The 57,671-nt window shown below is 66.0% G+C and carries 40 protein-coding genes (1 of these 40 running past the window's edge); 18 read left to right on the top strand and 22 right to left on the bottom strand.

Going from position 1 to position 57,671, the window contains the following annotated elements:
* On the bottom strand, positions 1–350 hold the 5' end (the start) of the coding sequence (locus FRC98_RS17625; RefSeq protein WP_146982747.1) for an MJ1255/VC2487 family glycosyltransferase. Its footprint begins 766 nt before the window's first position; 350 of the gene's 1,116 nt are visible here — the first part of the coding sequence; it begins with the start codon at positions 348–350; its stop codon lies beyond the left edge, outside the window.
* Between the two features lie 396 nt (positions 351–746).
* Between FRC98_RS17625 and FRC98_RS17620 the strand changes: the two genes are divergently transcribed.
* The 10 genes from FRC98_RS17620 (at position 747) to FRC98_RS17575 (ending at position 12,854) form a co-directional block, all read left to right on the top strand.
* On the top strand, positions 747–1,517 hold the full coding sequence (locus FRC98_RS17620) for a Stp1/IreP family PP2C-type Ser/Thr phosphatase (RefSeq protein WP_146982809.1): 771 nt from the start codon (positions 747–749) through the stop codon (positions 1,515–1,517).
* Between the two features lie 26 nt (positions 1,518–1,543).
* Positions 1,544–2,455, top strand: a complete 912-nt coding sequence (rapZ, locus tag FRC98_RS17615; protein WP_146982746.1) for an RNase adapter RapZ — start codon at positions 1,544–1,546, stop codon at positions 2,453–2,455.
* A gap of 112 nt (positions 2,456–2,567) precedes the next feature.
* Positions 2,568–4,016 (top strand): multiheme c-type cytochrome, encoded by a 1,449-nt coding sequence (locus tag FRC98_RS17610; protein WP_146982745.1) that lies wholly within the window; start codon positions 2,568–2,570, stop codon positions 4,014–4,016.
* A gap of 66 nt (positions 4,017–4,082) precedes the next feature.
* Positions 4,083–5,117, top strand: coding sequence for a nitrogen regulation protein NR(II) (locus tag FRC98_RS17605; protein WP_146982744.1), 1,035 nt, complete (start codon positions 4,083–4,085; stop codon positions 5,115–5,117).
* Positions 5,118–5,750: 633 nt separating this feature from the next.
* Positions 5,751–6,929, top strand: coding sequence for a class I SAM-dependent rRNA methyltransferase (locus FRC98_RS17600; RefSeq protein ID WP_146982743.1), 1,179 nt, complete (start codon positions 5,751–5,753; stop codon positions 6,927–6,929).
* Between the two features lie 165 nt (positions 6,930–7,094).
* A complete protein-coding gene (locus tag FRC98_RS17595) occupies positions 7,095–7,778 on the top strand; it encodes a hypothetical protein (RefSeq protein WP_146982742.1) in 684 nt (227 codons plus the stop codon).
* Positions 7,775–9,451, top strand: coding sequence for an FAD-binding oxidoreductase (locus FRC98_RS17590; RefSeq protein ID WP_146982741.1), 1,677 nt, complete (start codon positions 7,775–7,777; stop codon positions 9,449–9,451). The genes FRC98_RS17595 and FRC98_RS17590 overlap by 4 nt, the downstream gene beginning before the upstream one ends.
* A complete protein-coding gene (locus FRC98_RS17585) occupies positions 9,448–10,551 on the top strand; it encodes an FAD-binding oxidoreductase (protein ID WP_230467739.1) in 1,104 nt (367 codons plus the stop codon). The genes FRC98_RS17590 and FRC98_RS17585 overlap by 4 nt, the downstream gene beginning before the upstream one ends.
* Positions 10,551–11,768, top strand: coding sequence for a heterodisulfide reductase-related iron-sulfur binding cluster (locus FRC98_RS17580; protein WP_146982739.1), 1,218 nt, complete (start codon positions 10,551–10,553; stop codon positions 11,766–11,768). The genes FRC98_RS17585 and FRC98_RS17580 overlap by 1 nt, the downstream gene beginning before the upstream one ends.
* 75 nt (positions 11,769–11,843) lie before the next feature.
* The gene (locus FRC98_RS17575; RefSeq protein ID WP_230467738.1) at positions 11,844–12,854 is read left to right on the top strand and encodes a diacylglycerol/lipid kinase family protein; all 1,011 of its coding nucleotides are present in this window, start codon (positions 11,844–11,846) and stop codon (positions 12,852–12,854) included.
* A gap of 15 nt (positions 12,855–12,869) precedes the next feature.
* On the opposite strand, the gene FRC98_RS17570 is transcribed toward FRC98_RS17575, so the two are convergent.
* Positions 12,870–15,128 (bottom strand): heavy metal translocating P-type ATPase, encoded by a 2,259-nt coding sequence (locus tag FRC98_RS17570; protein ID WP_146982737.1) that lies wholly within the window; start codon positions 15,126–15,128, stop codon positions 12,870–12,872.
* Positions 15,129–15,691: 563 nt separating this feature from the next.
* Between FRC98_RS17570 and FRC98_RS17565 the strand changes: the two genes are divergently transcribed.
* Positions 15,692–16,564: a M50 family metallopeptidase gene (locus FRC98_RS17565; protein ID WP_230467737.1), complete on the top strand. Its 873-nt coding sequence runs from the start codon at positions 15,692–15,694 to the stop codon at positions 16,562–16,564.
* A gap of 31 nt (positions 16,565–16,595) precedes the next feature.
* Positions 16,596–17,009 carry a J domain-containing protein gene (locus FRC98_RS17560; protein ID WP_146982735.1) on the top strand — a complete coding sequence of 138 codons (414 nt, stop codon included), beginning with the start codon at positions 16,596–16,598 and terminating at the stop codon, positions 17,007–17,009.
* Between the two features lie 8 nt (positions 17,010–17,017).
* Here FRC98_RS17560 and FRC98_RS17555 read toward each other — a convergent pair whose 3' ends face one another.
* The 8 genes from FRC98_RS17555 to FRC98_RS17520 all read right to left on the bottom strand — a co-directional run bounded on the left by FRC98_RS17555 (position 17,018) and on the right by FRC98_RS17520 (position 25,971).
* Complete coding sequence (locus FRC98_RS17555; protein WP_146982734.1) at positions 17,018–17,416, bottom strand: PilZ domain-containing protein; 399 nt, start codon at positions 17,414–17,416, stop codon at positions 17,018–17,020.
* Between the two features lie 81 nt (positions 17,417–17,497).
* Positions 17,498–19,246 carry a carcinine hydrolase/isopenicillin-N N-acyltransferase family protein gene (locus tag FRC98_RS17550; RefSeq protein WP_230467736.1) on the bottom strand — a complete coding sequence of 583 codons (1,749 nt, stop codon included), beginning with the start codon at positions 19,244–19,246 and terminating at the stop codon, positions 17,498–17,500.
* A gap of 20 nt (positions 19,247–19,266) precedes the next feature.
* Positions 19,267–20,196: a CDP-alcohol phosphatidyltransferase family protein gene (locus FRC98_RS17545; RefSeq protein WP_146982732.1), complete on the bottom strand. Its 930-nt coding sequence runs from the start codon at positions 20,194–20,196 to the stop codon at positions 19,267–19,269.
* Positions 20,193–20,960 carry a phosphocholine cytidylyltransferase family protein gene (locus FRC98_RS17540; RefSeq protein WP_146982731.1) on the bottom strand — a complete coding sequence of 256 codons (768 nt, stop codon included), beginning with the start codon at positions 20,958–20,960 and terminating at the stop codon, positions 20,193–20,195. Before FRC98_RS17540 ends, FRC98_RS17545 begins: the two co-directional genes overlap by 4 nt.
* 530 nt (positions 20,961–21,490) lie before the next feature.
* A complete protein-coding gene (aceA, locus tag FRC98_RS17535) occupies positions 21,491–22,774 on the bottom strand; it encodes an isocitrate lyase (protein WP_146982730.1) in 1,284 nt (427 codons plus the stop codon).
* A gap of 140 nt (positions 22,775–22,914) precedes the next feature.
* Positions 22,915–24,537 (bottom strand): malate synthase A, encoded by a 1,623-nt coding sequence (gene aceB / locus FRC98_RS17530; RefSeq protein WP_146982729.1) that lies wholly within the window; start codon positions 24,535–24,537, stop codon positions 22,915–22,917.
* Positions 24,538–24,721: 184 nt separating this feature from the next.
* Positions 24,722–25,312, bottom strand: a complete 591-nt coding sequence (gene mobA, locus FRC98_RS17525) for a molybdenum cofactor guanylyltransferase (protein WP_230467735.1) — start codon at positions 25,310–25,312, stop codon at positions 24,722–24,724.
* Positions 25,309–25,971: an START domain-containing protein gene (locus FRC98_RS17520; protein ID WP_146982727.1), complete on the bottom strand. Its 663-nt coding sequence runs from the start codon at positions 25,969–25,971 to the stop codon at positions 25,309–25,311. The genes mobA and FRC98_RS17520 overlap by 4 nt, the downstream gene beginning before the upstream one ends.
* Before the next feature lie 467 nt (positions 25,972–26,438).
* Here FRC98_RS17520 and FRC98_RS17515 point away from each other — a divergent pair, with 467 nt between their 5' ends.
* Complete coding sequence (locus FRC98_RS17515; protein WP_146982726.1) at positions 26,439–29,924, top strand: S41 family peptidase; 3,486 nt, start codon at positions 26,439–26,441, stop codon at positions 29,922–29,924.
* 48 nt (positions 29,925–29,972) lie between these two features.
* Here FRC98_RS17515 and FRC98_RS17510 read toward each other — a convergent pair whose 3' ends face one another.
* Genes FRC98_RS17510 through FRC98_RS17500 form a run of 3 tightly spaced genes read right to left on the bottom strand, consistent with a single transcriptional unit; the run spans position 29,973 to position 32,607 of the window.
* Positions 29,973–31,049, bottom strand: coding sequence for a hypothetical protein (locus FRC98_RS17510; RefSeq protein ID WP_146982725.1), 1,077 nt, complete (start codon positions 31,047–31,049; stop codon positions 29,973–29,975).
* Positions 31,046–31,924: a c-type cytochrome gene (locus FRC98_RS17505; protein ID WP_146982724.1), complete on the bottom strand. Its 879-nt coding sequence runs from the start codon at positions 31,922–31,924 to the stop codon at positions 31,046–31,048. Before FRC98_RS17505 ends, FRC98_RS17510 begins: the two co-directional genes overlap by 4 nt.
* Complete coding sequence (locus tag FRC98_RS17500) at positions 31,924–32,607, bottom strand: hypothetical protein (protein ID WP_146982723.1); 684 nt, start codon at positions 32,605–32,607, stop codon at positions 31,924–31,926. Before FRC98_RS17500 ends, FRC98_RS17505 begins: the two co-directional genes overlap by 1 nt.
* A gap of 286 nt (positions 32,608–32,893) precedes the next feature.
* Here FRC98_RS17500 and FRC98_RS17495 point away from each other — a divergent pair, with 286 nt between their 5' ends.
* Entirely contained in the window at positions 32,894–34,993 is a 2,100-nt protein-coding gene (locus tag FRC98_RS17495) for a hypothetical protein (RefSeq protein ID WP_146982722.1), read from the top strand.
* Between the two features lie 20 nt (positions 34,994–35,013).
* Here FRC98_RS17495 and recD2 read toward each other — a convergent pair whose 3' ends face one another.
* Positions 35,014–37,197, bottom strand: coding sequence for an SF1B family DNA helicase RecD2 (gene recD2, locus FRC98_RS17490; protein ID WP_230467734.1), 2,184 nt, complete (start codon positions 37,195–37,197; stop codon positions 35,014–35,016).
* Between the two features lie 214 nt (positions 37,198–37,411).
* Between recD2 and FRC98_RS17485 the strand changes: the two genes are divergently transcribed.
* The gene (locus tag FRC98_RS17485; RefSeq protein ID WP_146982721.1) at positions 37,412–37,837 is read left to right on the top strand and encodes an NUDIX hydrolase; all 426 of its coding nucleotides are present in this window, start codon (positions 37,412–37,414) and stop codon (positions 37,835–37,837) included.
* 89 nt (positions 37,838–37,926) lie between these two features.
* On the opposite strand, the gene FRC98_RS17480 is transcribed toward FRC98_RS17485, so the two are convergent.
* The 5 genes from FRC98_RS17480 to FRC98_RS17460 all read right to left on the bottom strand — a co-directional run bounded on the left by FRC98_RS17480 (position 37,927) and on the right by FRC98_RS17460 (position 44,653).
* On the bottom strand, positions 37,927–39,051 hold the full coding sequence (locus tag FRC98_RS17480) for a DUF2914 domain-containing protein (RefSeq protein WP_146982720.1): 1,125 nt from the start codon (positions 39,049–39,051) through the stop codon (positions 37,927–37,929).
* A 51-nt stretch (positions 39,052–39,102) separates the two neighbouring features.
* On the bottom strand, positions 39,103–39,360 hold the full coding sequence (locus FRC98_RS17475) for a hypothetical protein (protein WP_146982719.1): 258 nt from the start codon (positions 39,358–39,360) through the stop codon (positions 39,103–39,105).
* Positions 39,361–39,387: 27 nt separating this feature from the next.
* Entirely contained in the window at positions 39,388–41,259 is a 1,872-nt protein-coding gene (gene pepF / locus FRC98_RS17470) for an oligoendopeptidase F (protein ID WP_146982718.1), read from the bottom strand.
* 72 nt (positions 41,260–41,331) lie between these two features.
* Complete coding sequence (locus FRC98_RS17465) at positions 41,332–44,322, bottom strand: hypothetical protein (protein WP_146982717.1); 2,991 nt, start codon at positions 44,320–44,322, stop codon at positions 41,332–41,334.
* A gap of 70 nt (positions 44,323–44,392) precedes the next feature.
* Entirely contained in the window at positions 44,393–44,653 is a 261-nt protein-coding gene (locus FRC98_RS17460; RefSeq protein WP_146982716.1) for a hypothetical protein, read from the bottom strand.
* Between the two features lie 131 nt (positions 44,654–44,784).
* Here FRC98_RS17460 and FRC98_RS17455 point away from each other — a divergent pair, with 131 nt between their 5' ends.
* On the top strand, positions 44,785–46,689 hold the full coding sequence (locus FRC98_RS17455) for an ATP-binding protein (RefSeq protein WP_146982715.1): 1,905 nt from the start codon (positions 44,785–44,787) through the stop codon (positions 46,687–46,689).
* 271 nt (positions 46,690–46,960) lie between these two features.
* On the opposite strand, the gene dusB is transcribed toward FRC98_RS17455, so the two are convergent.
* Entirely contained in the window at positions 46,961–48,070 is a 1,110-nt protein-coding gene (dusB, locus tag FRC98_RS17450) for a tRNA dihydrouridine synthase DusB (RefSeq protein WP_146982714.1), read from the bottom strand.
* A gap of 76 nt (positions 48,071–48,146) precedes the next feature.
* Positions 48,147–49,343 (bottom strand): helix-turn-helix domain-containing protein, encoded by a 1,197-nt coding sequence (locus tag FRC98_RS17445; protein ID WP_146982713.1) that lies wholly within the window; start codon positions 49,341–49,343, stop codon positions 48,147–48,149.
* Between the two features lie 236 nt (positions 49,344–49,579).
* Between FRC98_RS17445 and FRC98_RS17440 the strand changes: the two genes are divergently transcribed.
* The gene (locus tag FRC98_RS17440) at positions 49,580–54,814 is read left to right on the top strand and encodes a hypothetical protein (protein ID WP_146982712.1); all 5,235 of its coding nucleotides are present in this window, start codon (positions 49,580–49,582) and stop codon (positions 54,812–54,814) included.
* Between the two features lie 656 nt (positions 54,815–55,470).
* Here the strand turns inward: FRC98_RS17440 and FRC98_RS17435 are convergent.
* Positions 55,471–56,205 (bottom strand): hypothetical protein, encoded by a 735-nt coding sequence (locus FRC98_RS17435; protein WP_146982711.1) that lies wholly within the window; start codon positions 56,203–56,205, stop codon positions 55,471–55,473.
* 774 nt (positions 56,206–56,979) lie between these two features.
* Between FRC98_RS17435 and FRC98_RS17430 the strand changes: the two genes are divergently transcribed.
* Positions 56,980–57,471 (top strand): nucleoside deaminase, encoded by a 492-nt coding sequence (locus tag FRC98_RS17430; protein WP_146982710.1) that lies wholly within the window; start codon positions 56,980–56,982, stop codon positions 57,469–57,471.
* The last annotated feature ends 200 nt before the right edge of the window (positions 57,472–57,671 follow it).

The raw sequence follows: 57,671 nt of genomic DNA, 5'->3' as shown, positions 1-57,671 counted from the left end.
TGAACTTTGGCAAAGAGCCAGCTCCAGCTCTCGAAGTCGCTGATCACAAGATCCGGCTCAAACTTTGCGGCCATCTCGAAGTAGCGGCGCACGTTGGACGGCCAGCCCTCCATCGCCCCGCGCAGGTTATCAACGGCGGTAGCCAGCCGGCGCACCTCGTTATTCTCCATGGCCATGGTCAGCCCCCAGATCTGGTCGACCTCGGGCACGCGCGCTTTGAGATAATCGTGGGCGCGCCCGGAGGCGACGACCTGCACCTGGTGGCCCTGCTCCAGAAGCCAGGCCAACACCACGCCGCTGCGCATCGCGTGACCCATGCCCTCGCCGACCACGCCATAAAGAATCTTCATACCAACTCCCGGGGTTCGCTGAGCTTCGGACTGCAGCTCGTTGTACCGCTCTCGTAGCGCGCGCTTCAAGCGCATCGGGGCCCGCCGCGGTGACACTTTGGAAACGCCTCGCCAGCCCGCAGCGCCAACCCGCATCTTCCTTGCCCGATGGCCCCCCTCCAAGTATTGTAACGCCGATCCATGATGATGCGGCGGCGGCCGGTGGCGCACCTTTGGACCACCTCGCCGGCGAAAAAATGCCGGCTTTGAACACGCCCTGGTGTCGCCCATCGTCAACCGCTCCAGCCGGGAGCGAAACCTGCCAGAAGACGACTTGAATCACTGCGCCACGCGCCGTGCCCTGAGCCAGGCCACACCCACCGCGCGCTGCCGTCAAACGGGGTCAAGACCGTGCCGATCAAACTGCGATACGCTGGAAACACCCACGTCGGGATGAAGCGGGGCCATAACGAAGACAACCTTCGTCTTGTGCCTGAGGAGAACCTCTACATCGTCGCCGACGGCATGGGAGGGCACGCCAGTGGCGAGGTCGCCTCACAGCTGGCCGTCGACACCATCGCCGAGTTCTTCCAGGAGACCAGCAAAGATGAAGATCTGACCTGGCCCTATAAGATGGAGAAGGGGCGTACCTACGAGGAAAACCGCCTGGGCGCCAGCATCAAACTGGCCAACCTGCGTATCTTCGAGACGGCCAAAAACGACCCGAGCAAGCACCACGGCATGGGCACCACCGTCGTCGCGCTGTGCATCTGCGGGGAGACCATCTACGTGGGTCACGTCGGCGACAGCCGCGTCTACCGGCTGCGCGGCGAGGAGCTGCATCAGGTCACCGAAGACCATTCGCTGCTCAATGACTACATCAAGATGAAAGATCTCACCGAAGAAGAGATCGAGAACTTCCCGCATAAAAACGTCATCGTGCGTGCGCTGGGCATGAAGGAGACCGTCCAGGTCGATGTCTGCCACGAGGAGCCTCAGCACAAGGATCTCTACCTGCTGTGCAGTGACGGCCTCAACGGCATGATCAACGACAAGACCATCCGTCAGATCATGGTGGATAACCGCGACAACCTGGAGGTCTGCATCGATAAGCTCATCGAGGCGGCCAACAACAACGGCGGTACCGACAACACCACGTGTGTGATGGTCGAAGTTCTCAAAGAATAACCTTCTACATCGCAAAGGTTTGGGTCATGTCCGAGGAGCTCGACGAACGCAGTGAACCGGGCGCCGGAGCGCCGCGCGTGGTGATCGTGACCGGGCTAAGCGGCTCGGGCAAATCCACCGCGATCCGCGCCCTCGAAGACCTGGGGTACTTCTGCATTGATAACCTGCCGGTGCCGCTCTTGCCCAAGGTGCTGGAGCTCGCGCAGAGCGGGCCTTCGCGCCAGGAGTGGCGCCGGCTGGCCTTTGTGGTCGACACCCGCGACCACGTGCACCTCGATCAGGCCAACGCCACGCTCAACCAGCTTCGCGACGAGGGGATCGACGTGCAGGTGGTCTTTCTGGAGGCCACCGACGATGTGCTCGTGCGCCGCTTCAGCGAGACTCGCCGCCGCCATCCTGTGAGTGAGGCGCGTAACGTGCCCGAGGGCATTCGGCTGGAGCGGGAGTCTCTCGACGATATCCGCGCCCGCGCCGATGTGGTCGTCGATACCTCCACGCACACCGTGCACACGCTCAAGGCCCTGATTCAGGAGCGCTTCAGCGATGATGCCCCCCCGCCCTTCTCGATCTCGGTGCTGAGCTTCGGCTTCAAGTACGGGCTGCCCATTGAGTGCGATCTGGTCTTCGATCTGCGCTTTCTGCCCAACCCGTATTTTGTCGAAGAGCTGCGCCCCAAAACCGGGCTTGATGCCGATGTGCAGCAGTATGTGCTGGGGTTGAGCGAGGCGGTGACCTTCCTGGGGCTCTTTCAGCAGATGGCCGAGTTCACGCTGCCTCTCTACGAGCGCGAGGGTAAGAGCTACCTGACCATCGGCATCGGATGCACCGGCGGGCAGCACCGCTCGGTGGCGATCGCCGAGACGATCACGCAGCGGCTCGCCAACCGGGGCTGGAATGTTTCGACCCGCCACCGCGATCTAGAGCGTAAGTCGCGTTAAGCAACCCATCGTTTCTGCTGCACCGCTTATGCCCCACCCTTCCTATGCCCCACCCTTCCAACGCTCATCTCCACGAGCGTCTCTTAGTTAAAGTTGCCGCACTGAGCCGCTGATGTCTGCACGTCGACCGGGCGCAAAGCCCCTTTTGATCGCGCTGGCCGTGATCGTCTTCGGGGTGATCGCCGCGCTCAACATCGAGCCTGTGCCCGCCCCCGGCGCTCCGGCTGTCGCCCCCGACAGGCTTGAAAACCTCTCGCCAGCAGAGGCCCTGGCCGCCGCCGAGGCTTTCTACGAGAGCCGCCCCCTCTACGAGCGCCCCCACCCCTACACCCCCGTGCCCGAGGGGCTCCCCGATCTGCGCGCCGAGACCTGCGGGGCCTGCCACGCCGAGATCTATGCCGAGTGGCAGCTCTCCACCCACCGCCGCGCCTGGCTCGACGACGCCCAGTTCATGGAGGAGCTCGCAAAATCCCGCGGCGACCACAACGAGCCCGGCGCCGAGCGCCACGACGTGAGCTGGATGTGCGTCAACTGCCACACCCCGCTGGTCAACCAGCTCGAAAAGCTGGTGGTGGGGCTGGAAGACGGCGACATCGCCAAACCGATCTACGTCGATAACCCCGTCTTTGACGCCGAATTGCAGCTCGACGCCATCACCTGCGCCACCTGCCATGTGCAGGATGGCGTGGTGCTCGGCCCCCGCGGCGACTCCGAGGCCGCGCCCCACCCTGTGGCCAGAGGCGATCACCTGCTCGACGAGGAAAACTGCGTGCGCTGCCACCAGGCCGAGGCGCTCTTCCCCGAGCAAAACTTAGGCTGTTTTTTCACCACCGGCGCCGAGTGGTCCGAGAGCGAGTTCGCCGAGCAGCAGCAACACTGCCAGGACTGCCACATGCCCCAGACCGAGCGAAAGATCGCCGGGAACTACGATGTGCCCGTGCGTAAGACCCGCCACCACTGGTTTGGCGGCTCGCTCATCCCCAAAAAGCCCGAATATGAGGCGGAGATCGCGCCGTTGCGCGAGATCTTCGGCTCCGGCGCCTCGATTTACCTGGAAGGCCCCGCCGACGACTGCGCCGGCGACGGCTGCGCCGACGCCCGGGTGGTGGTGCTCAACGATAAGGCCGGCCACCGTTTTCCCACCGGCGATCCGGAGCGCCACGTCGACGTGAGCGCCCGCGTCATCACCCCCGATGGCCGGGAGCTTGCCCGCGAAGCGCTGCGCATCGGCGCCATCTTTGAGTGGTGGCCCGAGATCAAGCTCAAGAGCGACAACCGCATCTTGCCTGGCGAGTCGCTTGAGCTGGGGCTGAGTTGGGAGGACGAAGCGCCTGCTGGCGAGGGGCCGGTGATCGTGGAGATCGAGGCCGTCAAACAGCGCATGTACGAGGAGGCCTTCGACTTCCACGAGCTCGAGGGGCGCTACGTGCGCGGGCGCCACTTCCACCGCTCCCGCTGGGAGGTGGCTGAAAACGGGCAGGTGCGCCTGCTCTCCATCGAAGACGACTTCGGCGCTCGCCAGACGCTGGAGCCTCAAGACGCGTCGACCGCCCCAGAATAAGTGCTTAGCTTTAGAGGGATTGTGCCGATCGCCACGCCGTGCGGCCCCTGACCTCCGAGGCTCTCCATGCGCCATGCTCCCGCTGTCGCCCTGCCCCGCTCCGCGGAGGCCTTCTCCGCCTTTTTTCTGGGCGCGCCCTGGCCGATGCATCTCGTCGACGCTCAAGGCTCCCCCGGGGTCTGCAACCCGGCGCTGGTCGACCTGCTGGGCCTCTCGAACCCCAGCCCCCCGCACGCCGAGCTCCTCACCCCGGAGGGCGCTCGCCAGCTCGCCAGGGCCAGCCGCCGCCTGGCAAAGGGGGGCTGCGACTTTGTCGATCGCGCCCTGACTTACCTGCACGCCTCCGGCACTCCGATGCGCGCCGCCCGGCTGCGCCTGATCCCCCTGGAGCGTGACGACGAGGGGGAGCCGGGCTACCTGGCCATGCTCAACGAGCTTGTGCCGCCCCAGCCTTTCAGCCGCGCCGAGCTGCAGAGCCGCATGGCCCAGGCCATCGCCCACGACTTCAACAACGTGTTTACGGTGGCGGCGAGTTATGTGGATCTGGTGCGTCACCAGGTCGAGGATGATGCGCACGGCCAGCAGCTCGAACGCGCGCTTAAGGCCTGTCGCCGCGGCATCGCCCTGGTCGACGCGCTGCAGCTGCTGACCTCCCTCGACGGGCTGCCCCCCACCGAGACCGACCTCAACGAGCTGCTGGAGCGCCAGCAGCGCGTCTTGAGCCAGACCCTCTCCCCCGGTCCAAAGCTGGTGGTGAACGCCGAGGAGGATCTGCCCATTCTGCGCGCCCATCCCTCGCGTGTCGGGCAGCTGGTGGCCGATCTGGTGGCCAACGCCCTGATGCGCTGGCCGCAGGCCAGCCGCCTTGAGCTCAACGCGCGGCGAGCACGTGCCGAGCACCCCGGCGTAGAGCTGAGTATCGGCGGTGCCGACGACCCCAACACTGCCTACGATGGCCCTTTCTGGCCGATGCTCGTGGGCCGCGTGGAGCAGGACGAGCACCTCACGCGGGTGCCCGAGGTTGTCGCCGAGTTCGATGTGGATGTGATCTGCGACCAGCACGCCATCACCGCCTTTTTGCCCGCTCCCACACTCCACTGATCTTTTCCGAACGCCACCCGCCATGCTCGCCGGCGGCCCTGCCCGGGCTGTCGGCGCGTTATAACTCGCCAGGGCATACCCTTTTCGGGGGCTGAACCCCCTCCCCTTCCGTCCGCGAACGCCTCAAATCAGGTGGCAACCTCGTCGGAGCCGTCCCGGGTTACGCTCGCTTCATGGTCCTACCCCCCGGAACGCCGTCCGCGTACGCCTCAAATCAGGCGAAGACCTCAGCGGAGCCGTCCCGGGTCACGGTCCCTTCATGGCGCTTCGCCAGCCGAGGCGTCCCGGGACGCGGTGGGTTCATGGTCCTCCCCCCCGGGGGGCCGTCCGCGGACACGGTCGGTTCATGGCGCTTCGCCAGCCGAGGCGTCCCGGGTCACGCTCGCTTCATCGCCATTTTGCAAATCTGGTGCCCCGAGGCGCCCTCCCCTGGGGTGGCCTCGATAAATCGGGCGCCCGGGGGCGCCTTCGTTTGATGGCGAGTCGTCAACTCCGGCGCCCCAAAGCGTCAGGAGGCGGCAGCGGCCGGCGGCGGTGGCGCCCGCAGGCAACCTGGGGCATGCTCTCGCCAGGAACGCTCTTGCCAGAAACGCCCCCACCCCGATCTGCCCTTTTTTCCGAGTTTTTTGAGTTATGCGTTATTACCCCCGCGTCGATCTGACCCAACCCCTGGAAAATGTCCTGCGCGCCGGGCACCCCTGGATTTTCGAAGACGCGCTCCGCCACCCCGAGCTTGAGGCCGGCGACGCCGTCGACGTCTACGACATGCACGGCGACTGGCTGGGACGAGGTATTATCGATCCGCAGTCGCCCATCCGCGTGCGCCTGTGGACGCGCAACCCCCAGACGGAGCTCGACAACCGCCTGCTCGACCAGCGCATCCGCCAGGCGATCAAGCGCCGGCCCTTTCCCACGGCCGATACCAACGGCTTTCGCCTGCTCAACGGAGAGGGCGACCGGGTACCGGGGCTGGTGTGCGATATCTATGGCGATGTGGCCGTGCTGCGCCCCGACGGGCTGGCCGCCGAGCGCTGGCTCAAGCCCGCGCGCCAGACGATCAGTAAGCTCCTGCCCATCAAACACTGGGCGATCAAACGCTCGAATCTCCACCGCGGCAAGCTCCCGCGCGCGGAGTGGTGGGAGTGCGAGGCCCCCGCGGAGACGACATTTGTGGAGGGCGGGCTGACCTACGTGGTCGACCCGATGGAGGGGCAGAAGACGGGCTTTTTCCTCGATCAGCGCGCCAACCGCCGCCGCCTGGCCGAGTTGTGTGTGGGGCGCCGGCTGCTCAATCTTTTTGGCTACACCGGGGCGTTTTCGCTGGCGGCCGCGGCCCGCGGGGCGGCGCGCACGACCACCGTGGATCTGGCGGCGCCGGCGATCGCCGACGCCCGGCGCAACTTTGAGCGCAACCACATCCCGGCGCCGGCCCACGGCTTCGAGGCCTGCGACGCCTTTGAGTACCTGGAGCAATTCGACGCGGAGCGCGCCCCCTTTGAGGTCGCCGTCTGCGATCCGCCCAGCTTCGCCCACCGCCACAGCGACGTGCCGCGGGCGACCGAGGCCTACACGCGAATTTTCCAAAAATTGATTGAGGTCATGCCCACCGGTTCTACCATTGCCCTCGCCTCATGCAGCAGCCACATCGACCGGGGGCGTTTTTTGAACATCGTCTCGGCGGCCAGCCAGCGCGCCGGCGCCGAGCTCGTGCTCACGGGCACCTTTGGGGCCGATGTCGATCACCCCACGCTGGCGGCCTTCCCGGAGGGGGATTACCTGCAGTTCAGCCTGGGCACGCTCTGCCGCGACTGAGTCTGCTGGCGAGCGCGCTGCTGGCGGCGAGCCCCTTGTCAAAGCGGGGGGCGCTGTCCGATGGTGAGCGCACTTAAGAAGGCAATGGTAAGGATCCGGAGTTTTTGGAGCTTTGCCCCTGATCGTGGATGACCCCGGGGCGATGGCGAAGGGTTGGAGGAGAAGGTGGCAAAAGACTCAAAATCTGGCGGGTTGGGCGACTGGATGTCCTCGGTGTGGGGGGCGGTGGAGCGGGTGCCCCGGCTGGAGGCGCGCGTTGCGGCCTGGATTCCCACGCTCTTTGCCGCCAGAAGCGCCTCGGGCGCGCTGGTGGAGCTGGGCCGCCAGACGCTGGGCCCCCTCACCGACGAGGAGCGCGACTGGCGCCTTCCCGACACCGAGCTCGCGCAGCTCGTGGGCGCGATGGCGGAGCTGGCTGACGCGCTGCCGGCGCTCGACAAAGCCTTTCCCAGCCTCGGAGAGATGAGCCAGCTGCGCGCGGAGGTGGCCGCCGATCCGGCCACCCATGAGCTGGGCATCAGCCTGCTCAAAAGCCTCGAAGAGCTCGCGCAGAGCGGGCTGACAAAGGTCGTGGAGCTGGCCTTTTTCTCGCGGGAGACCCCGCAGAGCGAGGCCACCGCCGAGCGCCTGACCCTGCTGCTCAAACGCGTGGAGAGCGCCGCCGACCGCCTCCTGGCCGCGGGCATCGAGGCGATGGCCAAGCCCCCCACCGATGGCAGCACCGGCGACGATCCCTGCCCCGAGCCTCAAGACACAGCCTCCGAAGACGCGATGTTGGAAGACGCCCCTTCGACCGACGCCGAAGCGCCCGAGGCCGTGGCGCCCCCCTCCACCCCCGAGGATTCATGAGCCTCAACCCCACCCCCCACCTCTCGCCAGCGCTGCAACGGGATCTTGAGGCGATCGTCGGCCCGGGCTGGGTGCGTTGCCAGCTCCCCGACCGGCTGGCCTACGACAACGACTGCTGGCCGCGCGGCATTATTTTGACGCGCGGGCGCCGGGTGGGGGTGCATCGGCCCTCGGCGGTGGTGCAGCCGGCCAACGAAGACGAGGTGGTGCAGCTTGTCGGCTGGGCGCGCCAGACCGGCACGCCCATCATCCCCTTCGGCGCGGGAAGTGGCGTGTGCGGGGGCACGGTGGCACTCGATGAGCGGGCGATCGTCATCGATCTCAAACGTATGGACCAGCTTCTGGAGGCCGACGCCGAGCGGCTGATCATGCGCGCGCAGCCCGGGCTTATCGGCATGAATATGGAGCGGGCGCTGAACTACCGGGGGCTGACCCTGGGGCACTTTCCCTCCTCGCTCTACTGCTCGAGCGTGGGCGGGTATCTGGCGGCGCGCTCGGCCGGGCAGTACTCCAGCCTCTACGGCAAGATTGAAGACATGGTCGTGAACATGCGCGTGGTCACGGGACGCGCCGATGTCATTGACAGCGCCGCCAGTGTGCGCCGCCCCGGGGTGTGGGATGGCGAGTCGGCTGGGGGTATGGCGGCGGAGAGCACGCAGCTTTTTGTGGGCAGCGAGGGCACCCTGGGGCTGATCACCGAGGCCACGCTGCGCCTGCAGCCCTTGCCCTCGCGCCAGATCTACCGCGGCTTTCAGTTTCCCTCGCTTAAGGGCGCGCTCGACGCCATCCGCGAGCTGATGCAGCAGGGGCTCAGGCCCGCGGTGGTGCGCCTCTACGACGAGTTCGACAGCCTGATCGCCGGCAGCGGCCGAAAGCGCGCCCGCAAGGCCGAGGCCTCCACCCTGAGCACGGTGCCCCCCGGCAGCAACTCGCCAACGCCGAGCGCCGGCGAATTGCTCAAGGGGTTGGGGCGCCTGGCAAAACGTACGCTGGGGGATCTGGGGGTGGCCGCGCCGGTGGAGCGCCTGGTGGAACGGGCCTCCCACGAGCTCTTGAGCCGCGCGGTGGGTCAGCCCCTGCTCATCAACCGCCTGGCTGAGCGGGTGCCCGCCCAATGCCTGCTGGTCATCGGCTTTGAGGGCCATAACGAGCTCATCGACGCCGAGGCCTCCTTCGCCTTCGACCTGCTGGGGCGTTACGGCGTCGATCTTGGCGAAGGGCCGGGCAAGCACTGGCTGAAAAACCGCTTCTCGGTGAGCTACAAGCAGTCGCCGATGTTTGACGCGGGCACCTTCGTCGACACGATGGAGGTCTCCACGACCTGGGAGAACGTGTTGCCCCTCTATGAGGCGGTGCGCCGGGCGGTGGAGCGGGAGGTCTTTATCATGGCCCATTTCAGCCATGTGTACGCCGAGGGCTGCTCGATCTACTTCACCTTTGCGGGCTTCGGGGCCGACGTGGACCAGACGCTGCGCACCTACGAGCTGACCTGGAACCGCGCGCTGGGCGCAGTGGCCGACGCGGGCGGCTCGATCGCCCACCACCACGGCGTGGGGCGCTCCAAGGCGGCGTTTACCGCCCGCGACCATCGCGGCGGCGAAGCCCTCTTTCGGGCGCTGAAGTCCACCTACGATCCGGACGGTATCCTCAACCCATCGAAGGTCTACCTGTGAGCACAACGACACCGACGTTGAGCGCGCCCTCCCGACACCATTATAAGGCCCGGGGCCTTGAGCTTCCGGCCGAGGAGCGGCTGGTGGAGACAAGCCAGGAGCTCCTCGCGCACTGCCGGGAGCTCGACGCGGCCGGCCGCGCGTATGTGCTGGTGGGCGACGGGCAGCATCTTCGCTATTCGCTGGCCGGCGCGGTGGCGCTGCGCACCGAGGGCATGGATCGCATCCTGTCCATCGATCGCCACAGCGGGCTTGTGCAGGCGGAGGCCGGCGTGCGCTGGCGCGATCTGCAGGACGCCCTTTACGCCGAGGGGCTCTCGGCCGGGGGCTACGCCTTGATGCCCTCCACGGCGACCCTGGGGGGCCTCCTGGCGCGTTTTCGCCCGGGCCCCAAAACGCTGGGGATGGGCTCGCTTCGCGACGGCTGCGTGGCCCTGAGCGCGTTTTCGCCCAAAAGCGGCAGCTACGAGTATCTGGCGGCGCCGCGCAAGGCCGCCGGCCCCGACCTGCGTTATCTATTTATAGGCGCCGAGGGCCGCCACGGCCCGATTCTGGAGGCCACGCTGGTCGCTCGCCGCCCCCTGGAGAGCGAGCTTTTGATCTTTGAGGGGCTCGGGCTCGCGGAGGCCCTGGCGCTCCTGGAGGCCGTCTACCGGGCCGGGCTGCGCTGGCAGTGGATTCATTATGGCGCGCGCGCCGAACGCCTGCAGATGGCGCTGAGCGCGCCCGGGGCCCTGTTACGGGGGCAGATCCGGTGGATCGAGGCGAACCTGCGCCTGCCCGACGCCCATCTGGACGTGGAGGGGCTTCGGGCGCGGCGGCGCTGGCTCGAAGATCGCCACCCCGCCCGCCGCGCGCATAGCCGCGCCGAGCGCTCCAGCGGGCTGTGGTGTACGGCCCGCGCGCTGCAGAACCCGCCGCTCGATCGGAGCACCCCGGGGGTGGAGGACCTGACGATCACGGCCTTTACCCCCGATCGCGTCGAGCTTGTGGTCGAGCACAACGCTCCGCTCGATGTGCCCATGCCCGGGGTGATCGCGCGCTGGCCGCTGCGCCAGAGCCTGCCCCTTGACCCACCCGCCACCACGGAGCCCTCCTGATGCGCCACGACGACGCCCCACCCCGGGGAGACGCCCCCCCTCTGACGCAGGCTCCGCAAGGCGACGCGCCACCGGCTGTGCGGCCGACGTCGACCCCCGACGACATCGGGCGCATGAGCGCCTACTGCACCTACTGCCCCAAGATGTGCCGCTTTAGCTGCCCGGCGTCTGCTGCGGAGTCGCGCGAGACGGTCACGCCCTGGGGGATGATGCGGCTGTTGGAGCTGACCCGCGATCAGAGCGTGGCATTAAGCCCGGAGGTGGCCGAGACCTTTTACCATTGCACCGGTTGCCGGCGCTGCCAGGCCTTTTGCCGCCACGACAACGACGTGCCCCGCGCGTTGTGGCTGGCGCGTGAGCAGGCGGCTGAGGCCGGGATGGTGCCGCCTGCGCTCGGGCCTCTGCGCGAGAGTTTTGCCGCGCATAGCCGCCCTTACGCCGGGGCGGTCGGCTGGCGCCCCGACCCCGAGGTCTTTGACCCGGAGAGCACCGTGGGCTTCTGGCCGGACTGCGACACGCTCCAGTCCAACGCGGGGCTTATCGATCGCCTGGGAAGGCTGCTTGAGCGCCTGCTCGGGCAGAAGGTGCGCCTGATCGGCACCGGCCCCGATCATCTGCCGGTCTGCTGTGGGTTTCCATTGGGCGCCACCGGCGACAGGCCGGCGCTGGACCACCACCTCCAGGATCGCTGGCCCTCGCTCGAGGGGCTCACCGAGCTTTATACCGACTGCCCGGCGCTGCGCGCCTGGGCCGAGCCGGGGAGCTCCTGGCCGGAGCTCTCCCACGGCGATCCGCAGCGCCTCAAACCCACCCACCTCGTGGAGGTGTTGGCCGAGGCCATCGCCAAAAACCCGCCGGCGCAGAAGATCAATCTGAGCGAGGTCATGGTGCACCACAGCTGCATGATGACCCGCCAGGCCGCGCTCTCAGCCGCAAGCCTCAAGGTGCTGCGCGCGCTCGGGGGCACTGAGCCCGTGGCGATGATGTTTGACGGGGTGGAGTCGGAGTGCTGCGGGGGCCAGGCCGTCTACCGCGCGCTGGAGCCCGAGGCGGCCAACCGTCAGGCCGCGCGTGTGGCCGATCAGCTGCATCAGCATCCCACGGCCACCCGCCAGGTGAGCACGGCGGCGACGTGTGCCTGCGCGCTGGCTGAGGCCCGCGACGATCTCGACATCACCTCTCTGCTGGAGCTGGTCTGCGAGGCCTACGCGCTTTAGATTCACCCCGTGGTTTTACCTCGATGTTGAAGATTCACCGGCCTTAGATCGCCGGCTGCCCCGATGGGATTTTGTATGCGTGAACACTCGGCACATCTTCGCACCTTTGTCGTCGCCAACCCGGTCGCCGGGGCGGGCCAGGTCAAAGAGGACTGGCCGCTCTTAGAGCGTCTTTTTCGCGCGAACCTCCCGGAGGTCGACTTTGCCTTTACCGAAGGTCCGGGCCACGCCACGTTGCTGGCCCGCGAGGCGTTGCGCACGGGCTGGGAGATGATCGTGGCCGTGGGCGGCGACGGCACCCTCAACGAGGTTGCCAACGGCTTTTACGAGCGCCCCGACGCCTCGGCCTGCTACGCGCTCGACGAAGAGGGCTGGGTGCGCCGCCTCGACGTGAGTTTAAAGCCGATCAACCCCGACGCGGTGCTGGGCCTTGTGCCCCTGGGCACCGGCGGGGACTTTCGGCGCTCGGTGGGGCTGATGGCCGGCGCGCCCGAGGCCATTGAGCGCCTGCGCGGCCGCGAGACCCGCGCGCTGGATCTGGGGCAGGTGGGCTTTCTGGACGCCCGCGATCGCATCGCCACACGCTACTTTGTGAACATCGCCAGCGGGGGCATCAGCGGGCTGGTCGACGCGATGGCCAACAGCACCTGGAAGGGGCTGGGCGGCCGCGCGAGCTTCACGCTTGCCACGGCCCGGGCTTTTGCGCGCTGGAAGAATATCGAGGTGGAGCTTCGCCTGGATGATACCGCCGAGCTGCGCGAGCGGGTGCTCAACCTGGTGGTCGCCAACGGTGAGTATTTTGGCGGGGGCATGTGGGTGGCCCCGGGCGCGGAGCTCGACGACGGCAAGCTGCAGCTCATCGTCATGGGCGATCTGAGCAAGGCGCAGGCCGTGCGCATGTTCACCGACATCTACAAGGGCAAGCACTTAAGCCACCGCAACGTCGGCCGTCACCGCGCCCGGCAGGTGGCGGTGCGCCTTGTCAAAAGCTCGCCATACGCCCTGGTCGATCTCGACGGGGAGCAGCCCGGCAAGCTCCCGGCGACGTTTAACGTGCACGCCGGTGCGCTGAAGTTTAAGGCCTGAGATCGGCCCCCCTGCTCAGGCCGCCAGCGCCGGCTCCTCGCTGCCCGATGAGGGCTGAGCGGTCGGCTCGGCCTGACGGCGCAGAAGGCGCATGGCGTTGAAGATCACGATCATGCTCGCGCCCATATCGGCCACGATCGCCATCCACAGCGTGGCCCAGCCGCCCATCGCCAGCACCAGGAAGATGGCCTTGAGCCCCAGCGCCACGCTGATGTTCTGCAAAATGATGGCGCGGGTCTTTTTGCCGATGGCGATCGCCTCGGCCAGCCGGCTCAAGTCATCGCCCATCAGCGCCACATCGGCGCTCTCCAGGGCCACGTCGGTGCCGGCGGCGCCCATGGCCACACCCACCGAGGCCGCAGCCAGCGCGGGCGCGTCGTTGACGCCGTCGCCGACCATCGCGACCCGATCGTCGGTGCGGGCTTTGAGGGCTTCGACGCGGGCGATCTTGTCGTGAGGGGTCTGGCGAGCGAAGACGAGCTCGGGGTTGAGCCCCAGGCGCTCGGCCACGGCCAGGGCGGCCGGGCGGCCGTCGCCGGTGAGCATGGCGATCTCCTCGATCCCCGCCGCGCGCAGCGCTGCAAGGGCCGCCGGCGCTTCGGCGCGCACGCGGTCACCAAGTGCGATCACCCCTAAGAGCTGCGCATCGCGGGCGACGGCAACGAGCGTGTGGCCGCGCCCCTCCAGCGCGTGGGCTTTTGCGACAAAGTCCTCGTCGAGGGCCACACCCAGCTCCGAGAGCCACTCCAGCTGACCCACCCGCAGGGTGGGCATCGACCCCGGTGCAGCATGGTCATCGCGCCCCGCCGCGTCATCGTCGCGAAGGCGCGCCTCAATGCCCGCCCCGACCACCGCGCGGGCGTCGACCACCTGATCGACAAAAATCGCCAGTTCAAAACGCCCCATCGCCGCAGCCACGATCGCGCGGCCGATGGGGTGCTCGCTGGCCGCCTCCACCCGCGCGGCCGCCAGCAAAAGCTCATCGGCCTCCACTCCCGGGGCGGCCTCCATCGCCTCGACCACAAGTTTGCCCTCAGTGAGCGTCCCGGTCTTATCGAGCGCCAGCGCGCGCAGCCCGCCCAGGCGCTCCAGCCACTTGCCCCCCTTGACCAGGATGCCCTGGCGAGCGGCCCGCGCGAGCCCCGCCACGTTGGCAATGGGTGTGGAGATCACCAGCGCGCAAGGGCAGGCGATCACCAGAAAGACCAGCGCGCGGTAAAACCACAGCTCCCCGCCACCGCCGGCAACCAGCGGCCCGAGCAGGGCCACGGCCACCGCCAGCGCCACCACCGCCGGGGTGTAATAACGCGCAAAACGATCGATGAACTGCTCGGCCGGCGAGGCCTGGGCGCGGGCCTCTTCGACGGCGTCGATGATGCGGGCCAGGGTGCTGCGCGAGGCCGGCTCGGTGCAGCGCATGCGCACGCGGCCGGCCTGGTTGACCGTGCCGGCGTAGAGGGCGTCGCCCTCGACCTTGCGCACATGGCGGGACTCACCGGTGATGGTCGACTCGTCGATCTCGGTCACGCCGCTCAAGAGTTCGCCGTCGACCGGAACACGCGCGCCGGGACGAAGCTCCACCTCATCGCCCGGGCGCACCTCGTCGACGGGGACCTCTTCAAAACCTTCGCCGCGTCGCACCCGCGCCACCGGCGGGGCCAGCGAAACAAGCGCGCCGATGGCCTCGCGCGCCCGCACCATCGAGCGGGCCTCCAGCCACTCGGCAAACCCGAAGAGCAGGATCACGGCCGTGGCCTCGAACCACTCTCCGATGGCCGCCGCCCCGATCACGGCGACAGTCACCAGGATGTTGATGTCGATGCGGCGCTGGCGAAGCGCATGAAAGGCCTGCCGAAACACATAGACGCCGCCGACTGCGATCGCCGCGCCCAGAGCCAACTTCTCGGCCATCGCCGCGCCCTCAACGCCAAAGCGCAAGAAGGCACCCAGGGCGGTGAGCAGGGCGCCGGCCACCACCGTAAAGAAGCGCCCGTCAAAGGCGGAGCTTGAGGGCGCGGCGCGGCGGCCGGCCTCCCGGCGCGGGTGGGCTTTAAGCCCCACGCGTCCCAGGGCGGCCACGGTGGCCTCATCGCGCGAGCTCTGCCCGTCGTGGTACACGGTCAGGGTGCCGGAGGGCACGCTGATGCGCAGCTCGGCGACGCCCGGCGCGCCCTGCAGCGCGTCTTCGATCATCCGCACTTCGCTCTGGCAACATAAGCCCTCCACGTCGAAGACGGTGCGCGCGGCGGCGGAGCTCGCCGGGGCGTCAGACACCTCGTGGGAGGGCTCATGCGCGTCATGGTGATGATCATGATCGTGGTGATCATGATCGTGGTGATCGTGACCATGATCGTGAAGGTGCCCCCCACCATCACGATGCGCCGATGACGCCTCGGTGGGCGGCGCGTCGGAGGCGCACCCATCGCCGGTGCAACAGGTCGAGCTCTGGAGGGGGTCGCGATCCACGAAAAACTCCTGATGAGGTGCCGTATCAGTGGGGCAGGTCGAGCGAGTGCCCGAGGGCCGTCTACCTTAAAGACGGCGCTCAGAGAGGAAGCCTTACGCCGCGCTGCCACACCGTCAACCCACAGCGAGCGCCGGCTATGCCGCGGCACGTCGGGGAATGCTGGCCAGCGCGCGCGATGTTCTTGACGATGCGCCGGCGCACGCGCCCGGCGGCCCGCGCACTGCTAGAGGCGTAAGGATCGCCCCCGGGCTGGCAAGCGGCGCGTCGGTTGGTATGTTTAGCAGCGTCGATGATGACCCGCACCCCATCGTGTCGCATCGCGGAGCGACTTTCGTCACCTCAAAGGTTCGCCGCATCTTCAGGAGCCCCCATGGCCTCATCCAAATTTAACCCCTCGGCGCGCACGCTCTTGCTCTTTGCGGTGGCCCTGGTGGTCGTGACCATGCTGGTGCCCTACGGCTACATCGTGGCCTACCCGCTGCGCCTCTTTGGCACCTTTGTGCACGAGACAGGCCACGCGCTGGCCACGGTCGTCACCGGCGGCTCGGTCAGCGGCATGCACGTCAACCTGGACACCAGCGGGCTGACCTTGAGCCGAGGCGGCGCGAGCCTGCTGATCAGCTCGGCGGGCTATCTGGGCACCGTCGCGCTGGGCGCGGCGCTTCTGGTCGCCGGCCGACGCCAGGTGTGGGCGCGCAAGGTCTTGATGGTACTCGGTGTGGGCACGCTTGTGGCCACCGCGGTCTTCGGCGGCTACGGCAGCTCGTTGCTGGCCGTGGGCGGATTTATCGTGGGCGTGGGGCTGTGGGCGCTGGGGCGCCGGCGGTCGCGGGCCGACCAACCCGCCGGCGCGTTGTATGCCGGCGGCGCGGTAGCAACACTTGCCGCCCTGGCCTACCTGGGCTTCTCCGGCGCGCTGCTCACCTGGGCCATCGGCCTTGTGGCCGCCGCCCTGCTGCTGGGCGTCGCGTTTTATGCCGCGCCCTGGGTGCAGCATATGCTGGTCATCGCGCTGGGCGTGCAGCTGAGCTTCGACGGGCTGCACTCCATCCGCTACCTCATCGACCACACCGTGGCCGCGCGCGGCCACTCCGACGCGGTCAACATGGCGCAGTTTACGGGCATCCCGGCCACCGTCTGGGCCGTGCTCTGGGCGCTGGTGGGCCTGGCGATTGTGGTGGTGGCCTTCGCCCTCTTCTGGCGCGAGAACAAACGCGAGAGCTTTGAGGCCTCGATCCAATGACCGGCCTTTCGGCCCCCGGAGTTGTACCGCTATGAGTGAGCTTAAAGACCGCCTGATGCGCACGGTGCGCGCCAACCTCAACCACCTGCTCGATAACGTGCAGAAGTTCGAGGAGCGCGGTGGCCTGCGCTCGATCATCAACCCGGAGTCCGCCGATGAAGGCTGGGAGGAGATCGGCCAGAACCCACGGCCGGCCTCCGCTAACGCGGCCCCTCCGGCGACCCAGGGCCCCAAGACTCTGCGCGACTATTACGCCAACCTGGAAGTCCCCTACGGAAGCGATCTTCCCACGGTCAAGGCGGCCTACCGCAACATGATGCGCCGCTACCACCCGGATAACTTCGCCAACGATCCGGAGATGGAGAAGGTCGCCACCAACCTCTCCCAGGAGCTGGCCGTGGCCTACCAGGCCATTGAGCGCTACCTGCGCACCGGCAGCTACTGAGACCTGCCTTAAACTGAGGGGTACTGCGCCTCGTAGCGCTCAAAGAGCGCGTCGATCAGCGCCTTGCTCTCTCCGCTGAGCCGCGTAAACGCCACTCCCATACCCATCTCCGGGCCGCTCGCCTCCACGCGCACCACCTCGCCCTCGCCCTCCACCGTCTCGACATCATCGAGGATCACCGAGAACTTCAGGGTGACGCGGGTGCCCAGCGCCAGCGGTTTCTTGGAGCGGATAAAGACTCCGCCCCGCGAGATGCTCGTGACGTACTCGGCGATGTAGGCGTCGATCACCGCAAACTCGCGGTTGACCGGCACGCGCTCATGTTCGCGCCGCTCCGGAGAGTTGGCGCGCTGCGTGGTGTTGAGGAGCTGCGGGGTTCCCGCGCCCGGGCGATTCGCGTCGCTCATCGCATGACCCTGATTCGCTGTGGAAGTGTTCGTTGGGTCGAACAGCTTTCAGAGTAACGATTCCTTAAGCCGATGGCGAGCTTAGAGCGCGCTGGCGAGCACGAAGTCGATGTGCAGCCGCTGCGCCTCGCGGTTGCTGAAGCGACGACGGCGCGCCGCCGCCGCGGCGCGACGCGTGACCCCGTGGGCCTGAGCATCGTCGCTGACGCGGGCGTAGAGCTCGCGGGCGGCCTTGCGGCGCCCCTGCAGGTCGAGCGCCCAGCCCAGATAGAGCCCCACCTCGGCGCGGCGGCCGGCCTCATCGATCGCATCGAGCGCGCGGCGAAACGCGCCTTCGGCCCGGCGGCCGCGCAGCGCGCTCAGCGCCACAAGCCCCGCCAGCACGTGGTAGCGCGCGGAGGTCGGCTCCAGCGCCACGGCGTACTCCAGGGTGATGAGCAGGCGCTGCGGATCTTCGCCTTCGAGGTAGAGACGGTAGGCGTTGCGGTAATAGTCCGCGGCGCGCCCGCGCGCGCTCTCCTGCCAGGTGGGCCAGGCCTGCACGGGCTCCACGCGCGTATCGAGCTCGGCGCGCGCCTCGCCATGGGCGCCGCGAAGGCGCAGCGGCACAAACCAGCGCAGCGCGGTGGGCGCGCGCCCGGCCGCCACCCAGAGGCGCCCGGCGGCCGGCTCGAAGATCACCGACATCACCTCGGCGATGCGGATGGCGTCGGAACCGGGCGCAGCCTCACTGTCGCCGCCCAGGCCGCGGGCGAGCTCCATCAGCGGGAGGGGTCGGTCGGAGCGCCAGGTGGCGATCAGGCTGCCAAGGTGGGCGTCGCGGCGCGCCTCTTCCCGCGCCAGCGCCGGGGAGCGCTGCAGCTCGGCGGTCGACGGCCCGCCACGCACGAAAAGTCCGCGCCCCTCTTCAACCTCCACGCCCACCCTCAGCGGGCTGACTTCCACCTTTGCCCTACGCCCGCTGGCCCCCTCACTGAGCACGTAGGTCCAGCTCGTCATCGGCGGGTGCTGCCGCAGAATCGCCACGGCCTCCTCGATGGTGCGCGCCTCATTGAGCACCTGCAGTGCCGCCGGTCCGAGCGGCACCCCCGCCCGATCTCCCAGCGCCGCCGGCCCGGGATGCGTGCTCAGCGTCAGCCCGGCGGCGTTCATGCCGGCGGGCAACCCCGTCAAAAACCCCAGCGAGCTGACCAGCGCATAGCTAAACCCGTGGTCGGGGTGCATCACCACCACCCGCGCTGCCCGATCCCAGCGCTCCACCGCGGCGTTCTCAAAGCTAAAGGCGTGCAGCACCCCGCAGGTGTCCGTGGGCACCACCACCGCGCTGGAGGCCAGAAGGGGCGAATGGGAGCGGGCTTTAAGCCGCCCTTCCACCAGCCCGGCCACATTGCCGGCGCGCGCCCACGCCCACTGATCCCAGATCTGCTGGGTGGCCAGGGCCTCCTCCACATCGAGCCCGGCGCCCTCGGCGAAGGCCGTCAAAATCTGAAGATGCTCGGCCGGAAGGCGCTGGCGGAGCAGGCGAGGCAACACCGCCCCGCCCACGACCCTGCCGGCCGCGGCGATGACCCGTGAGCCGCTCTCGGCGCTGATGCGCTGCACGTAGTCGTCAAAGGCGCGGTGGGCGCCTTCGCGAAGCTCGGTGGCGAGCCGCCTCCCAAGGTCGCGCCCCGCCGAGGTGAGCGGGCCGCTGACGTTGGCCACGTGCACATCCCCCACCGGCGTGGTCACGCGCCCCAGCCCGCCGGCGCGCTCAGGGTAGTACACCGCCCGTGCTGCACTTTGCCCGGGCTCAGACGAGCGCGCGCCATCGGTGGAGGTTGAACTCATCGCGTCATCACCCTGATGCATCAATGTTGCGCTTCGACCGGCGCGGCGAACCCCCGCGAGCGCCACATCACCACGATCATCACCGCGTTAAAGAGGGTCGCCAACACCACCTGCATGCCCAGTGCGGCCTCCGGAGCGACGCTCATCAGCGCGACGCCCCCGTAAATCACAAACATATGCGTGCCCAGCCCCATCCAGCTCGCCAGGCGCATGGTGCCACGGTGGGCACCGCGGTAGCGCGCGATCGCCGCCGGGTCATTCACCTCGCTGCGCTTCTCGGTGCTGCCGCTGGCAAAACGCTCCTGCACCTGAAGGTAGCCCACATAAATCCAGAGCAAGAAACGCTCGAGAAGTTGGCCCTGCGCGCGGGCTTCGGCCAGCTCGGCTCGCACCGCTTCCACCGTCTCGGTGCCCTCACCGCCGCCGGCCTGCGGCATGGTGTGGGCCAGATAGAGGTTCTTGAGCTTGTCGTAGATGATGCAGTGAATCCAGGTGGAGAAGCCCGCCACGGCCGCGGCCACAAACCAGCCGCTGCCATAAAGGTGGCGAATCCCAAAGCCCAGGATCACGTAGGCCGGCAGAAGCACCAGCACATCCACAAAACCATCGAGGATGCGCCCCACCCGCGTGCCGCCGCCCTGGGCCCTGGCGAGCTGCCCGTCGGCGCAATCGAGGATCACCGCGCCAAAGAGAAAGAAGGCCGCGACCAACCACCCCAACGAGCCGCCCCAACCCTCAAAAAAGCTAAAGTAGAGCGCCACCGATCCCGTCCAGCCGCTGATCAGGCTCATCAGGGTGACGTGGTTGGGGCCGAGCCCGGTCGGGATCAGCGCGGCGGCCACGGCCGCGGCCACCGGGCGATGAAAGTAACGATCGATGGGCTCTTCCACATCGAGCGACTTAAACGCCAGGGCCTGGCTTAAGCGCTCGCCATAGGTCGACGCGCTCATGCCACGCTCCAACTCTGGTAGAGCGCGCGGGCCGCCTCCAGATCGTCGATCGTGTCGATCTCCGTCCAGCTCCCCGGCGCGACCTCGCGGGCGTAAAACGCGCAGCCCTGCGGGATAAGCTCCGCAAAGACATCTTCGTAGTAGAGGCGCACGCGCTCCTCGGCGTTGAGCGCCTCCAGCCGATCTTTCAGCGCCTCAAAGGCCGAGGGCCCGACCTTCTGCACGCCCAGCGACTCCCCATGAGAGCTTTGGGGATCGAGCCCCTTACTCAGCCCTTCGATCGCGTCGGTGTCGCCGAGGCGGATCTTCATCTCCTCCTGCCCCAGCGCGTCAAAACGAATCATCGTGAGCACGTTCTCACGCGTATCGGCCAAAAGGTCGGCCACCCAGGCGGTCTGCCGCAGGAGGATGTCGCCGTCGCAGAGCAAAAACGAGTCGCCCTGAAGCGCGCGCATCCCGACCAGCGTTGAGACCGCGTTGTTTTCGCTGGCATAGGTCGGATTTGGCGCAAAGGCGACCTCCAGGCCCAGATCCCAGGACTCCACCTGAGCGACCATACGCTCATGCAGGTAACCTGTGACCAGGATGGCGCGCTCAATGCCGACCGCAGCGAGCTGGTCGAGCAGGCGCTTGAGCAACGCTACTCCACCGACTTCCAGCAGGCATTTGGGGCGGTCTTCGGTCAGAGGACGCAGGCGGCTGCCGGTCCCGGCGACCAGCAGGATCGCCTCGCGGGGCGAATGAGAAGGACGAGTTTTCGACATGGGGTAGCTCCGGCAAGGGCTGAAGGCGCGCCGAAGGTAGTCCTCGCCAAAAAGCGTGTCAAACCGCTCATTCTCCCCATCGCATCAAAGGATTAGGGCCCCTCCAACACCGCTCATTGAGCAAAGCATGGGAGGGGCCCCGGCTCCCCCCAGGCCAATTGTACAGCAACTTGTACGGCAATCTTTGCACTGCGCTGCGTCGCGCTGCGCGCGCGCAGCGCAGTGTCGTCGTCTCAGTGGGGCGGCGCGAGCGAAGCACGCAACGCGCCGCCGGGGAGGTCAGCCGAAGGCGGGGGCGTCGGCCCCGGCAACGCCTCCGCCTTGTAAGCGCGACCGGCTCTCACCGGCGCGCCCGGTACATCGACCGAAGAGGGCGTAATGCCCCCCTCTGCAGGCAGCCCGCCCCTCACACCGGGCAAACCCGCCTCCCCCCTGAGAGCGCTCGCCACGACTCCGAGCGCCCTTCTGGTTCCCCCCATCCCCCCCGCAGATCGCCCACCACATACTCCGGGCGAACTCTGGGAAACGTCTCAAAACTGGTCTTCTTCGGTCGACCCACGCATCGCCACCGTCTGCGACTCGCCGCCGGTGATCGTGAGCTGAACCTCATCGAAGTAGCCCGCGCCCACAAAAGCCTGGTGGCGCACCGCGCTGTAGTTCTGCTGGCGGGCCAGCTCAAACTCGTGCTCCTGCAGCTGGGAGTAGGCCGCCATGCCTCGCTCCCGATAGTCCAACGCCAGCTCGAACATCGCCGCGTTCAGCGAATGCCACCCCGAGAGGGTCACAAACTGCAGCGCGTAGCCCATCTCACCGAGCTTCTCCTGGAAACGCGCGATGGTGCGATCATCGAGGTTCTGCCTCCAGTTGAACGATGGAGAGCAGTTGTAGGCCAGAAGTTTGTCGGGGTACTTCGACCGAACTTCTTTCGCGAACTCCTCGGCCTCACCCAGATCCGGCGTCGACGTCTCACACCAGAGCATGTCGGCGTAAGGTGCGTAGGCCATCGCCCGCTCAATGGCGAACTCCAGCCCGCCGCGGATGGTGTAGAAGCCCTCGGCGCTGCGCCCGCTCTCGGCCTTGATGAAGGGGCGATCCATCGGGTCGATGTCGCTGGTGAGCAACTTCGCCGAGTGGGCGTCGGTGCGGGCGACCAGCACCGTGGGCACCCCCATCACGTCGGAGGCCAGGCGCGCAGCCACAAGCTTCTGGATGAACTCGCTGGTGGGCACGAGCACCTTGCCGCCCATATGCCCGCACTTCTTGGCCGACGAGAGCTGATCCTCAAAATGCACCCCCGAGGCGCCGGCCTCGATCATCGCCTTCATCAGCTCAAAGGCGTTGAGGTTGCCGCCAAAGCCCGCCTCCGCATCCGCCACGATCGGCGCAAACCAGTCGCGCTTCGGGGTGCCCTCGATATGCGCCACCTGGTCGGCGCGCTGCAGCGCGCGGTTGACCCGATCGACGAGCTTGGGCACCGAGTCCACCGGATAGAGGCTCTGGTCGGGGTAGACCCCGCGCGCCGAGTTGGCATCGCCGGCGACCTGCCACCCGCTGATGTAGATCGCCTCCAGCCCCGCCTGCACCTGCTGGATCGCCTGATTGCCGGTGACCGCGCTCAAACAGCGCACAAAGGGCCGGTCGTGAAAGAGCTCCCACAGGCGCACCGCGCCCCTCTCGGCCAGGGTGTAGGTGATCGGCACGCTGCCTCGCAGCTTAAAGACCTGCGACGCCGGATAAGGGCGCTGCACCCCGCGCCAACGCGGATCTTTGTCCCACTGTGCCTGCAACGCTTCGGAAGATTGGGCCTGACTCATCTGCTGCTCCTGTTCTCAATCAAGTCGATGATGAACAGGCCGCCATGGGGGGGCGCATCCTGCGCCTCTCCGCCACGACGTCGCGGCCTTGTTTTCTATACCTTCAATCTACGGCGTGCGGATCTTTGCCAGCCCGACGCTCAGAGCGTCTCGTAGGCCACCAGGGTGAAGAACTCGGGGAAGTCCTCGGAGGTCGCCACCTCATCGAAGATCTGACGCGCCCGCTCAAAGGGAAGAGCCTCATAGCGCTCACTGCCCATCGCCTCGCGGATCGCCATGAGCTCCTCGTCGACCAGACGTTCGTAGAGCTCCCGATCCACCCGGCGCCCGTCGTCGAGCACCACATCGGGGCGATGCAACCACTGCCAGATCTGCGAGCGGCTGATCTCGGCGGTGGCCGCATCTTCCATCAGGTTGTAGAGCGCCACCGCCCCCAGGCCTTGCATCCACCAGGCGATGTACTGCAGCCCCACGTTGATGTTGGTGCGCAGCCCCTCCTCGGTGATGCGCCCCTCGGCCACGCGGAAGTTGAGCAGCTCCTGATCGCTGATGGCGCTGACCTCGCGGCGGCGGTCTTTCTGGTGCGGTCGCCCTTTGAGCACCGCCTCAAAAGGCTCACGCGCCACCTCCACCAGATCCGGGTGCGCCACCCAGGTGCCGTCAAAACCGTCGCCGGCCTCGCGCTCCTTATCGCCGCGTACTGCTGCCAGCGCGCGCTCATTGACCGCCTCATCGCGCCGCGAGGGGATAAAGGCCGCCATCCCCCCGATCGCATGCGCCCCGCGCTTGTGGCAGACGTGCACCAGGCGCTCGGCGTAGGCGCGCATAAAAGGCACGCTCATCGTGATCTGCGCGCGATCCGGAAGCACCATCTCCTGGCGGGCCCGGAAGGTCTTGATCACGCTGAAGATATAATCCCAGCGCCCCGCGTTAAGCCCCGCGCTATGCTCGCGCAGCGCGTAGAGGATCTCCTCCATCTCAAAGGCGGCGTGAATCGTCTCCACCAGCACCGTCGCTTTGATCGTGCCGCTCTCCAGCCCCAGGCGCTGCTGGGCCATCAAGAAGACGTCATTCCACAACGCCGCCTCCCGATGACTCTCCAGCTTGGGCAGGTAGAAGTAAGGCCCGCTTCCGCGCTGCACCAACTCCTTCGCGTTATGAAAGAAGTACATCCCAAAATCGAACAAACTCGCCGAAATCTCCTGCCCGTCGACGAGCACATGCTTCTCGGGAAAGTGCCAGCCGCGGGGACGCACCATCAACGTGGCCGGGTTTTCGGAAAGTTTATACTCCTTGCCGCGCGCCTCATCGCGAAAGTCGATCTGGCGGCGCACCGCATCAAAGAGGTTGCTCTGCCCCTCGACCACGTTGGACCAGGTCGGGGAGGTGGCGTCCTCAAAGTCGGCCATGAAGGTGTTAGCGCCGGAGTTGAGCGCGTTGATGATCATCTTGCGATCGACCGGGCCGGTGATCTCCACGGTGCGTCGCTGCATATCCTGGGGCACCCGGGCCACCTGCCACTCCCCCTGGCGAATCGCCCGGGTATCGGCCGGAGCGCCGGGGTTGGCGCCGCTATCGATCGCCTCCTGACGGCGGCGTCGATCCGCGAGAAGTTGGCGGCGCCGGCCCTCGAACTCCCGGTGCATCGCCGCCACAAAACCCAGCGCCTCCGGACTTAAGATCCGCTCATAGCCGGGGGCGACATCGCCGAGAATCGTAATCGCGTCGGGCAGGCCAGCGCCTTCTGTGGAGGGCTGCGTCATCGGAAGTCTCCTGATGGTGGAGGGTTAAGTCAGGTCAGCTACAGCGCGTTATTCGTTGGTCGAAGAGCACACAACGCTCGCTGCGGGCCTGTTCAGACAAGCCCGCCTACTGCGCCGAGACACCCCCTGCGTCGACTTCCGTCGGTGTCACGATGAAGCCAAGTTTAAACACGCTTAAGACCTGTCAACGATCGCCCCGAAGAATCTTCTGCGCGATCTCGCGCGCCCGCGCCAGCGCTTGAGGATCGTTGATTCCCTGCCCGCTCTCCCACCCCCCCGGTGCTTCGATACGCCGCGCTCCGACCGCTTCTAAAAAGCGCCACACCGAGCGCTGGCCCCCCTCCATCGCCGCCTCAAGCTCAGGTGCCAGCTCGGCCCGATACCAGCCAAAGAGCGGCTCCAGCCGCCCCTGATGCTCATAGACCACCGCCGGCGCCCGTCTGGCCTCCCAGAGCGCTTCGACCCATGCGGCGCGCGCCCACACCGCGTCGCAGCTCGTCACAAAAAACCATCCCTCGGCACGATCGAGCGCCGCCGTCGCGATCCCCCCCAGCGGCCCCTGCCCCGGCCACCTGTCGCCAATGGTGCGCACCCCCAGATCCCCATACTCGCCGGCCGAAGCCCCCACCGCCGTCCAGCTCCCCACCGCCGGCGCCAACCTCCCGGTCACCCAGTTCAGCAGCGTTACGCCCTCGGCCAGCTGCGCGCGCCCCTTATCTTCACCCAGACGCCGGGCCTGGCCCCCGGCCAGCACATAACCCGCCCGCTCACTCACCGCGTGTGCCAGTCGGCCACCGGCCCGTAGAGCGGCTGATCGCCCTTCTTGGCCTGGCGAATCAGCCCGCCCAGCGTCTTCGAAGGCCAGTCACGCTGAATGCGGTTGACCAGCCAGTTGGGCAAAAGACCTTTGGGATCGGTGTGGACCTCCACGATCATGCGCGTACGTTCCCCCTCCAACGCCTCAAAGCGGTAATAGGTCGAGTAGGTCATCGCCCGCACGCAGCAGTCGTTCTCCGGCCGACGCGCGTCGTCCACCGACTCGATCGTCGCGATGAAGACCTGATCGTCCTGATTCAGACGGCCGTTGGTCTGCAGCACATAATCCCGATCTTTGATCGGAAAGGGCAGCCCAAAACGAATCCAGTAACGCTCGCTGAGCTCACCGCGCTCCAGCGTGCCGTGATCATCATAACGATCCACCCAGTGGCGGCGTTGATCGCCGTCGGCAAACACCGTCAGGATCTTTCCGATATGCACGTCCGCCACAATCTCACCGCGAAACGCAAAGACCGACGAGCCCTCCACCTGCATCCGCGAGATCGCCACCCCGTCGGAGTCGCCAAGCGCCTCCCAGTTGCCGTCCTGCTGGGCGGCCGCAGGCGCGCTGAGCGCGAGCATCAAAAGGATCATCAGAACCATAGGATATGGACGCACAGGCAACCTCCGCAAAAAGGGCCGAATCGAATCGGGATGAGCGCCGGTGGCGAGCCGAGAATTCGGCTTGCCGCAGGCCAACTTTAACGCCGTGAGGCAATGGTGACGCCTTTGAATGCGAGATTAAGAGTGACCTGAGCAAGGCGCAAAGCGCAGGCGATGCTTTAGCATCGTCGAGGATTTGCAACGCAGCTCAGGGTGATCCCAATGCAGCAGGCATGGCGTCAACGTTGGCTTACGGCGTAGTAAACGAGCGCGAGTGACGCACGATACTAGCGTGATACGCCAGCATCACAAGGCGTATTCAACCGACCTAACCCCGCGTAGTTCTTGCCGCAGCGCGTCATTTCGCCCGCTGCGTGATTGAAATGTCCCCCCTCATGCAATAGAGCTGTCCAGCTGCGCGCCCACCCGGGCGTTCTGGATGTTGCGTTGCCCTGAAATGAACCTGCCAGGATGTGCACCACATGAGCGATGTTAGCGCTGCCCCCCTCGATCTTCAGCCCGATGAGCAGGGCTACTACCGCTACCCGAGTGTGCATGGCGAGCGCGTGGTTTTTGTCAGCGAAGACGATCTCTGGGAGGTCCCGCTTAAGGGGGGCTTCGCACGTCGCTTAAGCGGCTCGCGCGGCCAGGTCAGCGCGCCAGCCCTCTCGCCAGATGGCCAGTGGCTGGCCTACACCTCCACCGAGGAGGGGCGCCCCGAAGTCTACGTAATGCGTGCGCGCGGCGGCCCGGCGAAAAAGCTCACCTTCAACGGCGCCTCCCGCGCCTGGGTCTGCGGCTGGAGCCCCGACAGCGAGCGGGTGATCTTCACCTCCAACCTGCGCGAGTCGGTCGCCCGCCAGCTCGGCCTCTACGAGGTCCCCCGCCAGGGCGGCCCCACGCGCCGATTGAGCCTGGGCGCAGCCCAGGCGCTCAGCTTTGAGCCCGGCGGCCCCGGCCGTGTGCTCGCCAGGCACGCCGACGATCTGGCCCGCTGGAAACGCTACCGCGGCGGCACCGCCGGCGTGCTCTGGATCGACCGCAAAGGCGATGGCCAGTGGGAGCGCCTGCTCCCCGAAATCACCGCCGGGCTCTGCCGCCCCTTATGGCGCGCCGGCCGCATCTACTTCATCAGCGACGTCGAGGGGCACGGAAACCTCTACTCCTGCCTGCCCTCCGGCGACGATCTGCAGCGCCACACCGACCACCTCGGCCACTACGTGCGCTTTGCTTCGGCCGACGATGCCACCATGGTTTACACCGTCGCCGGCGAACTTTACCGCTTCGATATCGCCTCCCAGACCGAGGCGCGCATTGAGGTCGACTACGCCTCGCCACGCACCGCGCTGAACCGCCGCTTTGTCGACGCGGAGTCCTTCCTCGACGACTTCACGCTTCACCCCCGCGGCCACTCCCTGGCGCTGACCACCCGCGGCAAAGTCTTCAACATGGGCGGCTGGGAGGGCGCCGTGCGCCAGACCGGCCGCGAGCAGGGCGTGCGCTACCGCCTGGCCCGCTACCTGGCCGACGGCCAACGCCTGCTGGTGGTCAGCGACGAGGGCGGCGAAGAGCGCTTCGAGCTGCACAGCGTCGACGGCTCCCACGCGCCACAGCCTCTCGACACCGGCGACTTTGCCATCGGCCGCCCCGTCGAACTGCTGATCTCGCCATGCGATGAGAGCGCGCTCTTTACCAACCATCGTCACCAGCTCATTCACCTCGACCTGAAGACCGGCGCCTGCCGCGTGCTCGACCGCAGCGAATACGCCCGCATCGCCGGCGTCAGCTTCAGCCCCGACGGGCGCTGGGCGGCCTACGGCTTCTTCACCGGCGTCTACACCGCCCAGATCAAGCTCGTGGAGCTGGCCTCCGGCGAGCAGCACACCCTCACCGATGGCGAATTTCAGGACGTACAGCCTGTCTTCGATCCGGCCGGGCGCTACCTCTACTTCTTAAGCTACCGTCACTTCGACCCGGTCTACGATCAGGTCTTCTTCGAGCTGAGCTTCCCCCGCGGCACGCGCCCCTGCGTCATCACCCTGCAGGCCGACGCCGACTCCCTTTTCTTACAAAAGCCTCGCCCCTTGAGCGGCGACGATGACGAGGGCGACGACGCCTCCGATGAGGCCTCAGCCGAGGGCGACGAGGAGGATGCTCCCTCCGACGACACCTCCGAGACCCGCGCCGAATCTGGCGATGCGGCCCTCGACGCCGACGCCAGTGAGACCGACTCCGACGCCGACAACGAGAGCGCCGAGGGCGATGAGAGCCCCAAACCCATCCGCATCGACCTCGATGGCATCGGCCAGCGCGTCGAAGTCTTCCCGGTGCCGGCCGGCAACTACGGCGAGCTCGCCGCCACCGAGGAGCGCGTCTTCTGGACGGTCTACCCGGTCACCGGCGCGCTCAGCGGCGAAGACGACGATGACACCCCCGGGGTGCTCCGCTACTTCGGGCTCAAATCCCTCAAGCAAAAAACCTTCGCCCGCGGCGTGAGCGCCTTTGAGATCGGCGCCGACCACAAAACCCTGGCCCTCTGGGGCGAAGACGGCGTGCAGATCGTCAGCGCCTCGGCCGAGAGCGTCTCCAACGAGGATGACGACGAGGCCGAACCCTCCCGCGAGTCGGGCATCGTCGACTTAAGCCGCATCTCGGTGCAGGTCGACCCGCTCTGCGAGTGGACCCAGATGTTGCGCGAGGCCTGGCGCCTGATGCGCGATCACTTCTGGCGCGAAGACATGGGCGGGGTGCGCTGGGATGAGGTCTGGGAGCGCTACAGCGCCCTGCTCCCGCGCGTGGGCAGCCGCAGCGAGTTCTCCGACCTGGTCTGGACGATGCAGGGCGAGCTGGGCACGAGCCACGCCTATGAGATGGGCGGCGATTATGAGTACCCGCCGCAGTACTCCCCCGGTTTTCTGGGCGCGACCCTGCGCTGGGACCCCGACTGGCGCCTGGCCGACGATCCGCAGCGTTTTGAAGGCGCCTACCGCATCGAGTCCATCCTGCACGGCGACACCTGGGAGCCCTCCAAATCCTCGCCGCTGGCCCGCCCCGGGCTGGGCTTAAGCGAGGGCGACGTGATCCTGACCATCAACGCCCGCCGCGTGGATGCCCGGCACAGCGTCGAGGAGCGACTGGTCAACCAGGCCGGCCAGAACATCGAACTTCTCGTCGCTGCCGGCGACGGCCTCAGCGAGCCGCGCACGGTCACCACGAAGGCGCTCCGCCACGAGACCGAGCTGCGCTACCGGGAGTGGGTCAACCACAACCGCCGCCGCGTCCATGAGGCCTCCGAGGGCAAGCTCGGCTACGTGCATATCCCCGACATGGGCCCGGCCGGCTATGCCGAGTTCCACCGCCATTACTTGAGCGAAAACACCCGCCAGGGGCTTGTGGTCGACGTGCGTTTTAACGGAGGCGGCCACGTCAGCCAGCTGATCCTCGAGAAGCTGGCCCGGCGGCAGGTCGGCTTCGATCTTCAGCGCTGGGGCAAACCCCTGGCCTACCCGATGGAGTCGATCGCCGGCCCCATCGTCGCCTTGACCAATGAGCACGCCGGCAGCGACGGCGATATCTTCAGCCACACCTTCAAGCTGATGAAGTTGGGGCCCCTGCTCGGGAAACGCACCTGGGGCGGCGTGGTGGGCATCTGGCCGCGCCACACCATGGTCGACGGCAGCGTGACGACCCAGCCGGAGTTCTCTTTCTGGTTTGAAGACGTGGGCTTCTCGGTCGAGAACTTCGGCACCGAGCCCGATGTCGAGGTGGAGCTTCCGCCCCAGGCCGACGCCACCGGCGAGGATCCGCAGCTCGATGCGGCGATTGCAACGGCGATGGCCCTGCTCAACGAGCGACCGGTGGCGCTTCCGGACTTTGCGCCCTACCCCGATCTTCGGGCGCCGCAGTCGCTTCCGCCGCGCTCCTCGGTGGGCACGAAGGCCGGGAACGCGGAGTCGGAAGAGCGCTGAGCCGAAGGCTCAGCACGTCAGCTCAGCACGTCAGCTCAGCACGTCAGCTCAGCGGGGCGGCCAGCTGCGCTCAAAGCCGTAAAGCGGGCCGTCGAGCCCGTGGCCCGGCCAGCGACTTAAGTCGCGCTCAACGGTGCACAACGCGTCGATGAGACGGCGGTTGAGGTAGGCATCAAACTCAAAATACGCCCGCTCATCGGCGTGCACCGCCCAGACCGCCTCCACGCTGTGGCCGGCGCTGCGTGCTACCTCGAAGAGCTGGGTGGCGATCGCCCGGAGCGCGGGGCTGGCGCCGGCGAAGAGGGCGATCAGGTGCAGCGGCTTGCCAAAATAGGCCTGAAAAGGCCCGTGCGCGTACTGCAACGCCTCAAACACCGGGGGAAGTGGCCGCCACAGCCCCTCCATCAACTTCCAGCTCAAGCCCTGCAGAAGCTCCGCGCTCTCTCCCACGCTCACCAGGGCGATGGGATGCGCCAGCCAGTGTGCCGGGTCGAGCGGGGAGTCTTTGAGGCGCTGATCGCGCAAGGCCGCGACCGCCTCCGGCACCTCCCGAAGTCCCAGGCCAAAGCGCGGCGCGCCCACCCGCTCGGCCAGCGCGTCGGCCAGCCTGAACGCCGTCAGGTGAGCCACCGCCGGGGTTTGCACACGCAAGAGCAGGCCATCTTCGCGCTCCGGCGGGATGGTCAGCACCGCCAGGCGCCCGCCCTCCAGCGCCGGGCCGAGTTGGGGGCATCGCGCCACCAGCTCATCCTCATCGAGCCCGCTCACCACCAGCGCCTGCTCGGCCCGCGCCGCCGCCCTCAGCGCCAGCTGCGCGTTGGGGCAGACGCCCTGGCTGAACACCACCAGCGTGCTCTTCTCAACCTCGGGCGGCCCCAGCGCAAAATGCGAGAGGGGCACAAAACGCGCCGCGAGCCCCACCCGCCGGCACGCCAGCGCGGCCAACACCCGCGCCGGCCCCTCCGATAGACCCACCCCGCAGACCAGCATCTCGGAGGCCGGCACCGACCTCAGCGGCCAGATAAGCGGCCGGCGAGCCTGCTCTCGGAGAAGTTGCGGGATCCCATCGACGCGCCGCGACACCAACCCGGCATCAGCGCGTCTCGGTTCTGGATGAACACTCACATCGCCTCCGTGGCTTCGCCGCTCCCGTCCTCGGGGCCGGCTTGCGGCTGTTTTTTGCGATCGCGCATCGCCTCCAGATAACTCCACAGCGAGTCCAGCTGCGCCTGACTCAGATCGTCAAAGGCGGGCATCTGGCTGTAGCGAAAAGCCTGAGCGTTCTGGATAAAGCGCAGCGTCTGCTCGCGCTCGCGATACTCGGTAATGTTCATGGGCAGGTTGAGCTCCGGCCCCACTCGCCCCCCGCTGCGGTTGATCGCGTGGCACTGCACGCAACGCGCCTGAAAGAGCTCATAACCCGCCCAGGCCTCATGCCCCTTATCGAGGCCCAGCGGCGCGCTCAGCTCCCGGCTGCTCTCTGGCGAGGTGATGATGATGCGACGCAGCTGCCAGGGGCGCGGGTAGGTCGCGGTGTCTCGCTGATGCTCCTCCGTCCAGATCAGGTAGAGGGGCGCCGGATCGACCTGGCCCGGCCCGATAGTCTCCCACCGTGGCGAATACTCCATATCCTGAAAGGCCAGGTAGGCGCCCGGCTCCGAGAGCCTCGCGCCGGTCACCGGAGCGGCGTAGCCGTCGATGGCCTCCAGCACAAAATCCTGGCGCTCAAGCTCCGCGCTCGTCATGCCGAACGCTTCCTGCAAAAGCGGCAGGAGTGGCACCGCCCGAAAGGTCTTGGTCTTCTCGTAATAAGGGTCGTCGACCGAGACCTGCTCGGTGGGCCCCTCGGGGATCTTCTTGCGGGCGACCTCCTCCGAGCCCTGCGCGAAGATCAGCGTCGCGCCGTCACCGCTCGCCACGTCGGGTGCCTCACAGCCGCCCCCCATCAGCACCAGCGCCACCGCCACCATCATCACCGTCGTGCGATTCCATCTCGACATCAGCGATCCTCCAGGGGTGGCGCGCTCAAAAACACCACGGGCAAAAAGAGCGCGTAATACATCAGGTTAGGGATCATCCTGAGCAGATGCCCCACCTCATAGCCGGCCAGAATCACCACATCGGCCCCGGCCCACAGCGCGTATTGCACCATCACAAAGATCGCCACGCGGCTCAGCCAGCGCCGCACCGGATCTTCCGGGGGCATGGATCCGAACACCCGCAACCTCCAGACCAGCGCGACCATCCCCAGCGCAATAAGCTCATAGGTCAGGTAGAGCCGGCGCGCCGACGCGCTGAAAAGCTCGCTGGAGACGCTGATGATCCCCACGGTCACCGAGGCTACCAGCGCCCAGCCCAGCGCCCGCACCCACACCCCGGCGCCCCCCGACCAGCGCTCGGGCCGGGGCTCGCCGTAGCGCTCCAGGAGCAAAAAGACGCGGTAATCCCCCGCCAGCACAAAGAACCAGGACAGCCCCACATAGGCCGGATGCGACTCCCCTCCGAGCTGACTCCAGCCGCCGGTGATCATGGCGTCGGCCGCGCTCACCGCCAGCGCCCCGATCAAAAAGGCGTAGAAAAAAGGCAGCCGCCTTAACACCCCCCCCAGCACCAGCGCCGCCGAGAGCCAGGCAGCCCCCGGATGATGCAGAGGATGAACGTACACACTCTCCCAGATCGACACGTCGTTGTGCCTCCAGTGAACCGCCCACCACGCCATCCATCACATTGCTCCGCAAAGCGTAACCACCCCCCTGGACTCGGAAAGCTCGCCGCGCGGATCGTCGCCCCGGCCCCCCCGCAAGGATTTGGTGGGCTGCGCCGGGCGATTACATTTCCTCAATGTTCGAGCGCATTTAGCCCGAACCCGGAAGTATCTCAGAAGCAGCCGGGCCCGATGATGGATCGCCAGACGCAATGGCGCAGGCCCGCTGTGTCCTACCGCGACGTAAGACGTCAGGAGTGCAGCCATGAACGCAATCCGGCAACGTAAGCTGTTGAAGAGTGCGGCCCTTCTGGCCGCCGCGCTGGGTATGACCATGAGCACCACCGTCCAGGCCCAGACGCCCCCCTCTCAGGACGACGCGCCGACCCACTATGCGCAATATCCCCCGGCCGGTGAGCAGCCCTCGGAGTCGACCGAACCGGCGCCGCCGGAAAATCAACCCGAGCAGCCTTCTCAAGCTCAGGGCGAGGAGCAGGCCTCCGGTGAGTCCAAACTCAATGAAGACGTTCAGGCCTTCAAAGACTTCGTCGACCAGGAGATGCCGCAGAGCGACGAGCAGGCTCAGGCCGAAGAAGATCAGGCCAAAGCCATCTCCACCTACGTCGAAGACGGCACCAAACTCTTAAGCGACGCCATCGCCGCGCTGATCCCCGAGGAGAACGACGTCCTCAAAGATCGCCACAACGCCTGGGATGGTCGCATCGACATGCTCGGCGACTACAAAGAAGAGGGCTACTCCCAGCAGGCCCGCGATGTGCTCATCGAAGGCGCCCAGCTCCTGACCGCGCTGCAGGTCGATGCCTTCCCTGGCCAGTCCCAGGGCGTGAGCCAGCTGATGGAGACCGCCCAGAATATCGACGCCGAGGCCGAGATCACCGAACAGCAGGAGGCCTTTAAAAACTACCTGAGCCAGGCCTCCACACTGGTCGAAGAGATGGATCGCGCCAGCGATAGCCAGACCAGCGCGCTGACCCCTTCGCTTATGCCCGCCTCCTACCCCGTGCTCGCTCAGAACGAGGGCACTCAAGATGAAGGCGTGCCCGCCGAAGAGAGCGACGACGGCATGTTCGACTGGGTGCCCGGCGTCGGTGAGGAAGAGCCGAAGAAGTCCGCTGAGGAGTTCTCCAACTTCATTCAGCGCGCCGAAAATGAAGGCATCTCTAACCATGGCGAGTTCGTGCGCGAGGGCATCAACACCATGGACGACGCCATCGCCCAGGTTGTGCCCGAAGACAATCAGGTGCTCAACGACGAGCTCAGCCGCCTCAAGGATAAGAGTGGCGAGCTCGATGACACCGCCGCCGACGACTACGTCGAGAAGGTGCGCACGGCCTTCTACGACCGGGCCATGCTCATGACCGCCATCCAGCAGGCCGAGTTCCCCGACCACGGCGCGCAGGTGCAGTCGCTGCGCCAGGCCGCCGAGTCCATCGACATCAACCAGGGGCTGGCCCAGCAGGATGAGGCGCTGATGAACTACTTCAACACCGCCTCCGAGACCCTCTCCTCGATGGCCGACGCCGAGCAGGACGCCACCGCCTCGGCCGAGGGCATCGAAGGCGCACCGCCGGTCAACGACACCGTCGAAGAGCCGATGTTCGAAGATGAGATGGCCTACGACGATGAGCTCGGCCAGGCCGAAGAAGACCTCTCTATGGAGGAGGAGCAGGCCATCGAAGATGAGATGGCCTACGACGAGGAGCTCGGCCAGGCCGAAGAAAACCTCTCCATGGAAGAAGAGCAGGCCATCGAAGACGAGCTGGCCATGGGCCCCGACGCCTCCACCGAGAGCGAACCTCCGATGGGCGCCGAAGGCGACCAGCCCCGCGAGGGCATGCCCGAGGAAAACATCGGCGGCGGCCCGGCCCTCACCCCCGAAGTTCAGGCCTACGTCGACTTTGTGGCCATGACCGGTGAGATCGACATGAGCATGAACCCCGAAGACGTCGCCATTGAGGGCATGCGTCTTCTTGACGGCGCGCTGAGCAGCTTCATCGAATCCGGTCAGCAAGACATCGAAGAGCAGCGCGTTGAGCTGACCGAGGCCATCGACAAACTCGAGGAAGAGCGCGGCAACGAGGCCTTCACCAGCACCCTCAATGAGGGCCTGGATAAGGGCGTCTCGCTCTTCGAAAGCATCCAGCAGAACACCTTCCCCGAGTCGCTCGAGATCGTTAGCCAGATTGAGATGGCCGCCGATCAGTTCAATGAAGATACGCCGGTAGAGGAGCAGACCGATGCGCTGCTGAGCTACTTTGAGTCCAGCCGCGACGCCGTACAGGTGATGGACACCCAGCGTCGGGGCGCGCAGGCCCAACTGATCGAGCGGGGGCTCTTCTTCTAAGCTCCGCTCGAGCTGATGCCTTAGACCGATTCGCCTCGGAGGCGCCGCGCAAGCTGCGTGTAGCGCTCCGAGGCGCGGTCGTTCTTGAGCGCCAGGCGCACCGCCTCCTCACTGCCCACCACCACCACCAGCTCCCGCGCCCGGGTCACCGCGGTGTAGAGCAGGTTGCGCTGCAACATCACGTAATGCTGCGTCGACATCGGCAGCACCACCGCGCGGTACTCCGAGCCCTGACTTTTGTGCACGGTGATCGCATAGGCCAGCACCAGCTCGTCGAGGTTGGCGCGGTCGTAGGTGACCTCGCGCTCGTCAAAGCGCACACGCAGCTGATTGTCTTCGGTGTCGACCGCCACCACCTGCCCCACATCCCCGTTAAAAACCTCCGCCTCATAGTTGTTTCGGGTCTGCATCACCCGGTCGCCCAGGCAGAAGCGGCGCTGGCCGCGCACAAGCTGCGGCCCGCCCTTATAAAACGCCTCCTGCAGCGCGGCGTTCAGACGCGAGCAGCCGACCTCCCCGCGGTGCATCGGCGCCAGGATCTGCACGTCTTGCAGCGGATCGAGCCCGAAGGCCCGCGGCATGCGCTCGCTGACCAGCTCCACGATACGCTCGTGGGCCTGAGCGGGCTCCTCGGCGTTGATCGTATAAAAGTCGACCAGCTCCCCCGGCGCGCGCGCCGGCACCACGGGCATCTGCCCGGCGTTGATGCGGTGAGCGTTGATCACGATGGTTGAGGCCTCGGCCTGGCGGAAGATCTCGGTGAGACGCGTGACGCCGACGATGCCGCTCTCGATCACGTCGCGCAACACCTGGCCCGGGCCCACGCTGGGGAGCTGGTCGATGTCGCCCACCAGCACCAGGCTCGCGCTGGCGGGAAGCGCGCCGGCCAGCGCAGCCAGCAGGGTGGTGTCGACCATCGAGGCCTCATCCACAATCAGAAGATCCGTCTCCAGCGGTCGCTCCTCATCGCGTTGAAACCCGCCGGCGTGAAAGCTGTACTCCAGCAGGCGGTGCACCGTGGTGGCCACTCGCCCGGTCGTCTCTCCCAGGCGGCGCGCCGCGCGCCCGGTGGGTGCGCACAGGGTGACACGCCAGCCGAGCTGCTCGGCCAGCTCGCAGATCGTCTGCACGATCGTGGTTTTGCCCGTGCCCGGACCGCCGGTGATCACCGAGACTTTATGCTCAAAAACCGAACGCACTGCCTGGCGTTGCAGCGCCGCAAGTTCCACACCCAGGCGCGCCTCAACGCCGGCCAGCGCCTCATCGTCGGGGCGCGCGACCAGACCGGGCGACTGCGCAAGCCTGCGAAGTTGGCGCGCGGCGCGCTCTTCCACGGCCAGGGCCCCCGCCGCATACACACGCGCCTCCCCCGCACCGATGGCTTCCACGCTGACGCGCTCCTCCTGACGCAACACCTCGAGCGCGTCCGCCAGCAGATGCTCACCCACCTCCAGAAGTCCGGCGGCGCGCTCGCGCAACATCGACCAGGGCAGGTACATATGCCCCTCACTCGACGCCTCCCCCAGCGTATGCAAAAGCCCCGCGCGCAGGCGCGCCAGCGCCGTGGGCTCCACCCCGGTCTGCATCGCGATGTGGTCGGCGCTCTTAAACCCGATGCCGAAGATCGCCTCAGCCAGCTCATAGGGGTTCTGCTGGATCACCTCCACCGCCTTCGCCCCGAACTTGCGGTAGATGCGCACGGCGTTGGCATTGGAGACGCCGTGGGAGCGCAAAAAGACCATGATCTTGTGGATCAGCCGCCCCTCCTCCCAGGAGGCGATGATGCGCTCGGCGCGTTTTTTGCCGATCCCCTCAACTTCCTGAACCCGGTGCGGCGCGGCGTCGAGGATCTCGAGCGTCTCTTCGCCAAAATGCGCCACGATGCGGCGAGCCAGCGTCGGACCGATGCCCTCGATCAGATCGCTGGCCAGGTAGCGCTCCACCCCCTGGCGGGTTGAGGGCAGCACCGCCTCCAGGCGCTCGATGGAAAACTGGCGGCCAAAACGCGGATCGTCACGCCAGCGCCCCCACACCTCCACCGTCTCACCAGGGCGCGTGGCCATAATATTGCCCACGATCGTCACCGGCATCACCCGCTCCGGCACGACCAGGTCGCAGACCGCGAACTGCCCGTCTTCGCTGGCAAAACGCACGCGTTTCAGCTCGCCGCGCAGCCGCTCCAGATCCGCCTCACTCCCCCTCAAAACGCACCGCCAGCGCGGCGATCCCGCGTGCGAGAGAAAGGGGAGGTGAATGAATTTTCCCCGATGGCTGGAAGATCACATGCTGGTACCATGTTTACTCACGTAACGGCGGAAAGGTTCGCTGTCTGTCATCAAGACGTTCGAGATGGTTCCGTAGTCCCCACACCTGAGTCAACCGCCTCGGTGTGGTGGTACATTAATTCTAAGGATTCTCATGAGTTCTGCATGGGCTCTAATCGAGGATCGCGGAGAGCTGCTCTTCATTCGCCGCGCTTTCAAAGTGGGGCGAGGAGGTCAGTGGTGTCCTCCCGGGGGTACGATCTGGCGTAACGAATGGCCCGAGGTTGCCTGCGTGCGTGAAGCATTTGAGGAGACCGGCCTTCGCGTCACCGTCGAGCGCCCCATCGCCGTATTTGAGTCGGCGCACTACTTCGTCTGTCGGCTCAACGGCTCCCGCGATCAACTTAACCTCCGCGCCCGCGAGTGCATCGACTTTCGCTGGGTCTCACCGACCGAGCTGTTGCGCATCGGCACCATTATGGACCTAAGGCGCATCATCCCCATCCTGGAGCTGGGCGGCTTCCGCGTCCCCGAGGTGCCTCGGGGGCTGGTGACGGCCATCCCCAAAAAGATCTACTGACTCGCGCTCCACCTTCGACGCCGCGCTCTTTGAGCGCGGCGTTATCGCTCTGAACGTCATGCGGCCGGCCGTCGCATCGCCCGGGCGGCTCAGAGCGCACGTGGCTGAAGTTCAAGCGCGGCGCGCTCCTCCTCGGAGATCGCGCGCACCTCAAAGGTCTCAAAGCCCAGCACCGCCCCACCCTTGAGCGCCGTCTCGACCCGCCAGAGTCCGTCGGGGATGTTTTGCTTACGCGAATAAAATCGCCACCCCTCGTCGCGTCCGCCCCGAATGGTGATGGGGATGGTGTCGGTGGTTACCCAGCCCTCGTCGGTGCGCCGCCGCCAGCGATGCTCCAGGTTGGCGGTGGCCCGCGACGGCGCCGAGACCGCCACCACCACCGTCACCGGCTCACCCTCGGCCCGGGCGATGACCCGCTCGCGCAGGCCCACACGCTCCAGCAAGGTGGGGCGCTCGCCAAGCACCTGGTAGCTCCCCTCGACTTTTTCAAAGTTCAGCCCCACCACCGCGCCCTCCTGCACCAGGGGCACCGGCGGGATCAGCCCCAGCGGGTAGAGCACGCCCAGCCCAAGCGCAAAACCTAAGGTGGGCACGGAGGTGCGCCAGCTTCGCGCCCCGAGCAGACGACGCACGCCCAGCACCCAGCCCATGCCCACGGCCAGGCTCAGGTAAAACCACACCGCGCGCACGCTCCCCAGCGCATAGGGCAAGAGGAAGTTGAGCAGCATCACCGCGCTCACCCCGTAGATGCCCCACAGAAGCTCGAACTGGCGGCGGGCGCGGCTGGAGAACTCGTTCCAGACCATGATGCCAAAGAGCACCATCACGATGAGCATCGTGATGAGCTGGCCGGCGCTGCGGAAGTAGAGGACGACCAGCGCGCTGAAGAGGGCACCGAGCGCGAAGTGCAGCGCGAGGCTCGCCACCTTGAGCAACTTCTCGTGCTTTGCGCGCCCCAGCACCGCAAAACACAAGGGGATCAAGAGCACGTAGACGCAGACCAGCGCCAACGCGCGAAGATCGACCTCTCGCCCCAGCGTCCAGGCGTCGATGCCGAACCCACCCACAAAAAGACTCATCGGGGTCCAGCGCTGCACCGCGTCGCTTTGAAGCGCGGTGCGCAGGGCCGCGAAGCGGCCCTGCGGTGCAACAGCACCGGGTTGCTCATCCCCGCTCGATTTCACGTTGTGTTCGACGTCGTGCGACTCGCTCAAATCCAACCTGTCTCATCTCTCGGAGCGCGCCGCCTCAACATCATCGAAGTCTCAGCAGCGTGCCTTGCAGCGATTTTTCTCGTGGGCGCAGGCGCTCGCGCCCTTTCCACGACGCCCCTTGCCCCGGCCCGCGCGCCCGGTGCGCCGATCTTTGCACTCATGAAAACGGGCCATGCAGCGATCTTTGCAGACCTTCTCCGACTCCAGCGCCTGACCTCGACGCCCGGTGCCATCCTCAATGACAAAGGTGGTGCACCCGCTCAAACCCAGCACACCCACCACGATCATCACCTTCCACAATCGCTGCATCGCCGCTCCTTGTTCCTGAAAAGGAGCTCAGCTCAGCCGCTTAAGCTCCTCTTCCAACATGCCTACAAGCTCATCCATACGTTGCGTGACCGCACGCACCGTATCGGCCTGGCTTAAGTCGACGCCGGCCTTCTGAAGCTGCGTCATCGGGTGGTCGTTTCCGCCGCTCGACAAAAGCTCCAGGTAGCGAGCCTGCGTGGCCTGGCGCTCGGCTTCATCTTCGCTGAGCAGCCCGGCCACGATCTTCGCCGACGAAGCGTAACAGGTGGCGTACTGGTAGACGTAGTAAGGAGAGTTAAAGAAATGTGGAATCCGCGCCCAGGTCACGCGGTAGAGCTCGTCGATGGTGAGCGCGTCGCCGTAAAACGCCTTCATCTTCTCCATATAAAGCGCATCAAGGCGCTCGGCGGTCATCGGCTCACCTCGCTCCACCATGCGATGCGCCTCAAGCTCGTAGTCCGCAAAGAGCGCCTGGGAGTAGAAGGTGCCGGCGATGCCGCTGATGGCCTGCTGCAGCAAGAACGCCCGCTTCCGCGGGTCGTCGGTCTGCTTGAGCAGGTAGTCGAGCAGGAGCGCCTCATTGGTCGTGGAAGCCACCTCCGCCACAAAGATTGTGTAGCTCGACGTCGCAAAAGGCTGCGCCTCACACGAGAGCACCGTGTGCAGCGTATGGCCCAGCTCGTGGGTCAGCGTGAAGACGTCATCAAGCGTGTCGGTGTAGTTGAGCAGCATGTAGGGGTGCACCCCGTACACACCCGCCGAATACGCCCCGCTGCGCTTACCCTCGGTCTCATACACATCGATCCAGCCTCCGCTGAGCGCCTCACCCAACAACTTCTGATAGCGGCTGCCGAGCGGCGCCACAGACTCGATGAGCGTGGGTTTTGCGCCCTCGTAGGTATAGACCTCGTCGCTCTCCATCAGCGGGATGGAGCCGTCGTAGAGATGGTACTCGTCGAGCCCCAGCACCTCTTTGCGCAGGCGGTGGTAGCGGCGCAGCGGCTCGGAGCCCTCGCGCGCCGTCTCAATCAACGTCTCCAGCACCGAGACCGGCACATTATCATCGTCGAGCGCCGCTTCAGCGGTGCTGCTGTAGTTGCGCGACTGCGCCTGAGCCCAGTCCCGCTGGCAGAGGCTGTTGTAGAGCGAGGCAAAGGTGTTTCGCTTCGCCTCAAAGATCCCGTACATCGCCTCAAAAGCCTTGCGGCGGTCCTCCTGATCACGACGTGTGTGCAACAGGTTGGAGTACTCCCCGTAGCTCACCTTCACGTCTTCGCCATCGGAGAGGGTGATGGTGTTGAACACCACATCGGCTGTAGTCAGCGCGCGGTAGACCTCGGCCGGCGCCGAGCGAAAACGGCTTCCCAGCGCGAGGATGCGCTCCCCGCCCTCATCAAGCACATGCTCCTGCGCGCGGTAGGCTTCCAGGATCGGGAAGCGGTAAGGAGAGAGCTGCTCGTCGCTCTCCAACCACTGCTCCATCGTCTCCTGCGCGATCGTGAGCAGCTCCGGGGTAAACCAGGCCGAACGCGAGCCGTACTCCGCAAAGAGCTGCTGCACCTCTTGAAGTCGCGCCTGCACCTCGTTGTCGCGCTGATCGAGGTCAAAATTCAGCTGCGGGTAGCGGTAGAGCTTGTAGGCCATCATCCCGATGGTGTCCTGCAGCTGGTAGGCCTCCAGCACCTGCTCCGGGCCCTCACCGAGCTTGCCGCGCAGTTCCACGAAGCGATCCATATGGGTGCGGACCTCCTTCATATCCGCCTGCCACGCCTCCCAGCCCGGGTAGATGTCGTTGAGGTTCCACTTAAAACGCGCATCGATCTGCTCGCGATCACGGGTTTTAGGGCGGGCGCCCTCAATCTCATCGTCGAAGTAGGTCGGGATCTTCAGCTCGCTCATCATCGCTCCGCATGCGCTCGTTCAAAGTTAGGCTTTGCCGGCGTCATAACGCCGGTGCATCTCTCGTCGTACTTAAAGGTCGCCGCCAATGCCAAGGCCGACGTAGTGGGTGTTGCGTCCACCGTCAGTCAGCCATCGGGCGTACTGGTAACGCAGGGTCATCGGCAAGATCCACAACGCGAACTCGGCGTCGACGCTGGCACCCGCGGCCGAATGAAGGTTGCCATCATCAAGCATCGCCGCGCTGGCGAAGGCCTCCAGGTTGATCTGCGAAAAGAAGGCCGAGGGCAAAAAGAGCGGGCCGGAGATCGCTCCCTGATCCACAATGAGGGGGTAGCGGTAATTGAGATCACCGATCGCCGCGCGCGACCCCGTCAGCGTCACCCCTTCAAAACCACGTAACGTCTCTACAAATGCCACCTGGGGAGGAAGTCGATCGTCGGCAGGCAGCGCATCCTCGGCCGTGGGCGACGCGAAGAAGGGAATCACGCCCCCAAACCCACCCACGCGCAGCACGCCCTCGGACGGGTCCACACCCAGAAGTTGGCGGTAGCGCGCCGAGAAGCGCAACCGATGGCGCTTCGAGAGCGGCAGCGGCGCGTGCAGCTCAAGTTGCGCACGCACATCGCCCAGGTCGAGGTCCGAGCCCAGGGCTTCCCCATAATAGCCGCCCTCACCGCTCAACCCGAAGAGCCACTGCGTGCCGCCATACGAGGTACTGCGCCCCGCTGCATAACGCGTCGCCAGCCGAGGACCGACGAGCTGACGCTCATCGCGAGGCTCGCCCTCACGATCGATATGGTGACGAAGTCCGCTAAACATAAGGGCGACCGGGGTGTCGTAGAAGCTCCGCTGCAGCTGCAACGAGACCTGCTCATCGAGCTGTTCCACGCGTAAAAGGTCAGTGCTATTCGGGTCGATTTGCTCGCCATAAACCTGACGCTCCGACCCCACGTAGATCGACCACGTGAGCGGCGCGAGCTGAGTGTTCACATACGACGCACTGCCCACAAACCAGTCATTGACCACATCATAAGCTCCGCGCAGCTCCCAGTTATGAAAGCCCAGCGCATCGCGTCCGCTCATCGAGAGCCCCAGCCGGCCGTTAACCGGGGGCAAATCCTGGCGCTGGGCCTCTGGCAAAAGTGCGTTCACCGCGCCCAGCTGAAAAATGGGCACACGCAGGCGCGGCACGAAGAGCCCGTCAAAGGCGCTGTAGGGCTCGTCACTTTGAATCAGCGCGGGCTCAAGCTCGCGGTAGCCCCGCACCTCCGGCGCTCCGGCCGCATCTTCCCAGGCCAGCGCACCGCCGAGCCCCGCTACACCTGAAGTCCGCGCACGCTCCAACGCCTGCGCATCGACCCGGTCCAACGCCCAGCCCCACCCCTCCCGGTTCAGAAAGCGCAGATCGCCATTTGCCCCGGGCCGCGCGCTCTGCGCGATGTAGGGTGCCTGGGTCAGCCGCACCGCCTCGCCATCCAGCGGCACCTCAAAGATGTCCACCCGTTCGCCGTAGGCGGCCGACACCCACAGCGTCGACGCATCCACCCAGTACGCGTCGTACACCGGGCTATGCGCCTCGCCAGTGCCCAGCGCCCGCGTCAACTCGCCGCTCTCCACATCAACAATCCCCACTCGCCAGCGCTCATCTTCCATCAGCGTTAGCGCCACCTTTTGGCCATCTGGCGAGACTCGCATATGCGCCACAAAGGCGCCGGGATCCAGACGAAAGAGCTCGCGATCCTTCTGCCCTTTAAGATCCACGCGCTCAAAGACCACCTGGTCGCCGTCGGCCCGCGCCAGCAGGTAGGCATCCTCGCCAAGCAGATCGCCGCTGATGCCCATCACCTCGTCGCGCACCACCTCCAGCTCACCGCTCTCAACCTCCAGCCGGATCAACGAGCTCCGCGGCGCATCCATCCCCTGGTGACGCAGCAGCGCGTAGAGCATCTGCCCGTCATCGCTTAAACGCAGCGCGTCGACGCTGCTGCCCGCCACAACCGTGCGGCCGGGAAGCACGTCAGGGAGTTCTCGGCGAAGCACACGCTCGCCGGAGGCCTCATACACCTCAATGGCCGCTCGCGCGTCGAGGCCGCTCACATAGGTCGCCCACCGTCCCGAGGGGCTGACTTCCAGCTGCGCGTTTCGCCCCAGCCACCGCTCCCGCTCCTGCGAAAGAGCGCGCTCGCGCGGCGGATGCTCCCGGCGCATCTCATTCGCGAAGTCTTCAAAAAGCCCCGGCAACCCCTTGCCATACACCGACCAGAAACGCGTCGTCACACCGACCGGCCACAGCCAGGAGCGCCCCTGAAGATCGAGCAGCTGCCAGAGCTTCTCCTCCCCGTAACGCTCCACCAGGTAGGCCACAAAATGCGAGCCCACCAGATAATGCCCGCCGTTGGAAACCTCCCGATCGAAGACGCTGAGACGACCACCGTCGAGCCTTCCGTCGTACATCCCCGCCAGCAGCACATTTTCCCACAGCGGTGAGCCGTGGCGCCCTACATCATCGACGAGCTGGCTCTCGTAATAGGTCGCGATCCCCTCAAACACCCACGAATCAAGGCCCCGCTGCGGCGTAAACCAGGCGCCAAAGAGCAGGTTAAGTCCACCAAAGAGCCCGTGCACACGGGTCATATGCACCCAGTGCACCATCTCGTGGCACCCCACCGCCAACATGCTCGGCGTAAAGCCAAAGCCTGCAAACGCCCCGCTCGTCAGCGAGGTGGGCAAGAGCACATGCGGATCGTTGCCGGGCGCGAAGCTCACATAGGCGTTGTTGAACTCCACCTCCGGCAAAAAGATCGGCACCCGCTTAAAGGGCCCACCGCGCACGGCTTTGGCGTTGAGCTCCTCAAAACACAGCTCCAACTGTGCGGCGATACGCTCGGTCTGTGCCTTGCGATGCGCCGGGTAATAGAGGCTCAAGTTCTCGGTATCCATGCGCCGCATATCTTCGCGCGCAAAAGACTGCTGCAGCTCCGGGCTAAAGCGCGGCCCGTTGCCCACCGCACAACCGCACACCAGGACCACCAGCGCCGCAATCAAGACGCGTCTCACCATGTGCCGCCATCCATTCACACCCACCTCATCCAGCTTCACACCCGACCCCAACCCATCGACATCATCACCCTCATCGAACCTTCAAATACCCGCAAATCAACGCCCGCTCGTCGTCGCTCAACGGCGAGAGCGCCTCGTTGGTGACGGCCTCATCGAGGGCGGCGTTAAAGGCGTCGTCGCCCACCAGCTCGCGCGCCCCTGGCAGGCGCGCGATCGCTCGCAAAAGACGCTCGCGCCGCTCCTCCTCAATCTGGCGAAAGCTCCGATCGCGCATCAGAAGCTCCATTTTCTGCGGGCTGGCCAGATACCGATTCTTCGCCTCTTCATCCATCGCTCTCCTCGCATCCTTCGTAGAAATGTCCACGCAAGCCGGGTGGGGCTGACGCGCCCGAAAAACACTGTTAGCCTGCCCACGCGTTGGAACAACTACCTCCCTCGTGGGATATCAACGGAGTCATCCCCTTGAGCCGTCCACTAAGCCTGCTGGTCTACGGACCTTGCCCCGAGCTTGATGCCCACCGCCTGGGCGTGGAGGTGGTGCGCGCCGACGCCGTCGACGCGCGCAGCTCCCTGGAGCTCAACCTCAAGCAGCAGCGCGTCGCCTTGATCGACGGCAGCCTCCCCGAAGCGCTGGACCATATCAAGCTCCTTCGCACACTTGCCCCGGGCTGCGCCACCCTGCTGATCGCCGAGGCCGGCGACCACCGCCGGGTGCTCGACGCTCTGGAGCTGGGGCTGACCGACTTCCTGGTGCGCAGCGGTGAGGCCGCGACCGACCGCGTCCTGGTAGAACATCTGCTCAAACGCTCCTTCAACACCTGCCACATCCGCCAACGCCTCCACGATGGCGAGCGACGCTTCTGGACCCTCTTCGACTCCGCCCCGCTGGGAATGCAGATCCTGGGACTTCAGGGCCAGTGCGAGCACGCCAACACCGCGCTTCAAGAACTTCTGGGCTACAGCCTCGACGAGCTCCGACGCACAGCCCTGGACGAGCTGATGGCCGAGGAGGACGCCGACCTCTGGCGCGCGCTGATCGAGGAGCTTCGCCAGAGCCAGCGCGATCTTTATAGCCTGGAGCTCCGCCTGAAACACCGCGATGGCGAGCTCCGCTACACCCGCTTCACCCTGGCCGTGATGCGCGAGGAAAGTGGCGATCCCTCGCATATCCTGGCGATGGTCGCCGACCTCACCGACAAAAAGCGCATCCAGCAAAACCTCCAACACGCCGACAAAATGCAGGCCATGGGCCGACTCGCCGGCGGGGTTGCCCACGACTTCAACAACCTGCTCACCATCATCGGCAGCCACTGCTACATCATGCGCGACGCGCTCAGCGATCCGCCACGCGTCGAAACCAGCATTGAGGCCATTCTGAGCGCCAGCGAGCGGGGCGGCGCGCTGACCCGCCAGCTTCTGACCTTCGGGCGACGCCACGTGCGCGAGTCCAGCGTGCTCGACCTCAACGAGCTCCTCGAAGAGATGCGCATGGTCCTGCAAAGCCTCTTCGGCTCCAGCGTTCATCTCTCACAAAACCTGGCCACCGATCTTCATGACATCGTCGCCGACCGCAGCCAGATCGAGCAGGTCATCATGAACCTGGCCATCAACGCTCGTGACGCCATGCCTCAGGGCGGCCGCTTCAGCGTGCGTACCGCCAACCTCGAGGTCACCCGAGACGACCGGCATCCCGGGCTTCCCCGCGAACTTCGCCCCGGGCACTACGCCACGATCATCATCAGCGACTCCGGCCACGGGATGCCCCCCGAGATCAAAAACCAGATCTTCGAGCCCTTCTTCACCACCAAGGCGCTCGGGCAGGGCACCGGACTGGGGCTCTCCACCGTTTACGGCGTCGTCACCCAGGACGGCGGCCATATCAGCGTGGAGAGTGTCCCCGACCAGGGCACCACCTTCACCATCTACCTGCCCGCCGCCCGCCAGGAGTCCACCACCCCGGCCCGCCTGCGACGCGCACGCCGCGCCACCCCCATCCCCGGCGATGAGACGATCCTGCTGGTCGAAGACGACGACGCACTTCGCCAGCCCATCCGCATGCTGCTGGAGCGCAAGGGCTACCACGTGCTCGAAGCTGCCAACGCCGAAGAGGCTCTGGAGCTCAGCCGCACCTATGGCGGCCCCATCGATCTTCTCTTAAGCGACGTGATCATGCCCGGCCTCGACGGGCTGGCCCTCTCCAGGCGCATCACCTCCACCCGCCCCGAGACCGCTGTCCTCTTAATGAGCGGATACACCGCCGACGCTCTGCTCGCCACCGAGACCGGTGATCTCCCTCGCCTCCTCCAGAAACCCTTCGGCATGGACACGCTCACCCACGCCATTCGCGCCCTCTTGAGCGCCCCCTGACGCGCCATTCTTACCTTCAAAACAGCTCGCATGCTCCCCTCCTGGTGTGCGCACACTCCATCTTTGTTCAGCCTGAACACAAGAGTAGGCGCACACCAAAAGGCGGCGAGTTTTTTGATGAATTTTTTCCGGGACGAACACGCTTCGGGCGCGCAGCTAGCTTCGCTCACGGCCCTTTCACGATCTTCAGGTCGTCACACCCGGGCGCGCACCTGGCCACACAGCCGCTCAGGGCCACGACCCTAACCCCCTGATCTTATTCACAAAAACGTCACACGGATCGTGCCGCATCGCCTTCAATCTCCGCGGCGCGCGGGTGACTTTTTGCGCGCAGCTCCGCCTGACCGACGTTGGCAGCCAGCGCCGCGTCGATCGCCTGACGAATATCCTCCGCGCTCTTGATGCCGCTGAGCCGCTTGCGCAGCACCAGCTCTCCGGGCGTGCCGCGGTAATACCAGAGCAGGTGTTTGCGGATCTCTTTGCAGGTGCGCCCCTCGCCAAAACGCTCCAGATAAAGATCCACGTGACGCAAAAGCGTCTCGCGCTTGAGCGCCGGCGAGGGCGGCTCGGGGATAGCTTCACCGCGCAAGTCAGCGGCGATCTCGCGAAAGACCCAGGGATTGCCCAGCGCACCGCGCGCCACCATCACCGCATCACAGCCGGTGGAGGCAAACATGCGCCGCGCGCTGATCCAGTCGCAGACGTCGCCGTTTCCAATGACCGGAATGCCCACCGCCTCTTTGACCGCGGCGATCACGCCCAGGTCGGCGTGGCCGTCGTACATCGCCGAGCGGGTGCGACCGTGAATCGTCAGCGCGGCGGCGCCGCCGGCCTCCATCGCCTCGGCCACGGCCACCGCGCTGGTGTCCTCCCAGCCGGCGCGCATCTTGCCTGTGACCGGAACGTCGACCGCCTCACTCATGGCCTCAAAGATCTCGCGGATCCGCCCCACATCCCGCAAAAGCGCCGCGCCATGGCCGCTGGAGACGACCTTTTTCATGGGGCAGCCCATGTTTAAGTCGACGATGTCCGCGCCGAGCTCCACAGCGATCTGCGCGGCCTGCGCGAGCTCTTCGGGGCGTTTTCCATAGATCTGCACACAGGCCGGCCCCTCCCCCTCCACCAGATCCACCATCGAGACCGCTGTGGGCGCGCGATGAATCAGCCCCACCGCGCTGACCATCTCGGTGGCGACCATCCCCGCGCCCATCTCCCGGCACACCCTGCGAAAGGGCGAGCTGGTGACCGCCGCCATCGGTGAGAGCACCACGGGAGGGTCGAGCACCACCCCGTGACCAAGGTCGAGCGGGGGGCGCTCCACCGGCCCCGGCACCTCACCGCCCCAGCGTTTTGGCGTCAATTTTTCAAAAGGAATGCCCATGATGACCTCGTCGTCGCGGCAGAAATCGCCTCAGGGGCTCTTATAACGAGGTGCGACGAGGAGGGAAAGCGCGCGCCTACTCCGCCGCGACATCGCCCTTATCCGCGGCGGGCAACTGCGCGTTACGAAGCTCGCCGGGGGTCTTGCCCGTCCAGCGTTTGACGGCGCGATTAAAACTCGAGACCTGCTCGTAGCCCAGGCGCTCGGCGATCTCGCCAAAATCCAGGCTCGGATCGTTCAACATCTCCCACGTCTGCTCCCGACGCACCTCATCGAGCAGCCCTCGAAAGGACGCGCCCATCCGCCGCAGATGACGCTGCAGGTTGCGCTCGCTCATACTCAGACGCCGCGCCACATCCCCAAGGTGCATCTGTGGCGTCCCCAACACCTCGGCGAGCACACGACGCACCCGCGCCACCACAAGCGCCTCTTCGGTGAGGTGTGTTGGCTCCGGCGCTGCGTGGCTCCATGTCGCAACCTCCTCCGAGATCGGCGACTCCCCCACCCCGTACCAGAGCCGAATCAGAGCGTAGCGGTTCGCCACACCGAGCTTGCGATACACCCGCGCGCTCATCCTCTCCAACGCCCCCGGGCTGACCTCGAGCTGCCTGGCAATCACATCATCGTCCTGATCGCTGGCAAGAAGACGCACCAGCTCCCGCTCCTCGAAAGTCAAAGGACGCTGGCCGGCTAACATCCCCAACGCTCGAAGGTAGCGAAGCATCAGCGGCCGAAGCCCTTGAGATGCCACCTCCAGGACGGCCGCGTCGCTGTAGTCAAAGCGCTTGTCCATCGCTCCGTCGATGCAGAACGAGAGTTCCGCGCCCTGGAAGTCCAACACCATCACCGTGATCGCGTCGCCCACCCCCATAGCGTCGGCCAGACGCCGGGTCGGCGCGCTTCGCCACTGCTCAGGCGTCATGCACGCCCGGTGGGGCACCGCCCAGCACCCTTCCTTTCTGGCACCCAGATGCACGGTGAGCGGATCGTTTCTCACGTCCGCCTCGTCTTCACGGGCAAACCAGGTGCGCAAGATGTTCAGCCGCTCATCGAGATCACACCCCGAGCCGCTGAAATACGCCGAGCCCACCTCATCCCCCGAGGCCGATCGCCGCTTCGCATAGCCTCCCATGCTCACGCCCCCGACCAGCTCGACCAGCCGATCGTTGGCGTGCTGCCAGGCCGCTTCCAGGCTCTCGCCACTGAGCGCGTGAACCTCATTCCAGAGTTGGGCCACCCGTCGCCACTGCTTTCCGTCTAGCTGCCTTGCCATCGTTGTGCTCCCGGAGACTCGTCGCAAAACGCCGTCAGTTTACGGGCCTCGTTAAAAAATTTCATGCGTCATCACGCGAACATCCCAAACGCGAGGCGTAAATGGCGCGTCAGGACAAACGAAAGGCGTCTCAGGCCAAAACACCCTGTGTAAAAAAACGCTAACCTCCGTCCGGTTACCCCCCCTGAGTGATGGCCGCGTATCTGCGGCGAAACCACGCGCATGATGAGGACGCGATGAAGACGATGAAGATGACGACGCTATGGTGGTGCGTGAGCGCGATGGTCTGGACCATCGCCGCGTGCGGCGGCGGCGATGGCCAGACGCAGCAGAACAACGCCGATGTGGGCCCCGACGTCGACGCCGGCGTCGAGACCGACGTCGATGTCGAGCCGCCCCCCCGGGCCTGCGCCCCCGATCCCGACCTGCTCGCTGAACGCACCGAATGTCTTAGCGACGACATGTGCCCCTGTGGCACCTTCTGCTCGCTGGGCCTTTGCACCTACGAGTGCACCGCCGACACCGACTGCGCCGAGGGCCAGGTCTGCGGGCGCTTCGGCACCTGCCGTGCCCCCGAAGACGAAGCCGCCATCCTGCCGCCTACGTCCAGCCCCACGGGCAAGCTCAAGCCCGAGGTGACAAGCCGGGTCATGAGCGATGAGGGCATCGTCGAGGTGGAGCTCACCGCGGAGACCGACCTCGATCGGGCTCGCATCAGCGCCCGGGGTGGCGCTCAGGTGCGCTGCCCGGGCGACGCGGACTTCGCCGACGAGTGCATCCTTGACGCGCTCGACCTCGAAGCCGGTGACGTGATCCTCATTGAAGTGCGCCTCGCCGACGACGCCGATCCGGGGGAGGTCGCCGAGCTTGTTGTGATCGCCGACAACTCCCGCCACAGCGTCTCATTGCCGACCCTCGACCAGCTCCCGGGCCACCTCTCCTCCGAGGAGATCGCCGCCCTGGCCGCCCCCCTGCAGGGCCGCTACCGCGGTAGCCTGCGCCTGGTCGACGCCGGCGCGCGCCAGGGCGAAACCCTGCGCGAGACCGCCGTCATTCCGCTGGCTATGGAGGTCGACGCCATCCTCTGGGAGAGCACCGCCGGCGAAGCCATCATCCAGATCAACGACCCCCTCAACGTGCTCAGCGTCGAGGCCGGTGTCATCGGCTCGCTCACCTACGACACCGCTACGGGTCGCGGCTCTGCCTCGCTCCCCATCACGCGACTGATCGAATCAACAGTGGGCGGACAGACCTCGGCCATCAACGTAGAGACCACCTCCGCCGAGTTCCTCACCTCGGACGCTCCCCGCACCATCAGCCTGGCCATCGACCAGCAGTACATCGGCAGCGGTGCGACCGCCCCCACCGTCTCCTGGGCCCTGAACATGGTGCGTGTCAGCGATGTCACCGACCCCGCACCCTCTCCTCAGGCCGACGCCAGCCTGGGCTACAACCCGGCGGTGCGCCTGCTCCAGGACACTCCTTATGAAGCGACGCTACGCGAGATCTTAGAGCGCATCCCTGCATCCGATGAGCCGGTTGTCTTTGAACCCAACAACCTGGCCCCCATTATTCGAGACGAGGCGGGCTTTCCTGGCGAAGCCGTCCTTCCTGGCGCTTTCATCGATCAGGGCTTCAACTCAGTCGTCTTACAGTACTACTTCACGTCCCTGTTTCTCGGACCTAATCGCATCATCGGTTATCCCTCCACCCAGGATCTCAGTATCACCCAGAACCGCTGGAACGCGCTTCTGGATACCCACCCCGAAGTTGATGCAGACGAGAGTCGGTCGGTTCTCATTGAAACCACCGAGTTGGATGAGAGTCTCGTCGGCGGCATCCCCTGCGAGCTCGCCAACATGGAGCTGACGTTCATGGAAAACGGCGTCACCCGCACCAGCCCCACCTACGACGATGACTTCTGCGACACCCTGACCCGAGTCCTGGGTTGCCAGCTCGAAGATGTGGCCGTCGACTTCGACACCGGCCAGATAACCGTCACCGACGGTGCCACAAACTCCCGCTACTACCGCATGTCGGGCTCAGTCTCGCGCACCTGCCGCTTTGCCTACACGTTCCCCTCCGCAGCCGAACTTCCCCTCTGCGCCACCCCGCCCCAGACCTACGACCAGGCGGACTGGGAGTTCTTCGGCTTTGAAAACAGCCTCGACCCCGTCGTCGGTGACCTGGGCTGCCGCGGCTCCGAGCTGGGTATGGCCTTCCCGCTGGATCTCAACGAGACGACCACCGGCAGCGCCATGCTCGACGCCTGCCTCGAAGAGACCATGGACCTGGCCATCGCCCCAGGCTCCCTCGACGGACTCGCTGACGGGGAGCTTTTTCTCGCGGTGGTCGGCCCAGAGAGCGCCTGCGTGAATGTGCCGCGTGTGCTCATGGCGCTCGCGCTGCAATCCCGCGCACTGCGCCTCGACGCCGACGATCTTCCATACGCCATGGGCCCCGAAGGCCTGGCGCACGCCACCGCCGTCACCAACCGCCTGATGACGCGCTGGATCCAGCTTCACGCCTACTTCGCCAACGAAGCCGACCAGCAGTCGGGCATGGCCGCCGCGCTCAGCGGGGGCACAAACCCGGTGAACACACCCTCGACCGAAGCTCTCTACGAAGCCTCGCTTCAAGGCTGGGATCTTCTCTTCAGCCCCCATGTGATTGCGGCGTTGATGGAAACGAGCGGCGCTGCGCTCCAGCAGCCCGACTACCGCGTGCACCGCTATGGCACCGAGTTTGGCGTCGGCAGCGACCCGAGTGAGCCGGTGGCCAGCGCCATCCTCGATGCCCTGGCGCGCCAGGCCAAGGTCGGCCGCATCCTTCTCGAAGATCGCTACGGCGACACCGTCGCGCGCATCAACCAGCCCGTCGCCGAGCTCCTGCCACGTCTGGTCGTCGCTCAGGCCGTCGCCGCCGACCTGCACCGCCGCGCGCTGACCGCCAACCCCAACCTGCGCTGGAGCGACGCCTACTTCGCCTCGGCCACCCGCGCCAGCAAGGCCGCCGGCGAGCTCCTGGGCTACCGCAGGGTGCTGCTTAATGGCGAGAACCCGCTGGGGATCGATGACGACGATCTTCCCCTGTATTTCAACCCCGACAACGCCAGCGGCCCCTCCGGGCGCTTTGGCGTCATCAGCGACTTTTTGCTGGGCACCTCCATCGCCAGCACCGCCTGGGCCCCGGTGGCCGTCGCCCAGGCCGAGGCCAGCCTGAGCGTTGCGCGCGCCGCCTTTATCGACCAGCAAGATCGCCGCGTGCGCGAGGCCCACAACGACCGCGACTTCGCCCGCTGGGTCGAAGACGTGCGCGACGAGTACGAAGCCACCCTGCGTGACTACTGCGGACCGCTCGGCGAGGGCTACATCGACGATCCTTTCTTCGACCCGACCACCTGCTACGTCGCCTCGGATGTGCCGGCTTGCTCGGTGGACTTCGACGCCTGGTACCGCTTCTGGACCGACGACGACCTGATGGGACGCTTCTGCCTCCACGCCGAGTACAACGCCGATTCGCTCAGCGCCGACGCCGGCTTCAGCAACGCCGCCGCCCGGACCTTCGCCCAGGCCTGTTTTGGCGAGCGTGTTGACGATGGCGAGAGCGCCTCGGTGAGCGACTGCGCCGGCTCCGGCTCCTCCTGCCTGGTCTGCGACCATAACCCCTCGGTCGCCGAGCTCCCCTTAAGCCGCGACACCCTGAACCTGACCACCCCGCGCTCTCTGGAGTCCTTTTTGGGCGACGGCGAAAACAGTAGCGACGCCTCGGTGGTTCGCGTCCTGATGGCCAGCGCCATCAGCACCTGCCGCGCCGACTTCCCCACCATGAACCTGGACGTGCCGCTTCCCAACAACCCCCGCGAAGAGCCCGACTGCCTCACCGGAACCTTAGGAGAGGCCAACCTGGAGATCGTCGCTGCCACCCGCGACCTGGAGCAGGCCCGCGAGGCGATTGCCGAGCATACCGACGCCTACGACGTCGCCATGCGCTCCTGCTGGATCCTGGAAGAGGCCAATAGCCAGCTCCAGGCTGCCCGCAACGAGCACTTAGAAACGATGCGGGGACTGCGCGAAGCAAAAGCCATCTCCGACGGCGTGGCCACCGTCGCCGCTGGCGTCAAAGAGTGCGCCGCCACCGCTGCCAGCTCCGATAAGAGCAACCCCATCGCGGCCGTCGTCTCCGCCGGCACCATCGGAGCCTCCTGCGCCGCCGGCGCCGTCGAGACCGTCGCCAACGTCATCTCCATCGCGCTGGAAGCCGACATGGAAAACGCCCAGGCCCGCCACGATAACCTCGTCGCCGAGCTGGAGGCCGCCGCCGAGTTCGAGGTCTGCGCCAACGACGCCCGCATGGAGCTCGTCGGCCTGCGCACTGCCGCCATCGAGGTGGAGCGCGCCGCCTTCGATCTGCAGCGCGCCAACGCCACCCTTTTTGAACTCACCAAAGACGCCGAGCGCGCCCACGCCGAGGGCTTCTCCTACCTTGAGCGCATCGAGGGCATGGAGGTCCCCGACGCCTCCGGCGACATCTGGGTCAACGAGAAGATCACCACCTACACCCACGACTTCAAAACGGCCCAGCGCGCCGCCTACCTCGCGGTGCGCGCCGTCGAATACGAGTACCAGGCCTCCCTGGCCATCCGACAGGCTGTCTTCGACGCAAAAACCCCGATGGAACTTCGCCAGAACGTGCTCGAGCAGCTCTGGGCCGACGCCAACACCCGCGGCATCAACGGCAGCATGCCCACCGAGCTCAACACCGTGGTGAGCCTGCGCGACGACATCCTGCAACTGGGCGACGCCTCCCTCTGGCCCGAGAGCCTCGGGCCGCTCACTCCCGCCGAGCGCTTCCGCATCCTCCTCTCCGACGAGCGTTTTTCCGTCTACGAGGGCGACACCTACCAGGGCCAGCGCATCCCCTTCACCCTGGCCCCGCTGGGCGCGCTGGGCTTTGAAACCCGCGGCGTCCCGATCTTCTCGCAGAACGACTGCGCCGAGCGCCTCTGGGCCATCAACGCCTCGGTGCTCGGCGAGGATCTCTACATTGGCTCCGAGACCCAGAACGTGCGCATCGACCTCTTGAAGCGAAACACCTTCTTCAGCCAGTGGTGCGGCGCCTCCCCCGATGGCCAGCCCGACTTCCAGTTGGCCAGCGTGCGCCCCTCCCGCAACCTCTTCCGCGTCCCGGGCATCGGCGCCGACTTTGGCCAATCCCAGGGCGGCGGCCGCGGCGTCGAAGACTACAGCCGCGCCCGCATCCAGGCCTTCTTCAACGTCGATCGCGGCGAATTTGAAGGCGCCGACTACGCCTCCGGCCAGACCGCCGAGCTGGCCGCCCGCGGCCTCTACGGCGACTACGCCATCTTCATCCCCGCCTCGGTCATCAGCGTCGACGGAAGCAACGGCCTGAACTTCAACAGCATCGACGACATCCTGCTCCGCCTGGATTACGTCTCCGTCGCGCGCTGATCCTCCACCGCACCACCAGCACCACCAGCACCACCCCGACGAGGTGGCGAGGCTCCCCGGCTTCGCCACCTCGATCTATTTTGCCTCCACGTCACGATGAGACCCACGGAAAACCGCATGGTCGCGGCCCCTCGTCGGTCTCTCGGTCATTTTCACCCACCACTATTTCAGCCCACTGGCTTCAACGCGCACATCCCCCCATCCGGAGCGCTTTCCCGCAAAGACGACATCCCGATAAGCCGCATAAACACTGAACTTCGTGCGTCTCTCGGACCTTTTTTGCCTGCAAATTTGTGGCGACGACGCCAGCGTCGTTCTAACGCGATCCTCCCACCCCGCCTGCATCAGGGCAACGATGACAAGGAGCGAGGATGAAGGTGTAGCAACGCTACCGCGAATCCGAAGCGACGACGCCAGCGTCGTTCTAACGCGATCCTCCCACCCCGCCTGCATCAGGGCAACGATGACAAGGAGCGAGGATGAAGGTGTAGCAACGCTACCGCGAATCCGAAGCGACGACGCCAGCGTCGTTCTAACGCGATCCTCCCACCCCGCCTGCATCAGGGCAACGATGACAAGGAGCGAGGATGAAGCTGTAGCAACGCTACCGCGAATCCGAAGCGACGACGCCAGCGTCGTTCTGATGCAGGCGGCACTCAGCGGATGACTTCGCAGGGAGTCATATGAAGAGGAAAACGAAAGCACACCTGCTTCTCCATCTCCTCCTCGCCACAGGGGTTGGGGCAACCATCGAGCACACAGCAGGTCGTCGGCTCGTCGCACTCCCCGGGGAAGCCTTCCATAAAGGGCAGATGCATGGAGTGGTCGGCGTAGAGCCCCGGCCAGGGCGCCGAGGGCATGGGCACCCGACAGGTGCGCTGGGTGACCTCCGCCTCGGTGTTCTCCGAGACCTCCCAGATGCACTCGCCAGATTCCGCACGCCCCAGCACGCGCACCTCCACGCTGCCAAAGGTCCAGAAATAGCCGTTATGCACCGGCTCGCACTTCAAAATCCCTTCAAGAAAGGGATCCGCACCGCTGGCGCAGGTGCAGGAGTCGGCCACGCAGGGCCATTGATCCCATGCCTCATACATCGTGCCCGGCTCGACCTCCGGCACCAGAAGGGCCTCGCAGACTCCGTCCACACACCCCATCTCCATGTTGCAATAGCTGCCCTGCTCGCAGCCCCCGGCGGTGGTACACTCGGGCCCGGGCTCGGTGTCAGTATCCGCATCCGGCGCCTGTGCGTCGGTATCCGGAGCGACGTCAGCACGCTCGGTGCCGGCGTCGTGCTCGGTGTTTCGAAACTCTTCCACCTCCGCACTACACCCCACCGCCATCGCGCTGCACATCAGCACACTCACCCAGAACATCCTGCGTTTCTGCGTCATCATCAGGCTCCTCTCTCGCTTATGACATCCATCAACCATGCATCATTCAGTTCAGCGCCCCCCCATCAAAGCAACCCCTGTGCCACCAGCTCCCTCATAGCTCTCATCCCCCTGTGAACATTTACGAAAAACGATCCATCTGCTCACCACTCGCCCCTGAACCTCCCGGATTTTTGCTGACGAGCACGCTCCACCCCACAGATTCTCGGGACTTCTCAGGAGCCCGGCGCATCGCCCATCTAAGAGGCGTTTCCCCGAGCCCGCCGCGCTCATGCTCTGGCCCGGCAATGGTCCAAAAACCAGATCCCCACGTCACGAAGCACCCGACCCTCTCCCCACACCGCACATCCCGCACGCCCGCAAACCGGGACGCCTCCAGGGCAACCGATGACTAAACTGCAAAGATGAAGCTGTGGCTTTAGCGGCCGCCACCCCGAAGCGACGGCGCCGGCGTTGCCCTGATACACTCAGCATCGCAACAAGCGCATAAACACTGGACTTCGTGCGTCTCTCGGACCCGCAGCAACTCTGAATAATCTCCCCATCTTATCCGCCCGCACACCCCCAACGCCCTCACGAACCTCCCAGCATCGCGAACCCCGAGGCCCCGATGCAACTCTGAATAATCTCCCCATCTAATCCGCCCGCACACCCCCAACGCTCTCACGAACCTCCCAACATCGCGAACCCCGAGGCCCCACAACCACCCAACCACAAAACGCACCCCACCCATCACCCACACGCCTCCCCACACCGCACCCTTTTGGAGCTTCAATGATCACCCCCCAGGACCGCCTCCACCTCGCCCGCTGCATCGAACTCGCCACCGAAGCCCTCAACGCCGGCGACGCCCCATTCGGCTCGCTGCTTGTGCTCGACGACCAGGTCCGCTTCGAAGCGCGAAATCGCACCCGCACCGGAAACGACGCCACCCTGCACCCCGAGTTCGAGATCGCCCGCTGGACCGCAGCCCACCTCAGCGAAGAGGAGCGCGCCCGCGCGGTGGTATACACCTCCGGCGAACACTGCCCGATGTGCGCCGCCGCCCACGGCTGGGTGGGACTGGGGCGCATCGTGTACGCGAGCTCATCGCGCCAGCTCGTAACGTGGCTTGGCGAGCTGGGCGCACCGGAGAATCCGGTACAGGCGCTGACGATCACCGAGATTTTACGGAACGCCGACGTGGATGGGCCGGTGGAAGGGCTGGACGAGGAGGTGCGCAGGTTGCACGCCCATCACGCAACCCTGAACCAAAGTCGCGAATAAGCTAGCTCCGTCCTAGAGACGCACATCGCCCTTTATTCATGCGAACTTTCGGCGTTTATCACCCCGGAAATTTTCGACCTCACACCTGACACGCCACCCTCACACCACTGCAACCCTGTCTAATACTACTTGATCAGTTCACCCAGAAACCGCTTGAAACGTAGACGATCGACCAGCCATTCACGGGCAAGTTGTGCTCG

The sequence above is a fragment of the Lujinxingia vulgaris genome, assembly GCF_007997015.1.
In the GTDB taxonomy this organism is placed as follows: domain Bacteria; phylum Myxococcota_A; class Bradymonadia; order Bradymonadales; family Bradymonadaceae; genus Lujinxingia; species Lujinxingia vulgaris.
The sequence above is the reverse complement of the archived record's forward strand: the minus strand, read 5'-3'. Positions and strand labels throughout refer to the sequence as shown.

Bases quoted from the DNA above. Each gene is read 5' to 3' on its own strand.
- FRC98_RS17580 (WP_146982739.1), top strand. From the start codon at position 10,551: ATGCGCCACGACGACGCCCCACCCCGGGGAGACGCCCCCCCTCTGACG.
- FRC98_RS17550 (WP_230467736.1), bottom strand. From the start codon at position 19,246: ATGAGTTCAACCTCCACCGATGGCGCGCGCTCGTCTGAGCCCGGGCAA.
- FRC98_RS17495 (WP_146982722.1), top strand. From the start codon at position 32,894: ATGAACGCAATCCGGCAACGTAAGCTGTTGAAGAGTGCGGCCCTTCTG.
- aceA (WP_146982730.1), bottom strand. From the start codon at position 22,774: ATGAGTCAGGCCCAATCTTCCGAAGCGTTGCAGGCACAGTGGGACAAA.
- FRC98_RS17465 (WP_146982717.1), bottom strand. From the start codon at position 44,322: ATGGTGAGACGCGTCTTGATTGCGGCGCTGGTGGTCCTGGTGTGCGGT.
- FRC98_RS17485 (WP_146982721.1), top strand. From the start codon at position 37,412: ATGAGTTCTGCATGGGCTCTAATCGAGGATCGCGGAGAGCTGCTCTTC.
- FRC98_RS17445 (WP_146982713.1), bottom strand. From the start codon at position 49,343: ATGGCAAGGCAGCTAGACGGAAAGCAGTGGCGACGGGTGGCCCAACTC.
- FRC98_RS17590 (WP_146982741.1), top strand. From the start codon at position 7,775: ATGAGCCTCAACCCCACCCCCCACCTCTCGCCAGCGCTGCAACGGGAT.
- FRC98_RS17435 (WP_146982711.1), bottom strand. From the start codon at position 56,205: ATGACGCAGAAACGCAGGATGTTCTGGGTGAGTGTGCTGATGTGCAGC.
- dusB (WP_146982714.1), bottom strand. From the start codon at position 48,070: ATGGGCATTCCTTTTGAAAAATTGACGCCAAAACGCTGGGGCGGTGAG.
- FRC98_RS17540 (WP_146982731.1), bottom strand. From the start codon at position 20,960: ATGTCGAAAACTCGTCCTTCTCATTCGCCCCGCGAGGCGATCCTGCTG.
- aceB (WP_146982729.1), bottom strand. From the start codon at position 24,537: ATGACGCAGCCCTCCACAGAAGGCGCTGGCCTGCCCGACGCGATTACG.
- FRC98_RS17545 (WP_146982732.1), bottom strand. From the start codon at position 20,196: ATGAGCGCGTCGACCTATGGCGAGCGCTTAAGCCAGGCCCTGGCGTTT.
- FRC98_RS17575 (WP_230467738.1), top strand. From the start codon at position 11,844: ATGCGTGAACACTCGGCACATCTTCGCACCTTTGTCGTCGCCAACCCG.
- FRC98_RS17515 (WP_146982726.1), top strand. From the start codon at position 26,439: ATGAGCGATGTTAGCGCTGCCCCCCTCGATCTTCAGCCCGATGAGCAG.
- FRC98_RS17555 (WP_146982734.1), bottom strand. From the start codon at position 17,416: ATGAGCGACGCGAATCGCCCGGGCGCGGGAACCCCGCAGCTCCTCAAC.
- FRC98_RS17610 (WP_146982745.1), top strand. From the start codon at position 2,568: ATGTCTGCACGTCGACCGGGCGCAAAGCCCCTTTTGATCGCGCTGGCC.
- FRC98_RS17600 (WP_146982743.1), top strand. From the start codon at position 5,751: ATGCGTTATTACCCCCGCGTCGATCTGACCCAACCCCTGGAAAATGTC.
- rapZ (WP_146982746.1), top strand. From the start codon at position 1,544: ATGTCCGAGGAGCTCGACGAACGCAGTGAACCGGGCGCCGGAGCGCCG.
- FRC98_RS17560 (WP_146982735.1), top strand. From the start codon at position 16,596: ATGAGTGAGCTTAAAGACCGCCTGATGCGCACGGTGCGCGCCAACCTC.
- FRC98_RS17475 (WP_146982719.1), bottom strand. From the start codon at position 39,360: ATGCAGCGATTGTGGAAGGTGATGATCGTGGTGGGTGTGCTGGGTTTG.
- FRC98_RS17605 (WP_146982744.1), top strand. From the start codon at position 4,083: ATGCGCCATGCTCCCGCTGTCGCCCTGCCCCGCTCCGCGGAGGCCTTC.
- FRC98_RS17460 (WP_146982716.1), bottom strand. From the start codon at position 44,653: ATGGATGAAGAGGCGAAGAATCGGTATCTGGCCAGCCCGCAGAAAATG.
- pepF (WP_146982718.1), bottom strand. From the start codon at position 41,259: ATGAGCGAGCTGAAGATCCCGACCTACTTCGACGATGAGATTGAGGGC.
- FRC98_RS17430 (WP_146982710.1), top strand. From the start codon at position 56,980: ATGATCACCCCCCAGGACCGCCTCCACCTCGCCCGCTGCATCGAACTC.
- FRC98_RS17565 (WP_230467737.1), top strand. From the start codon at position 15,692: ATGGCCTCATCCAAATTTAACCCCTCGGCGCGCACGCTCTTGCTCTTT.
- FRC98_RS17505 (WP_146982724.1), bottom strand. From the start codon at position 31,924: ATGTCGAGATGGAATCGCACGACGGTGATGATGGTGGCGGTGGCGCTG.
- FRC98_RS17440 (WP_146982712.1), top strand. From the start codon at position 49,580: ATGAAGACGATGAAGATGACGACGCTATGGTGGTGCGTGAGCGCGATG.